This window comes from Rhodococcus sp. JCM 9793, from assembly GCF_055380405.1.
Genome location: NZ_AP043721.1, coordinates 2,751,343 through 2,809,013, shown reverse-complemented (window position 1 = coordinate 2,809,013; position 57,671 = coordinate 2,751,343). Strand labels below are relative to the sequence as shown.

Annotated in this window: 58 protein-coding genes (2 of these 58 only partly in view); 27 read left to right on the top strand and 31 right to left on the bottom strand. The window is 66.5% G+C overall.

Translation table 11 applies throughout. The features are described from left to right. From manA to ACZ46K_RS15025, 4 genes are all read right to left on the bottom strand, one after another. Positions 1–1,191, bottom strand: partial view of a mannose-6-phosphate isomerase, class I gene (gene manA / locus ACZ46K_RS15040; RefSeq protein ID WP_054806556.1) — the 5' portion only. The gene continues 57 nt to the left of window position 1, outside the view; the window shows 1,191 of its 1,248 coding nt (coding positions 1–1,191); its start codon is at positions 1,189–1,191; its stop codon lies beyond the left edge, outside the window. After that, complete coding sequence (locus ACZ46K_RS15035; protein WP_464749030.1) at positions 1,191–2,273, bottom strand: SIS domain-containing protein; 1,083 nt, start codon at positions 2,271–2,273, stop codon at positions 1,191–1,193. Before ACZ46K_RS15035 ends, manA begins: the two co-directional genes overlap by 1 nt. Before the next feature lie 93 nt (positions 2,274–2,366). Then, on the bottom strand, positions 2,367–3,737 hold the full coding sequence (locus tag ACZ46K_RS15030; RefSeq protein WP_054806555.1) for a phosphomannomutase/phosphoglucomutase: 1,371 nt from the start codon (positions 3,735–3,737) through the stop codon (positions 2,367–2,369). A 77-nt stretch (positions 3,738–3,814) separates the two neighbouring features. Continuing rightward, positions 3,815–4,210: a DUF3499 domain-containing protein gene (locus ACZ46K_RS15025; protein WP_464749028.1), complete on the bottom strand. Its 396-nt coding sequence runs from the start codon at positions 4,208–4,210 to the stop codon at positions 3,815–3,817. A 90-nt stretch (positions 4,211–4,300) separates the two neighbouring features. On the opposite strand from ACZ46K_RS15025, the gene ACZ46K_RS15020 reads away from it, so the two are divergent. Further along, entirely contained in the window at positions 4,301–4,798 is a 498-nt protein-coding gene (locus ACZ46K_RS15020; protein WP_464749026.1) for a metallopeptidase family protein, read from the top strand. Positions 4,799–4,926: 128 nt separating this feature from the next. Here ACZ46K_RS15020 and ACZ46K_RS15015 read toward each other — a convergent pair whose 3' ends face one another. Continuing rightward, positions 4,927–5,187 (bottom strand): WhiB family transcriptional regulator, encoded by a 261-nt coding sequence (locus tag ACZ46K_RS15015; RefSeq protein ID WP_199233150.1) that lies wholly within the window; start codon positions 5,185–5,187, stop codon positions 4,927–4,929. Positions 5,188–5,531: 344 nt separating this feature from the next. Between ACZ46K_RS15015 and cofD the strand changes: the two genes are divergently transcribed. Genes cofD through ACZ46K_RS15000 form a run of 3 tightly spaced genes read left to right on the top strand, consistent with a single transcriptional unit; the run spans position 5,532 to position 8,445 of the window. After that, positions 5,532–6,521 (top strand): 2-phospho-L-lactate transferase, encoded by a 990-nt coding sequence (gene cofD / locus ACZ46K_RS15010; protein ID WP_464749024.1) that lies wholly within the window; start codon positions 5,532–5,534, stop codon positions 6,519–6,521. Next, on the top strand, positions 6,521–7,891 hold the full coding sequence (locus ACZ46K_RS15005; RefSeq protein WP_464749022.1) for a coenzyme F420-0:L-glutamate ligase: 1,371 nt from the start codon (positions 6,521–6,523) through the stop codon (positions 7,889–7,891). The genes cofD and ACZ46K_RS15005 overlap by 1 nt, the downstream gene beginning before the upstream one ends. Before the next feature lie 2 nt (positions 7,892–7,893). Further along, on the top strand, positions 7,894–8,445 hold the full coding sequence (locus ACZ46K_RS15000) for an NUDIX hydrolase (protein ID WP_464749020.1): 552 nt from the start codon (positions 7,894–7,896) through the stop codon (positions 8,443–8,445). A 22-nt stretch (positions 8,446–8,467) separates the two neighbouring features. On the opposite strand, the gene ACZ46K_RS14995 is transcribed toward ACZ46K_RS15000, so the two are convergent. The 4 genes from ACZ46K_RS14995 to rfbD are packed head-to-tail and all read right to left on the bottom strand — an operon-like array spanning position 8,468 to position 12,171. Continuing rightward, positions 8,468–9,232, bottom strand: a complete 765-nt coding sequence (locus ACZ46K_RS14995; RefSeq protein WP_464749018.1) for an SGNH/GDSL hydrolase family protein — start codon at positions 9,230–9,232, stop codon at positions 8,468–8,470. A gap of 13 nt (positions 9,233–9,245) precedes the next feature. Continuing rightward, positions 9,246–10,331 carry a mannose-1-phosphate guanylyltransferase gene (gene manB, locus ACZ46K_RS14990; protein WP_464749016.1) on the bottom strand — a complete coding sequence of 362 codons (1,086 nt, stop codon included), beginning with the start codon at positions 10,329–10,331 and terminating at the stop codon, positions 9,246–9,248. Continuing rightward, positions 10,328–11,245, bottom strand: a complete 918-nt coding sequence (locus ACZ46K_RS14985; RefSeq protein ID WP_464749014.1) for a glycosyltransferase family 2 protein — start codon at positions 11,243–11,245, stop codon at positions 10,328–10,330. Before ACZ46K_RS14985 ends, manB begins: the two co-directional genes overlap by 4 nt. A gap of 59 nt (positions 11,246–11,304) precedes the next feature. Further along, positions 11,305–12,171: a dTDP-4-dehydrorhamnose reductase gene (gene rfbD / locus ACZ46K_RS14980; protein WP_464749011.1), complete on the bottom strand. Its 867-nt coding sequence runs from the start codon at positions 12,169–12,171 to the stop codon at positions 11,305–11,307. A 237-nt stretch (positions 12,172–12,408) separates the two neighbouring features. Between rfbD and ACZ46K_RS14975 the strand changes: the two genes are divergently transcribed. Both ACZ46K_RS14975 and ACZ46K_RS14970 read left to right on the top strand, forming a co-directional pair. Further along, positions 12,409–13,938, top strand: coding sequence for an LCP family protein (locus ACZ46K_RS14975; protein ID WP_464749009.1), 1,530 nt, complete (start codon positions 12,409–12,411; stop codon positions 13,936–13,938). A 36-nt stretch (positions 13,939–13,974) separates the two neighbouring features. After that, positions 13,975–14,685, top strand: coding sequence for a TIGR03089 family protein (locus ACZ46K_RS14970; protein ID WP_054807475.1), 711 nt, complete (start codon positions 13,975–13,977; stop codon positions 14,683–14,685). Between the two features lie 81 nt (positions 14,686–14,766). Here the strand turns inward: ACZ46K_RS14970 and ACZ46K_RS14965 are convergent, their stop codons facing one another. Next, positions 14,767–15,168, bottom strand: coding sequence for a hypothetical protein (locus ACZ46K_RS14965; protein ID WP_054807474.1), 402 nt, complete (start codon positions 15,166–15,168; stop codon positions 14,767–14,769). Between the two features lie 95 nt (positions 15,169–15,263). After that, positions 15,264–16,706 (bottom strand): MFS transporter, encoded by a 1,443-nt coding sequence (locus ACZ46K_RS14960; RefSeq protein WP_464749006.1) that lies wholly within the window; start codon positions 16,704–16,706, stop codon positions 15,264–15,266. Positions 16,707–16,853: 147 nt separating this feature from the next. Here ACZ46K_RS14960 and ACZ46K_RS14955 point away from each other — a divergent pair, with 147 nt between their 5' ends. Further along, positions 16,854–17,333: a MarR family winged helix-turn-helix transcriptional regulator gene (locus ACZ46K_RS14955; protein ID WP_054807473.1), complete on the top strand. Its 480-nt coding sequence runs from the start codon at positions 16,854–16,856 to the stop codon at positions 17,331–17,333. Positions 17,334–17,335: 2 nt separating this feature from the next. Here ACZ46K_RS14955 and ACZ46K_RS14950 read toward each other — a convergent pair whose 3' ends face one another. The 6 genes from ACZ46K_RS14950 to ACZ46K_RS14925 all read right to left on the bottom strand — a co-directional run bounded on the left by ACZ46K_RS14950 (position 17,336) and on the right by ACZ46K_RS14925 (position 24,358). Beyond that, a complete protein-coding gene (locus ACZ46K_RS14950) occupies positions 17,336–19,777 on the bottom strand; it encodes an FtsX-like permease family protein (RefSeq protein WP_464749004.1) in 2,442 nt (813 codons plus the stop codon). Then, entirely contained in the window at positions 19,774–20,559 is a 786-nt protein-coding gene (locus tag ACZ46K_RS14945) for an ATP-binding cassette domain-containing protein (RefSeq protein WP_054806641.1), read from the bottom strand. Before ACZ46K_RS14945 ends, ACZ46K_RS14950 begins: the two co-directional genes overlap by 4 nt. 113 nt (positions 20,560–20,672) lie before the next feature. After that, complete coding sequence (locus ACZ46K_RS14940) at positions 20,673–21,386, bottom strand: response regulator transcription factor (protein WP_464749322.1); 714 nt, start codon at positions 21,384–21,386, stop codon at positions 20,673–20,675. 1 nt (position 21,387) lies between these two features. Continuing rightward, complete coding sequence (locus tag ACZ46K_RS14935) at positions 21,388–22,566, bottom strand: sensor histidine kinase (RefSeq protein WP_464749002.1); 1,179 nt, start codon at positions 22,564–22,566, stop codon at positions 21,388–21,390. A gap of 11 nt (positions 22,567–22,577) precedes the next feature. Next, complete coding sequence (purE, locus tag ACZ46K_RS14930) at positions 22,578–23,129, bottom strand: 5-(carboxyamino)imidazole ribonucleotide mutase (RefSeq protein WP_054806642.1); 552 nt, start codon at positions 23,127–23,129, stop codon at positions 22,578–22,580. Further along, positions 23,087–24,358 (bottom strand): 5-(carboxyamino)imidazole ribonucleotide synthase, encoded by a 1,272-nt coding sequence (locus ACZ46K_RS14925; RefSeq protein WP_464749000.1) that lies wholly within the window; start codon positions 24,356–24,358, stop codon positions 23,087–23,089. Before ACZ46K_RS14925 ends, purE begins: the two co-directional genes overlap by 43 nt. A 255-nt stretch (positions 24,359–24,613) precedes the next feature. On the opposite strand from ACZ46K_RS14925, the gene ACZ46K_RS14920 reads away from it, so the two are divergent. After that, complete coding sequence (locus ACZ46K_RS14920) at positions 24,614–25,099, top strand: GtrA family protein (protein ID WP_464749321.1); 486 nt, start codon at positions 24,614–24,616, stop codon at positions 25,097–25,099. 10 nt (positions 25,100–25,109) lie between these two features. Here the strand turns inward: ACZ46K_RS14920 and ACZ46K_RS14915 are convergent, their stop codons facing one another. Genes ACZ46K_RS14915 through ACZ46K_RS14900 form a run of 4 tightly spaced genes read right to left on the bottom strand, consistent with a single transcriptional unit; the run spans position 25,110 to position 28,598 of the window. Beyond that, complete coding sequence (locus tag ACZ46K_RS14915) at positions 25,110–26,417, bottom strand: sensor histidine kinase (RefSeq protein ID WP_054810249.1); 1,308 nt, start codon at positions 26,415–26,417, stop codon at positions 25,110–25,112. 13 nt (positions 26,418–26,430) lie between these two features. Beyond that, the gene (locus tag ACZ46K_RS14910) at positions 26,431–27,114 is read right to left on the bottom strand and encodes a response regulator transcription factor (protein WP_464748997.1); all 684 of its coding nucleotides are present in this window, start codon (positions 27,112–27,114) and stop codon (positions 26,431–26,433) included. A gap of 48 nt (positions 27,115–27,162) precedes the next feature. Then, entirely contained in the window at positions 27,163–27,726 is a 564-nt protein-coding gene (locus ACZ46K_RS14905; RefSeq protein ID WP_054806643.1) for a PH domain-containing protein, read from the bottom strand. Between the two features lie 23 nt (positions 27,727–27,749). Further along, a complete protein-coding gene (locus ACZ46K_RS14900) occupies positions 27,750–28,598 on the bottom strand; it encodes a biotin--[acetyl-CoA-carboxylase] ligase (protein ID WP_054806644.1) in 849 nt (282 codons plus the stop codon). A 117-nt stretch (positions 28,599–28,715) separates the two neighbouring features. Here ACZ46K_RS14900 and ACZ46K_RS14895 point away from each other — a divergent pair, with 117 nt between their 5' ends. From ACZ46K_RS14895 to ACZ46K_RS14885, 3 genes are read left to right on the top strand one after another with little or no spacing between them, the layout of a single operon-like run. Further along, complete coding sequence (locus ACZ46K_RS14895; protein WP_464748995.1) at positions 28,716–30,356, top strand: acyl-CoA carboxylase subunit beta; 1,641 nt, start codon at positions 28,716–28,718, stop codon at positions 30,354–30,356. After that, positions 30,353–30,670 (top strand): acyl-CoA carboxylase subunit epsilon, encoded by a 318-nt coding sequence (locus ACZ46K_RS14890; protein ID WP_464748993.1) that lies wholly within the window; start codon positions 30,353–30,355, stop codon positions 30,668–30,670. Before ACZ46K_RS14895 ends, ACZ46K_RS14890 begins: the two co-directional genes overlap by 4 nt. Before the next feature lie 3 nt (positions 30,671–30,673). Beyond that, a complete protein-coding gene (locus tag ACZ46K_RS14885; RefSeq protein WP_054806977.1) occupies positions 30,674–31,336 on the top strand; it encodes a Maf family protein in 663 nt (220 codons plus the stop codon). A gap of 184 nt (positions 31,337–31,520) precedes the next feature. Here ACZ46K_RS14885 and ACZ46K_RS14880 read toward each other — a convergent pair whose 3' ends face one another. After that, positions 31,521–32,282 carry a group III truncated hemoglobin gene (locus tag ACZ46K_RS14880; protein ID WP_464748991.1) on the bottom strand — a complete coding sequence of 254 codons (762 nt, stop codon included), beginning with the start codon at positions 32,280–32,282 and terminating at the stop codon, positions 31,521–31,523. Between the two features lie 62 nt (positions 32,283–32,344). On the opposite strand from ACZ46K_RS14880, the gene ACZ46K_RS14875 reads away from it, so the two are divergent. From ACZ46K_RS14875 to ACZ46K_RS14850, 6 genes are all read left to right on the top strand, one after another. After that, positions 32,345–33,238 (top strand): sulfurtransferase, encoded by an 894-nt coding sequence (locus tag ACZ46K_RS14875; RefSeq protein ID WP_054806978.1) that lies wholly within the window; start codon positions 32,345–32,347, stop codon positions 33,236–33,238. Continuing rightward, a complete protein-coding gene (locus tag ACZ46K_RS14870) occupies positions 33,235–33,648 on the top strand; it encodes a SufE family protein (RefSeq protein WP_054810667.1) in 414 nt (137 codons plus the stop codon). Before ACZ46K_RS14875 ends, ACZ46K_RS14870 begins: the two co-directional genes overlap by 4 nt. 6 nt (positions 33,649–33,654) lie before the next feature. Next, positions 33,655–35,118 (top strand): condensation domain-containing protein, encoded by a 1,464-nt coding sequence (locus ACZ46K_RS14865; RefSeq protein WP_464748989.1) that lies wholly within the window; start codon positions 33,655–33,657, stop codon positions 35,116–35,118. 121 nt (positions 35,119–35,239) lie between these two features. Next, positions 35,240–37,033: an acetyl/propionyl/methylcrotonyl-CoA carboxylase subunit alpha gene (locus tag ACZ46K_RS14860; protein ID WP_054806980.1), complete on the top strand. Its 1,794-nt coding sequence runs from the start codon at positions 35,240–35,242 to the stop codon at positions 37,031–37,033. 105 nt (positions 37,034–37,138) lie between these two features. Further along, positions 37,139–37,396, top strand: a complete 258-nt coding sequence (locus ACZ46K_RS14855) for a hypothetical protein (protein ID WP_054806981.1) — start codon at positions 37,139–37,141, stop codon at positions 37,394–37,396. A 38-nt stretch (positions 37,397–37,434) separates the two neighbouring features. Beyond that, complete coding sequence (locus ACZ46K_RS14850) at positions 37,435–37,809, top strand: DUF1707 SHOCT-like domain-containing protein (protein ID WP_054806982.1); 375 nt, start codon at positions 37,435–37,437, stop codon at positions 37,807–37,809. Between the two features lie 3 nt (positions 37,810–37,812). Here the strand turns inward: ACZ46K_RS14850 and ACZ46K_RS14845 are convergent, their stop codons facing one another. Next, a complete protein-coding gene (locus ACZ46K_RS14845; protein WP_464748987.1) occupies positions 37,813–39,261 on the bottom strand; it encodes an FAD-dependent oxidoreductase in 1,449 nt (482 codons plus the stop codon). 150 nt (positions 39,262–39,411) lie between these two features. On the opposite strand from ACZ46K_RS14845, the gene ACZ46K_RS14840 reads away from it, so the two are divergent. After that, positions 39,412–39,825, top strand: a complete 414-nt coding sequence (locus ACZ46K_RS14840; RefSeq protein WP_464748985.1) for a DUF1707 SHOCT-like domain-containing protein — start codon at positions 39,412–39,414, stop codon at positions 39,823–39,825. Positions 39,826–39,891: 66 nt separating this feature from the next. Next, entirely contained in the window at positions 39,892–40,188 is a 297-nt protein-coding gene (locus ACZ46K_RS14835; RefSeq protein WP_464749320.1) for a VanZ family protein, read from the top strand. Positions 40,189–40,198: 10 nt separating this feature from the next. On the opposite strand, the gene ACZ46K_RS14830 is transcribed toward ACZ46K_RS14835, so the two are convergent. From ACZ46K_RS14830 to ACZ46K_RS14805, 6 genes are all read right to left on the bottom strand, one after another. Beyond that, a complete protein-coding gene (locus tag ACZ46K_RS14830) occupies positions 40,199–41,035 on the bottom strand; it encodes a tyrosine-protein phosphatase (RefSeq protein WP_464748983.1) in 837 nt (278 codons plus the stop codon). Positions 41,036–41,088: 53 nt separating this feature from the next. Then, positions 41,089–41,928 carry a tyrosine-protein phosphatase gene (locus ACZ46K_RS14825; protein WP_054806571.1) on the bottom strand — a complete coding sequence of 280 codons (840 nt, stop codon included), beginning with the start codon at positions 41,926–41,928 and terminating at the stop codon, positions 41,089–41,091. 52 nt (positions 41,929–41,980) lie between these two features. After that, positions 41,981–42,304: a hypothetical protein gene (locus ACZ46K_RS14820; RefSeq protein WP_464748981.1), complete on the bottom strand. Its 324-nt coding sequence runs from the start codon at positions 42,302–42,304 to the stop codon at positions 41,981–41,983. Positions 42,305–42,501: 197 nt separating this feature from the next. Continuing rightward, positions 42,502–42,897 (bottom strand): pyridoxamine 5'-phosphate oxidase family protein, encoded by a 396-nt coding sequence (locus ACZ46K_RS14815; protein WP_464748979.1) that lies wholly within the window; start codon positions 42,895–42,897, stop codon positions 42,502–42,504. Positions 42,898–42,947: 50 nt separating this feature from the next. Then, on the bottom strand, positions 42,948–44,285 hold the full coding sequence (lat, locus tag ACZ46K_RS14810) for an L-lysine 6-transaminase (protein ID WP_464748977.1): 1,338 nt from the start codon (positions 44,283–44,285) through the stop codon (positions 42,948–42,950). Between the two features lie 70 nt (positions 44,286–44,355). Beyond that, on the bottom strand, positions 44,356–44,805 hold the full coding sequence (locus ACZ46K_RS14805; RefSeq protein WP_054806569.1) for an AsnC family transcriptional regulator: 450 nt from the start codon (positions 44,803–44,805) through the stop codon (positions 44,356–44,358). Positions 44,806–44,841: 36 nt separating this feature from the next. Between ACZ46K_RS14805 and amaB the strand changes: the two genes are divergently transcribed. The 6 genes from amaB to ACZ46K_RS14775 all read left to right on the top strand — a co-directional run bounded on the left by amaB (position 44,842) and on the right by ACZ46K_RS14775 (position 55,400). Beyond that, a complete protein-coding gene (gene amaB, locus ACZ46K_RS14800; protein WP_464748975.1) occupies positions 44,842–46,347 on the top strand; it encodes an L-piperidine-6-carboxylate dehydrogenase in 1,506 nt (501 codons plus the stop codon). An 83-nt stretch (positions 46,348–46,430) separates the two neighbouring features. Beyond that, positions 46,431–47,975: an AMP-binding protein gene (locus tag ACZ46K_RS14795; protein ID WP_054810221.1), complete on the top strand. Its 1,545-nt coding sequence runs from the start codon at positions 46,431–46,433 to the stop codon at positions 47,973–47,975. Continuing rightward, complete coding sequence (locus ACZ46K_RS14790; RefSeq protein ID WP_464748973.1) at positions 47,972–49,345, top strand: FAD-binding oxidoreductase; 1,374 nt, start codon at positions 47,972–47,974, stop codon at positions 49,343–49,345. The genes ACZ46K_RS14795 and ACZ46K_RS14790 overlap by 4 nt, the downstream gene beginning before the upstream one ends. A gap of 89 nt (positions 49,346–49,434) precedes the next feature. Continuing rightward, positions 49,435–49,989: a hypothetical protein gene (locus ACZ46K_RS14785; RefSeq protein WP_464749319.1), complete on the top strand. Its 555-nt coding sequence runs from the start codon at positions 49,435–49,437 to the stop codon at positions 49,987–49,989. Between the two features lie 52 nt (positions 49,990–50,041). Beyond that, a complete protein-coding gene (locus tag ACZ46K_RS14780; RefSeq protein WP_464748971.1) occupies positions 50,042–54,604 on the top strand; it encodes an ATP-dependent helicase in 4,563 nt (1,520 codons plus the stop codon). A gap of 1 nt (position 54,605) precedes the next feature. Then, entirely contained in the window at positions 54,606–55,400 is a 795-nt protein-coding gene (locus ACZ46K_RS14775) for a DNA-formamidopyrimidine glycosylase family protein (RefSeq protein WP_054805335.1), read from the top strand. On the opposite strand, the gene ACZ46K_RS14770 is transcribed toward ACZ46K_RS14775, so the two are convergent. Further along, positions 55,385–55,996, bottom strand: coding sequence for a TetR/AcrR family transcriptional regulator (locus tag ACZ46K_RS14770; protein WP_464748969.1), 612 nt, complete (start codon positions 55,994–55,996; stop codon positions 55,385–55,387). The two genes, ACZ46K_RS14775 and ACZ46K_RS14770, sit on opposite strands and share 16 nt — an antisense overlap. Before the next feature lie 53 nt (positions 55,997–56,049). On the opposite strand from ACZ46K_RS14770, the gene ACZ46K_RS14765 reads away from it, so the two are divergent. After that, positions 56,050–57,027: an oxygenase MpaB family protein gene (locus tag ACZ46K_RS14765; RefSeq protein WP_464748967.1), complete on the top strand. Its 978-nt coding sequence runs from the start codon at positions 56,050–56,052 to the stop codon at positions 57,025–57,027. Between the two features lie 31 nt (positions 57,028–57,058). Then, positions 57,059–57,595 (top strand): hypothetical protein, encoded by a 537-nt coding sequence (locus tag ACZ46K_RS14760; protein WP_054805336.1) that lies wholly within the window; start codon positions 57,059–57,061, stop codon positions 57,593–57,595. A 17-nt stretch (positions 57,596–57,612) separates the two neighbouring features. Here ACZ46K_RS14760 and glpD read toward each other — a convergent pair whose 3' ends face one another. Then, positions 57,613–57,671: the end of a glycerol-3-phosphate dehydrogenase gene (gene glpD / locus ACZ46K_RS14755; RefSeq protein ID WP_464748965.1), read on the bottom strand. It continues 1,672 nt past the right edge of the window; the window shows 59 of its 1,731 coding nt (coding positions 1,673–1,731); its start codon lies off the right edge, out of view — the gene reads right to left on this strand; the stop codon is at positions 57,613–57,615.

Below are 57,671 nucleotides of genomic sequence, written 5' to 3'. Positions count from 1 at the left end.
ATCGGTGTCCCCCGCACGAATCTCGAGCTTCGGATCGGACGCGGGAAGCCACACCGACCGACCCTGCCCCAACTCGACGTGTTCGCCGCCGCACTCGACCGTGGCCGAACCCGACGTGCACAGCAGGATCTGCGGCCCACACGGCGCCAGCGACACGGTCTCGCCCGCGTCGAGCTCGAACCTCGACAGCGCGAACTCCGGAGCCGGCGTGCGATACCGCCACTCATGCGAACCCACCGGTTCCGCCTCGAGGATCGGGACACCGGGCGCACCGAAATCGAGCACTCTCAACAGTTCCGGCACATCCACATGCTTGGGAGTCAGGCCACCGCGTAGGACGTTGTCCGAATTCGCCATGATCTCGATGCCCATCCCGTGCAGGTAGGCGTGCAGATTACCCGCGTCGAGGTACAGGCCCTGACCCGGTTCGAGTGTGATCCGGTTCAGCAACAACGACGCGAGGACACCCGCGTCGCCGGGATAGATCTCGGCGAGCTGCAACGCGGTACGCACCTCGGCGACGAACTCGCGCGGAGCGACGCCGCCGGTCGCGAGATACGTCACACACCCATCCAGGACACGGGGAACGAGCGCAGACAGCGCCTGCGCCGGCAACGTGATCCACGTGGTGAACAGCGCACGGAGCCCATCGGAATCCGGCTGACCGGCGAGCAGGCCCACATACGGCTCCAATTCGGGCACGCGCAGTGCCTCGAGGAGCTCGACGGTCCGCGACGCATCGCGGAACCCCGCGAGCGCCTCGAAACGGGTCAGCGCGACGACCAGTTCGGGCTTGTGGTTCGGGTCTCGGTAATTGCGCACCGGCGAGTCGAGTGCCACGCCCAACGCTTCCTCACGCGCGTAGCCCTCGGCGGCCTGCGCAGCACTGGGATGCGCCTGCAACGACAGGGGTTCCTCGGCTGCGAGCAGCTTCAACAGGAACGGCAGCCTCGGCCCGAAGCGTTCGACGATCTCGTCGCCCAGCTGCGCGGGAGGATCGCCGTCGAGCAGCTCGAGCAGCGACAACGGCGCCCGGCCGTCGTCGATCACCCGAGCCGGATCGGCCGGGTGCGCGCCGAACCACAGCTCCGCCTCCGGATGATCGGACGGCACGGTCCTGCCGCACAACGTGGCAATGGCAGTGCGCGAACCCCACGCGTAGGAGCGCACTGCACCTTCGAGACGGTGCACTACCGACCACCGGCCAGTCGCAGATAGGCCGCAGCCATCTCCAGTCGCACGGTCAGTAGCGCCACCTGTTCGAGCGCAGGCGGTACCTCACGGGCTTCGAACTCCCCCACAACAGACACCAATTCCATATCCGGTAGTGCCGCGGCTCGGCGTCGCGCGGCCGGTCGATCCTCATCCGTGCTGAGCACGAACACCCGTACCGGTGCGACCGGAGCGGGCCCGTCCAGTTCTTCATCGTGGAAGAACGGGTCGTACGTGTCGGACGCAGCAGTCGAATCCAGCAGACGATCGCGCGCCACCAACACGTCCGGTAGCGCCGCCGGGGTTGCGATCACACCGGCAACCTGCAACAACGTATCCGTGGCGTGTCGCGCCAGGACCGCCGTCGTCGGCGAATCCCCCGCGATCACCACCCGCCGCGACAACATCCGCGTCGCCAGCGACTTCGCCGGATTCTCGAACACCTCGTTCGACGGATGGTCGCGGGCAGACTCGGAGTCGACCGAATCGGCGATCATCCCGAGGTCTGGGAGCGCTCCGCCCAGGCGGGAGGCCTCCAACGATGCGAGCACCACGCAGAACACAGCGAGGTGGCGCGCGAACGCATAGGCGGTCGGGACGTGAACGCGCGGTGCGAGCAATACCGCTCGGCCTGCGGCCACCGCTCGAACCGGCCCTTCGTCGGGGGCGTCCACCACGACCTCCGCACTTCGCCGCAGCGCCCCGTCGATGGACGCGGCGAGCGTCGGATCGCCCGCGTCGTCGCCCGCGACGACCACGATGTCGAGCGGGCCCACCCACGGAGGTGTGGTGGGAGCCGCGACCAGTGGGACTGCACAGCGATCCGAGAAGAGAGCGACCACCAGCTCCGCTGCGCGACCGGCGCGGACGTCACCACCGACGAGGACGACGCTGCGCGGATGGATGCCATGCAGACGGTCGCGCAAATACTCGTCGGCGGCAGAGACGCTCGCGCGAATCTGCGCACCCCCGAGCGCGGCGCTTCGCAGGATTCCGTCGACGTCGGCCTCGATGAGCGCACTCGCATCATCGAAGTCGAACAGCGGCGAGGGAGCCGTCACGACCGTGCCCCCTTTCTCTCCTCACAGACTCGGATCGGCCCGACGCATCACACACACCGGGTATTTCGATTATCGCTGCCACGAATACTTCCGTCACGCACGCACGACAGCCAGGATTTCCTCGACCAGCGCGTCGACCTCTGCGCGAGTGGGCGCCTCCACATTGAGCCGCAGCAGCGGCTCGGTGTTGGACGCGCGCAGGTTGAACCACGTATGGCCGGGGAGTTCGACGGTGACACCGTCGAGTCGGTCGACGGACCGAGTGCGGTCGGCGAACGCGGCGACCACTGCTTCGGTCCGCTCCGCTGCGTCACCGACGGTGGAGTTGATCTCTCCCGATGCCTCGTACCTGTTGTAGGACTTCATGAGATCGGACAGCGAACCGTCGTGACCGGCGAGCGCAGCGAGAACGTGCAGTGCAGCGAGCATGCCGGAGTCGGCGCCCCAGAAGTCGCGGAAGTAGTAGTGGGCGGAGTGTTCCCCGCCGAACACCGCACCGATCTCCGCCATCTGCTGCTTGATGAACGAATGGCCGACACGCGTGCGCACGGGCTTTCCACCCAGTTCCGTGACCAATTCGGGGACGACGCGTGACGTGATCAGATTGTGGATGATCGTGGCACCCGGTTCCTTGCCGAGCTCGCGAGCCGCAACCAGGGCGGTCACGGCAGACGGCGTCACGGGTTCACCGCGCTCGTCGACGACGAAGCAACGGTCCGCGTCGCCGTCGAAGGCGAGGCCGACGTCGGCACCGGACTCCACGACGAGGCGCTGCAGGTCCACGAGGTTCGCGGGATCGAGCGGATTGGCCTCGTGGTTGGGGAAGGTTCCGTCGAGTTCGAAGTACAGCGGCACCAGGTCGATCGGGAGCGTGCCGAACGTGGCCGGGACAGTGTGGCCACCCATCCCGTTGCCGGCGTCGACCGCCACCTTGAGCGGGCGCATCTGCGACAGATCGACCAGTCCCCGCAAGAACGACGCGTACTGCTCGAGCACGTCCCGTTCGCTGATCGTGCCGGGAGCGCCGTCGTAGACCGGTACCCCTTCGATCACCTCGCCGGAGATGGTGCCGAGCCCGGTCTCCTGACCGACCGGCTTCGCACCGGCCCGGCACAGTTTGATGCCGTTGTACTCGGCCGGGTTGTGGCTTGCGGTGAACATCGCACCGGGGACATCGAGGATGCCGGAGGCGAAGTACAGCTGGTCGGTGGATGCGAGGCCGATGTGCACCACGTCGAGTCCCTGTGCGACGACGCCCTCGGCAAAAGCGCTCGCCAGCGCCGGGGACGAATCGCGCATGTCGTGACCGATCACCACGCAGGTTGCAGCACTGTCGTCTCGGACGAGACGTGCGAACGCCCCTCCGACCTCGCGGACGAACTCCTCGTCGATCTGCGTTCCCACCACACCGCGAACGTCGTACGCCTTGATCACGGCTGCAACCGATTCGGCAGATCTCGCCACTGTTTCCGCTCCTGATCGTCGAATTGCACCGCGCCATCCTCGTGGCGCAGGTCCGCGATCAGCCTAGTGCGACGCAGTCAGCTCGTGGGATCGGGCAACACCCGAAGGTGGCCTCGGCGGCCGGTACGCGCTGTCGACGGAACCGCCGCGCGCGGCGCGACCTCGGCCTCCGACGGATCCGCTTCGGCCCGGCCACGTTCGCCCATGCCCGCCTCGCGGACCGCTTCGGCGAGGGCAGTGAGATCGTCCTCGTCAGGGGTGGCGGTGCCGAACGCCCCCTCGTATCGGACGAGTTCCCAACCCTTGGGCGCGGTGATTCTCGAGCCGTGCGTGTCGCACAGATCCCACGAGTGCGGCTCCGCGACCGTGGCCAGGGGCCCTACAACGGCGGTCGAGTCCGAATACACGTAGGTCAGCGTCGCAACAGCAGGGTTCTTGCACCCAGGCCGGCAGCATCGACGCAGTGATCTCACGCATCGGAGCGTAGCGTGTCGCCGGCCCCGGGACTATTCGGACACACCGGGGAGCATCCCCCTGATTTCCTCTGTCGTAATGTCCACTGCATGGCCCGAGCACGTCGTACCGCCCCCGTGTCCTCCCGAGCGGTGACACGACGCGGCCGCGGAATCCGCGGACCGCTGTTTCCTCACGACCTGCCGGCGTGGAAATCGCGGGCCGAGAAATTCGACCTCCTCGTGCTCAGCGCGTTCGCACCGATCGATGCTCACTGGCACGACCGCCTGACGAAGCTCGACCTCGCGGTCGACGACGTTCCGAAGATTCGCGCACGCGACCCCGACTCGGTGAATTGGCCGGACGAGGTCGTCGCCGACGGGCCGGTCCCGCTGTCGCGACTCGTCCCCGCAGGCATCGACCGGCGCGGCGCGGCCACTCGCGCCCGGATCGTGTTGTTCCGCCGGCCGCTCGAGCTCCGAGCGGAGGATCCCGACGATCTGACCGATCTTGTTCACGACGTCCTCGTCCATCAGGTCGCGACCTACCTCGGTCTCGAACCGGAGGTCGTCGACCCGGAACTCGGCGATCTCGGCGACGAGGACTGAAGATCGCCATGAACTGAACGCGGCGAAGGCCGGGCACTCGGTCACCCGAGCACCCGGCCTTCGTTCTGCATCGCGTCCGGACACGATTGGATCAAGCCCGTACTCCCCGTACCGGGCCGGACCCGCCGTCAGACGATGCCGCGTTTGAGGCGCCGCCGTTCCCTTTCGGACAGCCCACCCCAAATTCCGAAACGTTCGTCGTGAGCAAGGGCATATTCGAGACACTCGTCACGAACTTCACACCCCAGGCAGATGCGCTTCGCTTCCCGCGTCGAACCACCCTTTTCAGGGAAGAACGCCTCCGGGTCGGTCTGTGCGCACAGTGCACGTTCCTGCCACTGCTCTTCGACGTCCGCCGAATCACCAAATCCTGTAATCAATTGCAGAATTGGTGTGCCACTGTCGGAATCGTCGCAGACACTCTCGACTGCAGTATCGATCCGAGAGATCTCGAAAACTTCGCGCTCGTCGGCCATCCTCCGCCTCCTCACCTGCAGCGCCGCAACTTTCGCGGATCGGGATCTTTCTGCCACCCCCCGAATCTTGCTCGAATGCGACGTCGTCACAATCGATCCCGATCCGGTAACCCGGAATGACACATATGTGATTAGACACGCCGGGCGTGTCGCGGTCAAGCGGAACGGAATTTCTCGCTTACGATCGACGACTTTGCAATTTCTTGGTTTAAGACGGCGCTCGACGGGGTACCACGCGCACCGCATAGGCTGGCCCCGTGAATGTGACTGTATTGGTCGGAGGTGTCGGTGGTGCTCGTTTCCTCACAGGACTGCGAGAACTCCTCGGCATCGCACCGGGCTCCGACATCGATCCCGACGCGCCGCATCGGATCACCGCCATCGTCAATGTGGGCGACGACGTGTGGATGCACGGTCTGAGGATCTGTCCCGATCTCGACACATGCATGTACACCCTCGGCGACGGAATCGACACCGAGCGCGGATGGGGCCGAAAGGCCGAAACCTGGAACGCCAAGGAAGAACTCGCGGCATACGGCGCAGACCCCGACTGGTTCGGTCTCGGCGACCGCGACATCGCCACCCACCTCGTCCGCACGCGAATGCTACGCACGGGATATCCGCTCTCCGCCGTCACCGAGGCACTGTGCACGCGGTGGAAGCCCGGCGTGACGTTGCTCCCGGCCTCCGACGACCGCAGCGAGACCCACGTCGTGATCACCAATCCGGCCGACGGCGAGCAGCGCGCCATCCACTTCGAGGAATGGTGGGTGCGTCACCGCGCACAGGTACCCACACACAGCTTCGCTCACATCGGCGCCGACGATGCAAAACCCGCACCCGGCGTCCTCGAGGCCATCGAGTCCGCCGACGTGGTCGTGCTCGCACCCTCGAACCCGGTCGTCAGCGTCGGTGCGATCCTCGCCGTGCCGGGGATCCGCGGCGCACTGCGAACCACGCCGGCAAAGGTCATCGGCCTCTCCCCAGTCGTCGGCGGCAAGCCACTGCGCGGCATGGCCGACGCATGCCTCGACGTGATCGGAGTCGACACCACCGCAGAGGCCGTGGGCCGGCACTTCGGAGCACGCAGCGGCACCGGAATCCTCGACGGCTGGCTCGTGCATTCGACCGATGCCGCCGACATCCCCGGCGTCGAGGTTCGGAGCGTGCCCCTGCTCATGACCGATGTCGACGCGACCGCCGAAATGGCACGTGCCGCACTAGAACTTGCCGGAGTGCAATTGTGATGCCCGCAGACAGCACGACCGACGCCCCTGTGCGTGACCACGCACCCGGCGGTCCCCTCGAGATCCGACCGGTCACCGGGCTACCGGAGTTCCGGCCCGGCGACGACCTCGCAGCCGCACTCGCCGCCGCTGCGCCGTGGCTCGCCGACGGCGACATCCTGGTGGTCACCAGCAAGGTCCTGTCGAAGACCGAGGGCCGCATCGTCGCCTCGCCCACCGACCCCGACGCGCGCGACGCACTCCGGCGACGCCTCGTCACGCAGGAAGCAGTGCGGGTGCTCGCGCAGAAGGGCCGCACCCTGATCACGGAGAACAGACTCGGCATCGTGCAGGCCGCGTCGGGTATCGACGGCTCCAACGTCGATGGCGCGGAACTTGCACTGTTGCCCGAGAATCCCGATGCCAGCGCGGCCGGCCTGCGTGCCCGGATCTCCGAACTACTCGGTGTCACCGTCGGCGTCGTGGTCACCGACACCATGGGCCGCGCGTGGCGTGTCGGCCAGACCGACGCTGCGATCGGATCGGCAGGACTACCGGTCCTCCACGGCTACGAGGGCTCCCACGACTCGCAGGGCAACGAACTCATGGTCACGTCCGTCGCACTCGCCGACGAGATCGCAGCCGCAGGAGATCTCGTCAAGGGCAAGCTCGGCGGAGTCCCGGTCGCGGTGGTCCGCGGCCTCGACCTTCCCGACGACGGTTCCACCGCACGCTCCCTCGTGCGCGGCGGCGAGGACGACCTGTTCTGGCTCGGCACTGCCGAAGCACTCGAACGTGGGCGACGCGAAGCGCTGCTGCTACGACGTTCGATACGCGAGTTCGCTGCCGATCCTGTCGATCCCGAAGACCTGCGCGACGCGGTCGCCGAGGCGCTCACCGCACCGGCGCCCCACCACACCCGCCCGGTCCGGTTCGTGTGGGTACGTACCGAGCAGGTACGACGACGTCTCCTCGACCGGATGCGCACTCGCTGGGCCGACGATCTCGCGGGCGACGGACTCGATCCCGTCGCCATCGAACGCCGTCTCACACGCGGATCGATCCTCTACGACGCACCCGAAGTGCTGGTGCCGTTCTGGGTTCCCGACGGTGCCCACGAATATCCGGATGCGCGACGCGCCGCCGGCGAAGCCACGATGTTCACCGTCGCCGCGGGCGCGGCCGTGCAGGGTCTACTCGTCGCACTCGCGACACGCGGGCTGGGCAGCTGCTGGATCGGCTCGACGATCTTCGCCCCCGACGTCGTGCGTGAGGAACTCGATCTCCCCTCCGACTGGTCGCCTCTCGGCGCGATCGCAGTGGGATATCCGAAGGACGAGCTGCAGCCTCGCGAGGCCGCGGATCCCGGTGACGCCCTGCGGGAGCTGTAGTCGTGTCGGCCGGCTCCCTGCACGCATCCGCCCACGAGCGGCTCACCGCGTGGCGTACCGATTCGGAGGACGCAGAGTCCTTGCGGCACACGATGCTCGCCTTCCTCGACTCCGCGCCCGGCGGCTGCCTGCGTTCCCACGTTCCCGGGCACATCACCGCATCGTCACTCGTGCTCGATGCCGATCACCGCAATGTACTGCTCACACTGCATCCACGGGTCGGCAGATGGATCCAGCTCGGTGGGCACTGCGAGGAGAGTGACGAGACCGTCGTCGATGCCGCGCTCCGCGAGGCCACCGAGGAATCGGGTATCGATGAACTCACGATCGATCCGAACGTGCTCTCGGCGCATACGCACCCGATCACGTGCTCGCTCGGCGTGCCCACCCGGCACCTCGATCTGAGGTTTCTCGTGACGGCCCCGGTGGGTGCAGTACCGGTGCGCAGCGACGAGTCGACCGACCTGCAGTGGTGGCCGGTCGACGCGTTGCCGGCCGACGCCGAACACGAGACGATCGACCACCTCGTACGGCTCGCCGCCGCGCGGCACTGATTCGCAGGGCCGGCCGGGCGCGCTACAGGTCGATGGGTGCCGGCACCGGGCGCTTCGGGGCGATCCCGTCACCCGACGATTCACCGCGGACCCGTCGCCCGACCCAGGGCACGAGGAACTCGCGCGCCCACTTGGCATCGGCCCGACGCTGCTCGGGGCGAGCAACGACCGGTGCCGGTCCGAGGTCGACGGGCTCGATCCCGTGTTCTGCTCCCAGCGTGTCCAACACCCGGATCGCCATGTTGCGGTGCCCTTCCGGCGACATGTGCAGACGGTCGAAATCCCACATGCGGTAGTCCCGGTATTCACCGAACCGCCAGTAGTCGACGAGCGTCGCACCGTGGCGGTCGGCGACTCCGCGGACGAGCTCGTTGTAGATGGCGACCCGTCCCCGCAGATGCCGGAATACCGGGGCCCAGCCGACGTCGTAGGCCGTCCACATCAGCACTCGGGCGCCGGTGCCGGTAAGCGCAGCGATCGCCTCCTCGTACTGCGCGACGAGCACATCGAGATCCAGGCCGGGCCGCATGATGTCGTTGCCACCTGCATAGATCGTCACGAGATCGGGTTCGAGTGCAAGTGCAGCATCGACCTGTTCATCGAGGATCTGCCGAAGCAACCGTCCGCGGATCGCGAGGTTGGCGTAGGCGAACCCGTCATTGCCGCGAGCAAGCTGCTCGGCGACACGATCGGCCCAGCCGCGCACACCGTTCGGGCGGGACGGATCGACATCTCCGACCCCCTCGGTGAACGAATCCCCCAGCGCCACATACTTCGTGTAGTTCACGCCCGTCTCCATCTCAGACATCCGTGCTGAACCGGATCCCTCCATCCGGGATCCGGACGCCGGGCCACACCCGCGCACCACGCAACAGTTCACAGCGCGCGCCGATGTCGGCACCGTCCCCGATCACGCCGTCCCGGATCAATGCGCGCGGACCCACCCGCACACCGAAACCGACGATCGTCCGCTCGATCACCGCACCGGCCTCGACCCGCGCACCGTCGAAGATCACAGCACCGTCGAGGCGGGCACCCGCACCGATCTCGGCGCCACGACCGACCACGGTGCCCCCGATGAGCAACGCACCCGGGGCAACCGACGCACCCGGGTGCACGAGCGACTCACCACGCTGCCCAGGCAACGCCGGCGACGGAGCGATCCCGCGCACCAGATCCGCCGAACCACGCACGAAGTCCTCCGGGGTGCCCATGTCACGCCAGTACGCGGCATCGACGTGGCCGAAGAGCTTCTTGCCCTCCGTCAGCAGCGCGGGAAACACCTCACGCTCGACCGACACCGGACGACCCTCGGGGATCGACTCGATGATCTCGCGGCGGAACACGTAGCAACCCGCGTTGATCTGATCGGTCGGCGGGTCCTGCGTCTTCTCGAGGAAGGCGGTGACGCGACCGTCGGCGTCCGTCGGCACGCACCCGAACGCGCGGGGATCACCCACACGGACCAGGTGCAAGGTCACGTCGGCCTCGGTGCGAACGTGAGTGTCGAGCACGGAACCGAGATCGGTTCCACCGAGCACGTCACCGTTGAACACCATGACATTCTCCGCGCGCAGCCTCGGCAGCACGTTCCGGATTCCGCCGCCGGTCCCGAGCGGTTCCGTCTCGGTGACGTACTCGATCTCGAGACCGAGATCGGATCCGTCCGCGAAATGTTCCTCGAAGACCTCCGCCTTGAACGACGTGCCGAGCACCACGTGCTTGATGCCCGCCTCGCGAATCCGCGCGAGCAGGTGGGTCAGGAACGGTAGTCCCGCGGTGGGCAGCATCGGCTTCGGCGCCGACAATGTCAGCGGGCGAAGCCTGGTTCCCTGCCCGCCGACCAGGATCACCGCGTCGGTGTTCGGTGCAGCAGCACTGGTCATGATTTCCCCTGTTTCTCGTCGAGATCGGTCCCCTCATGACCGACTTTGCCTGCATCGCGCTCGCGCACGGCCGAGGCAACCGCCACTTTGGATCGCACCGCGAGGCCACCGCGCAGCGCCCAGCGCAACGGTGCCTGCCACGGATGCGGGTGCCGATCGGCCTGGAACCGGTACGCACTCTCATGGTGCGCCGGAAGCATCAGTTCCGGGTGACGTCCCGCTGCATGTCCCTTGGCGTGCGTGACCTCGGAGGACGGAACGTAGACGTTGTGCCACCCGGCGCGCCCGAGTCGATCGCCGAGGTCGACGTCCTCCATGTACATGAAGTATCGGGAATCGAATCCGTCGACGGTGTCGAACGCAGCACGGCGAAGAAGCAGGCAGGACCCGGAAAGCCATCCGACGGGCCGCTCACTGATCGCCTCGTTCTCCTGGCGGTAGCGCTGCGTCCACGGGTTCGTGGGCCAGACCGTTCCCAGCAGTGCGTGGCCGGCACCGGACGACAACGTCGGCACCGTGCGTGCGGACGGATAGATGCTCCCGTCCGGTTCACGGATCAGTGGCCCCAGCGAACCTGCGCGCGGCCACCGTTGCGCCGCCTCGAGGAGGGTGTCCAGTGAGCCGGGGCTCCACCGGACGTCGGGATTGGCGACCACCACGAACTCTGCCGACTCGTCGATCTCGGCAACCGCGCGGTTGACTGCGCCGCCGTAGCCGATGTTGCCACCGGTATGCAGCAAGGTCACGTTCGAGTGCACCCGCGCTGCCGCTTCCGGCGTGCCGTCGGTCGAGCCGTTGTCGGCCATGATCACCCGAGTGGGCAGCGACGTCGCCGTCGCGAGCGAAGTCAGGAAGTTCTCGAGGTGCTCGCCGGGCGAGTAGGTCACCGTCACCACGGCCAGCGTCGAATCCACGCGCGCCACCTTAGCGGCCGAAGCGGTGTGCGACGACTCACAGGTGGACTTCGTCGGACTCACTCGGGCGCATCCAGCACGCGGAGCGCGGCCTCCAACGCTTCCCTCCACGGCCGGAGCGGAGTGAGGCCGGCCGCCGACCAGGCCCGCCCGTCCAGCACCGAATACGCGGGACGCGGAGCCGGTCGCACGAACTCGTCGCTCGCGCACGGCCGGACCCGATCCGGATCGGCGCCGACACCGGCGAAGACTGCGCGCGCCAGGTCGAACCACGTGGCCTCGCCCGCATTGGTCGCGTGCAGGATCCCCCCCGGTACCGGATCGCGGTCGGCGCGGACCGCGAGTTCGAGCAGTCCCGCGGCGAGGTCGCGCGCATAGGTGGGGCATCCACGCTGGTCGTCGACGACACGCACGGTGTCGCGGTCACGTTCGAGACCTCGCATCGCCGCGACGAAGTCGTTCCGGTCGCCGGTGTAGACCCACGCGGTCCGCACGATGTGCGCCGACGGAAGGACCGCGAGGACGGCCTGCTCACCGAGCAGCTTGGTCCGTCCGTACGCACTCCGTGGGTCGGTGGGCGCATCGATGGGGTACGGCTGTGTGGCGTCCCCGGCGAAGACGTAGTCGGTGGACACGTGGATCAGGTGTGCACCGGCGTCTGCGCAGACCCGGGCGAGCACGCCCGGGCCATAACCGTTGACTGCCGCAGCCGCCGCCTCGTCGGTCTCCGCCGCGTCGACCGCGGTGTACGCGGCGCAGTTGATCACCACGGACCCCGGCCCGACGGCGGCGGCCACCGATGCGGCGTCGGTGATGTCGATCTCAGCGGAGCCTGCCCCACGAATCGGAATTCCGGCGGAGGTCGCAAGATCGATCACATGGTGGCCGAGCTGGCCGTGGGCCCCTGTCACGAGAACGTTACGCACCTGGCCGAGTCTGGCACGCCGGTGTCGAAGACGCCCGTCGACGAATTCCACCAGTAACCTTCATCGAGTACCCGGACGCCAGCCGAAGGAGGACCGCACGTGCCGTCAGAGCCGCCCCGCCGCAGGACCAGGGCGCGCCCCAGCACGGATGAGCGGCGTAGGACGCGTCCGACGGGCTCGCCGTCCCGGTCCGCACGAGAAGGAAACAGCTCCCGGCGCCCCGCCGGTGACCGCGCGATGCCCCAGGTCTCCCAGGGCGTGTCCCGGGTGTTCACGGGCCGGCCGCGCCAGTTCGCTGCCGCGATCGCCGCCGCACTCGTCCTGATCGCCACCGGCGTCGGATGGCGCACCTACGATTCGTTCGTGTCGTCGCTCGCATCGGTGGACGGCCTGAACCTCGGAAACGGCAAGGACGGTGCCCTCGACATCCTCCTGGTGGGCACCGACAGCCGCACCGACGCGCACGGCAACCCCCTGTCGCAACGCGAACTCGACGCATTGCGCGCCGGCGAGGAGGTCGCCAACAACACCGACACCATCATCTTGATCCGGGTACCGAACGACGGAAGCTCCGCGACGGCCATCTCGATCCCCCGCGACACGTACGTCGAGGTTCCGGACATCGGGATGTCCAAGATCAACGCCGCGTACGGCGCCACGAAGGAACTCGCGCGGCTCGACGCCGTCGAGTCCGGTGCCGACGAGACGGAAGTGGAGGAAAAGTCCACGAAAGCCGGTCGGGATGCGCTCATCGAGTCTGTCGCGGACCTGACCGGTGTGACGGTTGATCACTACGCCGAGGTCGGACTCCTCGGATTCGTCCTTCTCACCGACGCTGTGGGTGGTGTCGACGTATGCCTCAACGCCGCGGTGGACGAACCGCTGTCGGGTGCCCATTTCCAGTCGGGGGAACAGACGCTGCAGGGGTCCGACGCACTCAGTTTCGTCCGCCAGCGCCACGACCTTCCGCGCGGTGATCTGGATCGGATCGTGCGGCAGCAGGTGTTCATGGCCTCGCTCGTGCAGAAGGTCCTCAGCGCGAAGACATTGAGCAATCCGTCGAAGGTCGCGCAACTCACCGCTGCGGTGCAGCGCTCGGTGGTGCTCGACTCCGATTGGAACATCGTGCAACTCGCGACTCAGATGCAGGACCTGGCGGGCGGTGCCGTGCAGTTCTCGACGATTCCTGTGCAAGACATCAATGCGATGACCGACTATGGCGAGTCCGTCGTCCAAGTCGATCCCGATGAGGTGCGCGAGCACGTCGCAGGCCTGGTGGGTGCCGACTACGAGGGGTCGGAGACGACCACCTCCAACGGGACACCGGCCCCCGACATCGACCCGTCGACCGTGACCGTGAACGTCACCAACGCCGGCAGCGTGTCCGGGTTGGCGTCCGAGGTGTCGCTGGCGATGAGCTCCGGCGGCTATATCGAGGGCGAGGTCGGCAACTACACGGGCGGCGCGATGTCCTCGACAACCCTGTACGCCGCCGACCCCGACTCCGACGAGGCACTCGCCGTCGCGGCGGCACTCGGTGATGTCGACATCGACTCCGACCCGAGCCTGCCGACAGGCACCGTCGAGGTGGTACTCGCCGACGACTACACCGGCCCGGGTTCATCGTCCTATTCCGGATCGAGCTCAGGATCCACCTCGGACACGACGACGCAATCCGACGTGATGCCGGCGGGTGAGTCGGCGACGCCGGCCCCGGCCGCACCGCCCATCGACGCCGGGTCCGACGGACCTCGCTGCGTCAACTGATCGATCCCCGACCGACTCCCGAGAACGAGGTTTTCCGTGACCACCCTGACCGCAGCCCTACTCGACCCGATCCTCGCGTCCGATCCCGCCGGACCGCGCATCACGTGGTACGACGACGCGACCGGAGCTCGGATCGAATTGTCGGCAATTACGCTCGCGAACTGGGCAGCCAAGACCGCCAACATGATCCGTGACGAGTTCGGGGTGCTGCCGGGTGGCCGGGTATCGGTACTGTTGCCCGCGCATTGGCAGAGCGCTGCGGTCCTGCTCGGCGCGTGGTGGGCGGGCACCGAGGTGGTCCTCGACGCCGACCCCGGAGCAGACCTCGCGCTCGTCACCCCGGACCGACTCGACGAGGTCGACGAGGTCGCCGAAGTGGCGGCACTGTCGTTGGACGCATTCGGCCGCCCCGTCCCCGACCTGCCCCCGGGTGTCACCGATTACGCCACGAATGTGCGGCTGCACGGCGACCAGTTCCGCCCGTCCGGCGCCCCCGATGCCGCGCTCGATGGTCGCACGGTCGCCGACGTCCTTGCGGCAGCGAAGGAATCTGCGTCGCGATCCGGGATCACCGGCACCGACCGCGTGTTGTCGAGCCGCGACTGGACCACCGTCGACGAACTCGTCGACGGGTTGCTCGCCGCGCTCGTCGTCGGAGCTTCCCTCGTCCAGGTGAGTAATCCCGACCCTGCCGCGATCGAACGGCGCATCGAGAGCGAGAAGGTCACCGCACGATTGGACGCATGACCCCCGGCCGGTCCCCCGCCACTCCGCGTAGCACATCTGTCGCGGCGTTGGGGACAAGGACCTGCCTTCTGTGACCTTGGGTCACACGTCGGGCTGTCCCGGCAATCGACGCTGTGATGAGCTCTGCGACGAAGTGCGGTAGCCGCCATCCTCGAGCCCCGCTTCCATCTCGAACCTGTTGCGCGAACCGGGATTGCGTAGTTCCTCCCACAGATAGCGCACCACGAAACCGAGGCCGTGACGCGCCCACTGGTCGGCGTGAACGGCCTCGTGACGAAGCAGTCGGCGCGATGGTGGGTTTCGGGTGAGGAACACTCCACCGACGGTGGTGCCGCCGCGCGCGAATCCGCCCCGCATCCCGGTGCTGACGTAGAGACCGAACTCGTCGTCGAACGCCACCGCACCTCCCCAGAGACGTGCCCAGGCGAGAGCGATGGCCGTCGGGATACGGGCGGACGGCACTCCCCGCGACGCCCGCGTCATACGGTGTGCAGTCCGGCCTGTTCTCGACACGAGTCGAGCCTAGCGACGACGGTGGGCGGCCCTCACACGAGGACCGCCCACCCGCGACACGTTGTTCAGGCCCGTACCGGGACAGCTTCTTCCACCTTGTCGAGCTTCTTCCGCTTGGCGACGGGGATGGTGAGCGTGATTGCGGCCGCGACCAGCGCGACCCCGCACCCGATGAACAGCCCTGTCCGGAAGCCCGCTTCGGTCGGGATGCTGTATCCGCCCGACTGCACGCTCATCTGCGCCAGCACGACACCGACGACGGCGGCCGAGATCGACGTGCCCATCGCGCGCATCAGCGAGTTGACGCTGTTGGCCGATGCCGTTTCGCTCTGCGGGACGGAGCTCATGATCAGCGCGGGCATTGCACCGTAGGCGAATCCGACGCCGGTACTGCAGATCGCAGCAACGATCATCAGGCCCCACGTCGAGCCCATGAGCAACTGCGACGAGCCGTACGCGATCGCGATGATCACGCACCCTACGAACAGGGAGACCTTGGGGCCGCGCACCGACGACAGCTTGCCGGCGATCGGCGAGACCGCCATCATCATCAAACCGCCCGGTGCCATCCACAGACCCATCGCCAGCATCGATTGGCCGAGTCCGTATCCGGTTTCGGTGGGTAGTTGGAGCAGCTGCGGGATGATCAGCGACTGCGCGTACATTCCGAAACCGACGACGACCGATGCCGCGTTGGTGAGCAGCACCACGGGACGGACGGCGATCCGGAGGTCGATGAGCGGTTCGGAGAGGCGCAGTTCCCACCAGCCCCAGACCGCCAGCACGATCACCGCGACAGCGAACAGTCCGAGCGTCGTCGAGCTCCCCCAGCCCCAGTCGGCGCCCTTCGACACCGCGAGCAGCAGGGCCGTCAGTGCGATACCCAGACCGATGGCGCCCACCAGGTCGAAGCGTCCGGGATTCACCTTGCCCGAGGACTCGGGCACGACCCTCCACAAGATGACCAGGACGACGGCGCTCAGGACCGCAGTGGCCCAGAACAGCACACGCCAGCTCGTGTTCTCTGCAACCGCGGCAGCGACGGGGAGCCCGAGGGCGCCACCGATACCCATCGACGCGCTCATCAGCGCGATGGACGAGTGCAGACGCTCGGCAGGAATCACGTCACGCAAGAGGCTGATGCCCAGTGGGATGAGTCCCACGCCGAGTCCCTGCATGCCGCGACCGAGGAGCATCGGCAGCAACGACGACGACAACGCACACACAATCGCGCCGAGGACCAGCGGAACCGTGCAGATCAGCAGCATCCGACGCTTGCCGTACATATCGCCCAGTCGCCCGACGACCGGTGTCGCGACGGCACCGGTGAGGAGGGTGATTGTGATGACCCAGGAAGAGTTGGACGCCGTGGTGTTCAGGATTGCGGGTAATTGACCGATGAGCGGAACTACGAGCGTCTGAGTGAGGGCCCCGACGATTCCAGTGAACGCCAGCACCCCCACCAACAGTGAGGGACGCACTTCCGGCGTCGCAACAGAACCTTGCATGAAACGAACTCCGTCTTCGAGTAAAGAAAGTCCCAAACCAGCGGGTAATATGTATTGAGCAGATGGTATGCATGATGCATACCTACGGGTCAACACCGAGTTCGCCCATACTGGGAAAACACGACCTAGGAGTGATGAGACGCACAGATGGACAAGCCGACGCACCTGATCGAGTTCGAAATGATGCTCATCGGGCGGCATCTCAACTTTTTCGGCCCCCGCCGGCGAGATGCAGGACGCCTGGACCGCAGTGCGTACACGATGCTCAGTCGTCTCTCCGCCCAAGGACCGATGAGCATCGGCCAGCTGAGCGACGCATTCGGACTCGATTCATCCACGGTCAATCGCCAGACCTCAGCACTGCTCAAGGCCGGGCTGGCGGAGCGCATCCCCGACCCCGACGGGGGCATTGCACGCAAATTCCAGATCACCGAAGACGGTGCGCGCCGCCTCGACCACGAGCGCGCCCGAGCGATCGAGTCGCTCGAGCGCGTTCTGACCGATTGGGATGCCGAAGACGTGGCCCAGTTCGCGCAGTATCTCGAACGGTTCAACACCGACATCGAACGCATGTCCGGCTCGCCATGGACGCGGCACGCCGATATCGGGCGGCCCGAAGCCCGGTGACCCTACCCGGCCAGCGCGGCGACGGGCGACACCCGACTCGCTCGCTGCGCCGGCACCAGGGAAGCGACGATGCCTGCAGCGCCGCCCCCGACGACGATTCCGGCCAACTGCAGCCAGGGCACCGCGCCGAGACCGACATGGCCGGCTCCGATGACCGACGCGGTACCGAAGGTCCCGAGCAGCAGCCCGAGTGCGACACCCAGGACGGACGCTACTCCCGCGATGATCACGGCCTCACGCACGAGAAGGCTGCGCACCCCCGCGCGCGACAACCCCACCGAACGCAGCATCGCCGTTTCAGGTCGCCGTTCGAGGACGGACAGGGCCATGGTGTTACCCACTCCGATGAGCGCGATCACCACGGCGACCGACAGGAGGCCACCGACGATCAGCAGCATCGTGTCGAGGACGTTCTCGAGCGTCTGCCTCATCTTCACCGCTCCGACTACCTCGCTACCCGGAAACGCTGCCGTGGCCACCTGCGACACCTCATCAGCGACAGCGACAAGGTCCTCGTCGGACAGTTCGTCGTCCAGTGCGAGCCATACCGTGTCGGCCGCTGCCGAATCATCGACGGCACTCAGGTCGCCCATCGAGATCAGGTCCGGCGACCCGGCGTCTGCGACCGCGACGGCCAGGTCCTGCATGCCGGTGCCACCACCGACTTCGACGATCTCGCCTTCGGACACGCCCAACGTCTCCGCTAGCGACCGCTCGAGCACGATCGTCCCGGCCTCGGACACCCGCACATCAGCGCGGATCGCTGCCGCGGCGGACGCCGGATCGACACCGAGCACAGAGAACTCCGTGCCTGCCACCCTGACCGTCGCAGACGCGATCTCGGTGCCCGCGCGGACCCCGTCGATCGCAGTGAACCGGGCCGAGGCGCCGTTGGGAACCGGTTCTGTCGCGGTGACAGCGATATCCACCGGGAAGTTCTGATCGACGACTTCGGGTGCCCCGGCCTTGAGCGTGCCGATCCCCACCACGATCGTCGCCGTCAGCGTCACCCCGATGAACAGGGCCGTCGCAGTCGACGCAGTCCGGCGCGGATTGCGTCGCGCATTTCCGGCCGCGAGGGCTGCGATCGGCCCGCCCACCCGGGCGAAGGCGTCCCCGACAGCCCCCACTGCCGCCGGCACGATCCGGCGCGAGGCCAGGACGACACCCACGAACAGAAGCAGACCACCGGGACACGCGATCAGAACATTGCTCACCCAGGCACCGATCACCAGCAAGGCCGAGCCCCCGGCCATCGCCAGCAGCGCACACGCGCGGCGCACCCACGACTCGCCCACCGGCTCGGGCTGAGCCTCGAGCGGATGCATCGCCGCGAGCGCCGACACCCGGGTCGCTGCCCGCGCTGCGCCGTTGGCCGCGAGCACCGTGACAACCGTTCCCAGGACGAGCCCGGCGACAATCGTCGTGATCGTCACGGAGATCGACGTGAGCGGAAGCGGAGCATCCGCTGCGCGGGCGCCCGCAACGACACCCGCAGCGAGGCCGCAACCGGCGAGCACTCCGAGAACGGCGGAGACGAAGCCGACGATCAGAGCCTCGCCTCGTACGCTGCGCCGCACCTGAGAGGCGGTGACGCCGACGCACCGCATGAGCGCCAGCTCGCGGGTCCGTGCCGCAAGCAGCACCGCAAACGTGTTCGCGATGACGAGTCCCGCGACGACCACCGCGATCGCAGCGAAGCACAGCAGGACGTTGCGCAGCAACGAGATGTCCCCGACGTACGCGTCGGCCGCTTCGGTGGCACGCGCCTCACCCGAGACCACCTCGGCCCCCGGCACCGCTAGTGCCACCGCGTCGCGCACCGCGTCACCGTCACCCGCGACACGTATCTCCCAGTCCACGGACGCTCCGGTCCACGTTCGTACCTGTGCGACATCACCGAAGATCCGGCCCGAATCCATCGCGAATGGTGAACCGGCCACGTCCACGACGCCGACGATCGTCGCGGTCACCGGTGGCGTCGCTCCGGACAGATCGGCGACCGTCACGGTGTCCCCGATCGCACGTTCCGACGACGAGCCCACCGCTACCTCTGCGACGCCGACGGGCCATCGTCCATCCGCAAGTCTCTGCCAGCGCATCGACTCGTCGGATGCGATCGTGGCCGCGGTACCGTACCCGGATGTGCCGTTCGCGTCGACGAGCCGGACGCGACCGGTCACGTCGAGGGCGGTCGCGCGCACACCCGGCGCTGCCCCGGCTTCGGACAGCGTCCGATCGGGATCCGTATCGGGCCCCCCGGGTGTCACCACTGCGGCAACGCCGTCGTATTGCGCCGCGGTCGATTTCGTGATCGACGCGCTGACGGTGTCACTGAGCACGAGAGTCAGCACGACGAAGGCCACCGCGACGATCACCGCGAGCGCCGTCGCGACGTACCGTCCTCGGTGGGCGCGTGCCTGCGCCAGAACAAGATGCCTCATCGCGCCGGGACCGCCGTCCCGGCAACGCTCAGCGCACGCATCGTGTCGATGACGGAATCCGCGGTGGGGTGCGCGATCTCCCCGGCCAGATGACCGTCCGCGAGCAGAACGACACGGTCCGAGTACGACGCCGCAACGGGGTCGTGCGTCACCATCACCACGGTCTGGCCGGTTTCCCGCACGCTCGACCGCAGCATCGACAACACCTCCGCACCCGCCTGCGAGTCGAGATTGCCGGTCGGCTCGTCGGCGAAGATGACGTCGGGTTGCGGCAGCAACGCTCGCGCGACAGCGACACGCTGCTGTTGCCCACCGGACATCTCGTGTGGCAGATGGTCGAGACGATCGGTCAGGCCGAGACGACCGGTCACCTCGTCGAACCATTCCGGGGACGGCCGCGTACCTGCGAGTCGCATCGGCAGCAGCACGTTGTCGCGGGCGGTGAGCACCGGCAGCAGGTTGAACGCTTGGAACACGAAACCGATACGGTCGCGACGTAATCCGGTAAGCACCGCATCCGGGGCTGCGCTGACCTCGACGTTCTCTCGGCGACCCTCACCGTGAAGAACCACACGGCCGGAGTCGATGCCGTCGAGTCCGGCGAGGGCATGCATGAGTGTTGATTTACCCGAGCCGGACGGGCCCATGATCGCCGTGAAGCGCCCCCTCTCGAATTCGACGGAAACCCCGTCGAGGGCACGCACCTCGGCGTCTCCGCGTCCGTAGACACGCACGACATCCTCGGCGGAACAGGCAGGAACGAATGAACTGGTCGAAGTCATACATCGACCGTAGAAATATTGAGGCACCGGCACATCGGAGTGCGGCGCGATCCTGCTGCCGCGACTGTCATACCCGGGTAGGACGAGACCGCGATGCGAGTAGGAGCCCGGTCCTACTGTCCTGCGCCGAGCAGCTCGTCCGGCCGTACCAGACCGGCGCGGAACGCGAACAGGACCGCCTGCACGCGGTCGCGCGAACCCGTCTTGGCGAGAACACGTCCCACATGGGTCTTCACGGTCGCGGCCGACAGCACGAATCGATCGGCGAGCTCGCTGTTCGTCAGGCCGTGCGCCATCGCCACGAGGACTTCGAGTTCACGGGGCGTGAGATCGTCCGGTACCTCCACGGACACGGACGACGACGAGCTTCCCACGCCCAGAAGAGGCGAAACATGCTGCAGCAGGTGACGTGTCGCGCGCGGGGCCATGACTGCGTCACCCCGATGCACCGTCCGCACCGCTTCCAGGAGGTCTTCGGGAAGGGCGTCCTTGAGGAGGAAACCACTGGCGCCGGCAGCGATTGCCTGCACGACGTACTCGTCGTTGTCGAAGGTGGTGAGCACGACGACTTTCGGAGCGCCCGGAGAACGGAGGAGCGTGCGGGTCGCCGAGATCCCATCGAGCCGCGGCATCTGGACATCCATCAGGACCACGTCGGCGCGCACCCGACCGAGTTCGGCGACCGCTGCCTCACCGTCGGAGGCCTCGGCCACCACCTCGATGTCGGGTTGCGACTCGAGCACCATACGGAAGCCCGCGCGGACGAGTTGCTGATCGTCGACGAGAGCGACGCGAATGGGGTCGGCGGGTTCGGTCACGTCCACCAGCCTATGCCGGGAGTTCGGCGCGGACACGATAGCCACCGCCGTCCCGGGGCCCAGTGATCGAGCGACCGCCGTGCAGCCGGGCACGCTCTTCGATTCCGGTCAGCCCCTGTCCCCCCGGCCGTGCTTCCACGAGCGCGGCGGCACCACGACCGTCGTCGACTATCTCGACGACGAGCGTGTCGGCGCGCCAGTCGAGAGTCACATGGGTATGGGCGCGGGGCCCGGCATGTTTGAGGACGTTCGTGAGGGATTCCTGCACGATCCGGTAGACGGACAGTCCCAGGCCGTCGGCGACATGACGACTCTCCCCTGTCACAGCGAGCGTCACCTCCAGGCCGCTCGTACACATCTGCTCGACGAGCGTGGGGATGTCGCCGATACCCGGTGTCGTGGTGAATTCACGCGGCGCATCCTCCCTCAGCACCGACAGAAGCGATCGCATGTCGGTCAACGCCTGTCGACCCGCTTCCGAGATCGTCGTGAGTGCGGTGGCCGCAGCATTCGGGTCGGCCGACGCTGCGTACCGACCACCGTCTGCCTGCGCAATGATCGCAGTGAGCGAATGCGCCACGATGTCGTGCATCTCCCGCGCGATGCGGGTCCGTTCCTGGGTCGCCGCGAGTTCCGCTTCCTTGAGCCGTTCGACCTCGAGCAGCCGATTACGTTCGGTGAGGGCCTCCATCTCCCGCACCCGCAGGCCCCGGAGACGACCGAACGCCCACACCCCGCCGACGAACAGGGCCACCATCATCGCGGAAGACACCGTGTCGAACAGTGTCCGCCCTTCGTACCGTCCGAAGAAGCTGATCCCGGCGAGCGCTCCCCCGGTCACGGCCACCACCAGAGCTATGTTCGCCCACGGACGCGGTGCATAGGCGGCGAGCGCATACACCGCAACAGGCACCGCGACCGGCGCCACCGGCGACATGTCCGACGAGACTGCGAGATGACCGAATGCCGCGGCGGCCACGACCGCACCCGCGAGCACCGGAAAGGTACGGCGCCACGCGAGCGGCACACTCAGCGCGAGGACGAGTGCCGCATCACTCCACGCCAGAGCCGAGGTCACGACGATGAGCAATCCGAACGCCGCAACGAGGCCGGCGACGACCGAGTCGACAACGAGCACGCGGGCACGACTCCACCGTTGCCAACGTTCGATCATCGAGGTGGTCTGCACGGATCACACCGTCAGCCGAGCAGCTTCTGCCGCAACGCCGCGTCCTTCTCCAGAACCATGCTCTCGAGTCCGGCCTGGAACCGCTCCATCTGCTCACGCAGCGCCGGCTCGGATGCTCCGAGGATGCGAGCGGCGAGCAGGCCCGCATTGCGGGCTCCACCGATCGACACCGTCGCGACGGGGACACCCGCCGGCATCTGCACGATCGACAGCAGTGAGTCCATTCCGTCGAGGTACTTCAACGGAACGGGCACACCGATCACGGGCAGCGGGGTCGCCGACGCCACCATCCCCGGCAGGTGTGCAGCACCGCCCGCCCCCGCGATGATGACCTTGATCCCGCGACCCGCGGCGTCCTTCGCGTAGTCGAGCATCCGCTGCGGCGTCCGGTGCGCGGAGACGACCCCGACCTCGAATCGGATCCCGAACTCGGCGAGCGCCTCGGCGGCGGCCTCCATGGTGGGCCAATCCGAGTCGCTGCCCATGATCAGGCCGACCTGTGCCCCTTGCGTGGCGTCTGTCACTGTCCTTCTCCCGTGTGTTCGTTCCAGCCGTCGGTCCATTCTGCGTGCGAGAGCCAGTGCGCGGCGCGCTCTGCGCGTTCCCGGACCGCAGCAACGTACTCGGCGTCGTCGAGCGAGCCGGTCTGGTCGCCGAGCAGATTGACGTGCCCGATCTTGCGGTCCTTGCGTTCACCCTTGCCGTAGAGATGGACGCGCGCATCAGGCATCCGGGCGAACAAGTGATGCAGCCGCTCGTCCATGCTCATCGCCGGAGCTTCCGCCGCGCCCAGAACGTTCGCCATCACGACCACAGGCGCGAGGGGTGTCGTGTCGCCGAGCGGGTAGTCGAGCACGGCGCGCAGGTGCTGCTCGAACTGGCCCGTTCGTGCACCGTCCATGCCCCAGTGGCCTGAGTTGTGGGGGCGCATCGCGAGTTCGTTGACGATCAGCTCGCCGGCCTGCGTCTCGAACAGTTCGACGGCTATCACGCCCACCACGCCGAGCTCGCCTGCGATCCGCAACGCAAGTTGTTCGGCCGCGACCGCGACGTCCGCAGGCAGGTTCGGTGCGGGTGCGATCACGACGGAGCACTGGCCGTCTCGTTGCACGGTCTCCACGACGGGCCAGCTTGCACCCTGCCCGAACGGCGAGCGGGCGACCATCGCCGACAACTCCCGACGCCACGCGACCTTCTCCTCCGCGAGCAGCGGCACACCGCGGTCGAGTTGTTCTGCGACGATCCGCTCGAGTTCGGTCTCGTCGTCGACGATCCACACCCCGCGGCCGTCGTACCCGCCGCGGGCGGCCTTGAGCACGAACGGCCATCCGAGGTGTTCCCGTGCCGCGACGAGGTCGTCGGTCGAGGTGATCTCCGCGAACTTCGGCATGGGCGCACCGAACGCTCCGAGCCGCTTGCGCATCGCGATCTTGTCCTGCGCGAAGATCAGCGCCTGCGGCGGAGGCAGCACAGCGACGCCCTCGCGCTGCAGGACTTCGAGGTGCTCGGTGGGGACGCCCTCGTGGTCGAAGGTCAGGGCATGGGCACCCGTGGCGGCGCGACGCAGTGCGTCGAGATCGTCATGGCTGCCGATCACGACGTCGGGGCTCACCCGAGCGGCCGGTTCGTCCTCACTGCCCGCGAGTACACGCAGCGTCTGGCCGAGCGCGATCGCAGCCTGATGCGTCATCCGCGCGAGCTGGCCACCGCCGATCATCGTCACCACGGGCATCCCGCCCGTCAGTGCGCGGGGGGAATCGGATCTGGGGGGCGAGTCAGGTCTGCCGGTCACAGCTGACAATGGTGTCACAGCGAGGAGCGCCGCCGTGACACGGCGGTGAGCCACCACATGTCACCGCGGTGAGCCGCCGGCACGTGGCAATGCGGTGAACATTTCGGGACGAACATTCCGAATCGTCACTTTTCTGTGGTAAGTCTGAAAATTTTCGCTGTGGTTCGTAGAAATCGCTCCGGGTTTCGTAGACTCGGCCGAGTGTCCGTCGTCGATGATGCTCTGAGCCATTTTCCCGCACCATTACGGGAGTTGATGCTGCGTCACCGCGAACTGATCAAGTTCGCGATCGTCGGAGGTACGACATTCCTGATCGACTCCGGGATCTTCTACACCTTGAAGCTGACGGTCCTCTCCGAGAAACCTGTCACTGCGAAGATCATCGGCGGCGTCGTTGCGGTGATCTGCTCGTACATCCTCAACCGCGAATGGTCGTTCCGGAACCGTGGCGGGCGGGAGCGCACGCACGAAGCGTTCCTGTTCTTCTTCGTGAGTGGTATCGGTGTGGTCCTCAGCTTCATTCCGCTGTGGATTTCGAGTTACGTGTTCAACCTGCGTGTGCCCGAGGTCAGTCTCGCCGTCGAGAACATCGCCGACTTCGTGAGCGCATACGTCATCGGAAATGTGCTGCAGATGTTCTTCCGCTTCTACTGTTTCAAGAGGTTCGTGTTCCCTGAGGAAACTGTGCCGGAAACGAACACCATCGATGATCTCGACACACCCGACCTCGACCGGACCTGATCGCACTCCCTCACCTCGGTTCCCGGACTCCGTCCAGGTACACCGAAGTCCAGTCGCGCGCCGCGCCGAGGAACATCGCGAACAGCGCGGGTCTGCGCCGCTGCAGTTCCAGGCGTCCACCGTCCGCTTCCGCGAGGGCGCGGGCGAGGGCCAGACCGACACCCGTGGATCCTCGACCGGAGAAACCTCGTTCGAAGATGTGCGGCACGAGGTCGTCGCTGACGCCTTCCCCTTCATCACTGACTTCGACGCACACCGTCGAATCCCCGCGCATCGCAACCTGCCGAACGGCGACCGTGCAGGTCCCCCCTCCGTGAGCAAGCGCGTTGTCGACGAGAACTGCTACTGCTTCCCGGAGACGCGAGGCCGTCACGGACGAGCGCAGAGCAGGGTCACCTCGGAGCAGTAGTTCGCGGCCCGCATCCTGATAGGGCCCTCGCCAATCCGCGATCACACCTGCCAGTTCCCCCACCACCGACACCTCGGTGCGCAGTTCGGCGCCGCTGTTCCTCGACTGACGAACCAGCCCGTCGATGGCCGCGGTGAGGCGATCGACCTGGGCCATCGCGGCCTCGGCCTCCTCGACCACCATCGGGTCCTCGTGTGTGGACAGTTCGTCGAGCCGTAATCTGATCGCCGTCATGCGGGAGCGGAGTTGATGAGAGACGTCGCCGACCAGCGAATGCTCGCGTTGCAGTCGGCCCGAAATCTCCACCGCGGCGGAGTCGAGCACATCGGAGACCCGGTCGAGCTCGACGATGGAATGACGCTGCGGCACCGGTTTGAAGTCGCCCTCGGCGAGCCTTGCTGCACGCGCAGCGACGTCGCGTAGTGGGAAGGCGAGCCGTCTGGCGGTGGCCACCGCGACCAGTGCACCCACCGCAACCGACAGCAGCACGAGGAATCCGACCGCGGCGAGCACCTGCCGCTGCAGGATGCGCATTCCCTCGGAAGGGGCCTCGACCCGCAGCGACCCCGAGGTACCCATCGACAGGGATTCGACGAGAGGGTTCGTCGGGGTGACGTCACCGATGTCCAGGCGCGCCGCCTCGTTCTCCGGAGTGGGATACACGACGACCACCCGCCCACCGTCGGGTACGAGCAGTCGCAGCGAACTGGTATCGAGTCCGCCGACCACGAGGCCGTCGGTACCTTCCTGCGCGATGATCTCGTCGGACATCCGCTCGAGCCGATCCCGAAGGTCTCGGCGCGTGGTGTCCTCCACGAACAGGTAGGCGGTGAACGCAAGGGGAAGCCCGAGCAGAAGTGCGACGAGCAGAACCGCAGCCAGGACGGCATTGAGGATGCGCCTGCGCACCGTCGCGACCCTTCTAGTCGGTGTTCAGCCGGAAACCGACGCCCCGCACGGTCGCGATGCGTCGTTCCCCCGCGGGCCCCTCGTCGCCGATCTTCCGGCGCAGCCACGACATGTGCATGTCGAGGGTCTTCGAACCACGGAGGTCGGCGTCGCCCCAGACCTCGTCGAGGATCGCGTCGCGTGACACGACTTGACCGGCGTGTTCGAGCAGGACGCGCAGGAGTTCGTATTCCTTGTTGGCGAGGGTGACCTCGGAGCCGTCGACGAGAACCCGCCGGGCCGCGTGCTCGAGACGAATGCCGGAGACCTCGACGACTTCGTCCGTCTCACCGCCACCGCGGCGGCGCAGCAGCGCGCGTACCCGCGCCATCAGTTCGGCGAGCCGGAACGGCTTGCCGACATAGTCGTCGGCGCCGGCATCGAGACCCACTACGAAGTCGACCTCGTCGGTGCGCGCGGTGAGCATCAGCACTGCCAGGTCGGACCGGTTCGCTCTGATCTGACGGCATACTTCGAGGCCGTCCATGCCCGGCAACCCGAGGTCGAGGATCAACAACTCGTAGTCTCCGGAGAGCGCTTGTTCGAGCGCACTCGGACCGGTGGCCTCGACGGTCACCTCGTAGCCCTCGCGCCCGAGGGCACGGGACAGAGGCGCAGCGATGGCTTCATCGTCTTCCGCTAGCAGAACGGCAGTCACTCGCTCAGCCTACGGACAGACCGGTGGGAAACCGGATCACCACGCCAGTCACCACGCCTTGCGATGTCTCTCACCGTCGCCGGAGGGTTGCGCGGCGGAACGGTCGGCGGAGGAACCGTCCTGCACGTCGAACGCCGTCCGGTACAGCAGTGTGTGGACCTTCTGGACATCGGGGATGTCGTCGAACTCGAGTGGGTCGTCGGCGGCCGAGACCACGACGAGCGTGCCTGTGCGCAGGAGCCGGTCGACGAGTCCGTGCCGGAACTGCACGTTGCTGATCCGCCCCATCGGAATGTCGATACCGGAATGGGTGATCACGCCCTGGCGCACGAGTACCCGCCGATCGGTGACGATGAAATGTGTGGTCAGCCACCGGATCAACGGGACGAGGCACCGCCACCCCACCAGGATCGCCCACAACACCAGGACCGCGACGACCAGGACCACGGAGGCACCACTGTCGAGGCGGGTCTGCGCGAGCCCGACGAGGAACCCGGCCACAGCCGTGGCCAGTAGGAAGACGATGACCGGAACGATCAGCATCTTCGCGTGTGGATGACGGTGGAGCAGCAGGTTCTCATCCGGTGCGAGCGCGTCCTCCGGGTATCCCATGGGCACCACGATGGCATACCCGTCTACATCGGCCGCAGGTGCGTGATGTCGCCTGCAGCGACTGCAACGGGCTCGCCTTCCCCGTCCGGCGCGATGACGATGCGGCCCTGTTCGTCGATGTTGATGGCGACCCCGTGCAGTTCCGTGTCGCCGGGCAGGATCGCGCGCACCCGCCGACCGATGGTGCTGCACCGATCCCGGTAAGCGTCGGCAGCGGCCGTGGGATCCCAGCCGTGCTGTTCCCACTGTCGGATGCGTTCACCGAACGAGGCGAGCAGAGCCTCCGCGAGCCTCGTGCGATCGAGTTCGTCGGCACCGGCGAGCAGAAGTGAGGTTGCCGTCGGCACCGGCAGTTCGTCCTCGGTGAGTGTGACGTTGAGCCCGACACCGACGACAACCGTGGGAACCGGGGCTGTCGACGCGACCTCGACGAGGATCCCGGCGAGCTTACGGCCCCCGACCAGAACGTCGTTGGGCCATTTGAGCTCGGCCGGGACGCCGGTGACCTCGCGGACGGCGTCGACCGTCGCGATGCCGGTGAGCAGCGGAAGCCAACCGAGATCCGGAAGGGCGACACCGGGCAGTTTCAGCAGCACCGACACGATGACCTGGGCCCGGGGAATTCCGTTCCAGGCGCGCGAGTGCCGTCCGCGTCCTCCGCTCTGGAACTCTGCGAGCAGGACCCGGCGGTCGCCGAATGTGGCCTCGGCGAGCAGATCGGCGTTCGTCGACCCTGTCTCGTCGATGACGTCGAGGCGTTCGTAGAACCCGGCATCGCCTTCTGCACCATCCACCAGCGCATGCCGTAGGCGCGACACGTCGAGCGGAATACGCAGTTCGGAATCATTCGGCAATTCGGGGTTGCGGGGCATGAGCCCCAGCCTAAAGTGGCCGAAAACAACTACTGGTCGGTAGCTCCAGTTCAATAATTCAACGTGAGCGGACCTCCGTGCGGCGGTGCAGATTGACGATCGCTAAGCTGACTGCCCATGACCACTGTCCAGGAGCCGTCCGCGCCCGAGGCGGCGAGTACGCCCGATATCCACACCACCGCCGGCAAGCTGGCAGACCTGCGCGAACGCCAGGCCAAGGCACAGGCTCCGGTCGGTGAAGCAGCCATCGAGAAGGTCCACGCCAAGGGCAAGATGACCGCCCGTGAGCGCATCACCGCGCTCCTCGACGAGGGCTCGTTCGTCGAAATCGATGCGCTCGCCCGCCACCGCAGCACCAACTTCGGCCTCGCCGACAACCGTCCCATCGGCGACGGCGTCGTCACCGGCTACGGCACCGTCGACGGCCGCGACGTCTGCGTGTTCTCCCAGGACGCGACAGTCTTCGGCGGCAGCCTCGGCGAGGTCTACGGCGAGAAGATCGTCAAGGTCATGGACCTGGCGCTACGCACCGGCCGACCGCTGGTCGGCATCAACGAAGGCGCCGGCGCCCGCATCCAGGAAGGCGTCGTCTCCCTCGGCCTCTACGGCGAGATCTTCCACCGCAACGTGCAGGCCTCCGGTGTGATCCCGCAGATCTCGCTGATCATGGGCCCCGCTGCCGGTGGTCACGTCTACTCCCCCGCCCTGACCGACTTCGTGGTGATGGTCGACCAGACCAGCCAGATGTTCGTCACCGGCCCCGACGTCATCAAGACCGTCACCGGCGAAGACGTCACCATGGAAGACCTCGGTGGCGCCCACACCCACATGGTCAAGTCGGGTGTCGCCCACTACGTCGGAAGCGACGAGCAGGACGCCCTCGACTACGTCAAGGATCTGCTCTCCTACCTGCCGTCGAACAACCAGGCCGCGGCACCGCGCATGGCACCGACCGACCCGATCGCCGGATCCATCGAGGACTCGCTCACCGAGGAGGATCTCGAGCTCGACACGATCATCCCGGATTCGGCGAACCAGCCTTACGACATGCACGAGGTCATCCGTCGTCTGCTCGACGACGACGAATTCCTCGAGGTTCAGGCCGAGCGCGCCCAGAACGTCATCGTGGGCTTCGGTCGCGTCGACGGCCGCAGCGTTGGCATCGTCGCCAACCAGCCGATGCAGTTCGCCGGCTGCCTCGACATCGACGCCTCCGAGAAGGCTGCACGCTTCGTCCGCACCTGCGACGCGTTCAATGTTCCGATCATCACGCTGGTCGACGTCCCGGGCTTCCTGCCCGGCACCGAGCAGGAATACAACGGCATCATCCGCCGCGGCGCGAAGCTCCTGTACGCATACGGCGAGGCGACTGTCGGCAAGATCACCGTCATCACCCGCAAGGCCTACGGCGGCGCGTACGACGTGATGGGTTCGAAGCACATGGGCGCCGACGTCAACCTCGCGTGGCCGACCGCGCAGATCGCAGTCATGGGCGCATCGGGTGCCGTCGGGTTCGTGTACCGCGGCAAGCTCAAGGATGCCGCTGCGAACGGTGCAGACGTCGAGGCACTGCGCCTCGAGCTGCAGAACGAGTACGAGGACACTCTCGTGAACCCGTACGTCGCAGCAGAGCGCGGTTATGTCGATGCGGTCATCCCGCCGTCGCACACCCGCGGCCAGATCGTGTCCGCCCTGCGCCTGCTCGAGCGCAAGATGGTCTCGCTCCCGCCGAAGAAGCATGGGAACATTCCGCTGTGACCGCGCTGACCGAGGAAAAGATCATCACTGACGCAGAGCTGACCGCCGTGACCGACGGTGCCCTCGAGGACTCCGACACCTCGGCGACCACAGACGCCGAGTCGGCAGCGACCCCCGACGCGCCCGCCATCCGGATCGTGAAGGGCAACCCGACCGACGCCGATGTCGCAGCGTTGGTCACGGTGCTCGCGGCTGCCGCTGCGGGTGGCGCTCCCGAGGGCGACGGCAAGCCGCCGGAGACATGGGGCGACCCCACCCGGATGCACCGCCAGTGGGCGCCGTTCTCGCCGTACTCGTACCCCAACCGCGGCTGATCGATGCCCCGTTTGGTTCTCGCCTCGGCGTCGCCGGCACGGTTGTCCGTGCTGCGCGGCGCCGGGGTCGAGCCGCTCGTACAGGTGTCGGACGTCGACGAGGACGCGATCATCGCAGAGCTCGGCCCCGACGTGGCACCGGAAGTCGTGGTCACCACGCTGGCCCGCGCCAAGGCCGCCGACGTTCTGCGCACACTCACCGCAGACGGCCACGCCCCTGAGGGCCACGACGATCTCGTCGTGATCGGCTGCGATTCGATGCTGCTGTTCGACGGGAAACTCCAGGGCAAACCCGGCACTGCCGAGGTGGCCCGGGCCCGTTGGAAGCGCATGTCCGGGCACAGCGCGGAGTTGCTGACCGGACACAGCATCCTGCATGCGCGCGGCAGGCAGATCATCGCGCAGGCCGACGACCATTCCGGCACGACCGTACGTTTCGGCACCCCGTCCGACGCCGACCTCGAGGCCTACCTCGCGACCGGTGAGGCGCTGCAGGTCGCCGGAGCGTTCACGCTCGACGGCCTCGGTGGTTGGTTCATCGACGGTATCGAGGGCGATCCGTCGTCCGTGATCGGGATCGGCCTACCCCTCGTCCGACGACTCCTCGCCGATGCCGGGATCTCCGTCGCGGACCTCTGGTCCTCGAACCCCTCAGCTCATGAGTGAGCGCGGCCAGTCGGAGGAAGACTTCGCGCGGCTGCGAGAGGAACCGTTCTTCGAGGTGGTCGTCGACCTGGTCGCCGGCTACCTCGCCACCGCATTCGACGATCCGGGATCGGCTGCAGGAGAGAAGTGGACGGTGACCTGTCTCCCGGCGGTCGACGAGAAGGCCGGGACCGCGCGTCTGTTCTCACTCGAGGTCGGGCTGCTCGAGGTCCTCTATGTCGACCAGTACACCGAGAACGGCGAGACGGTCGACTACCGCACCGTCATGGTCACCTCGACGTCCGCTCTCGTCCGACAACTCGGATGCCGACTCGACGAACTCCTCCTGCGCTACCCGCTGCTGCGCTTCCGTCCGGTCGAGGATGCCGCCGCGGGCGGGGACGCCGTGGCGATCGACTGGTTCCTCTCCGACGAGGGCGCCGACGATCAGTTCTTCACGCTGCCGCTCGACGAGTCCACGATCGGACCTCTTGCAGAGCTGCTGACCGACCGCGGTCGCGGCTCCGATCCCCGGCCCCACAACCGGTGGTTCGCGCAGTACGTGCTCGACGCCATGGAAGGCGACGACTGAGCGACGCAGCGCCGTGACCATCGCGTCGGCCTTCGACTTCGCCCGGTCGGCGTCGACACCGGTGAACAGCTCGTCGACCGACTCGTGCCAGAGCTCGCGCCAGCGCTCGAACCGCACGGGGGTCAGCCCGTATTTCCCGTGCAATGCGCGGTGAACGGGGGTGAATGCGCCCTCGTAGCGCGTCGTGCGGAAGAGGATCTGTTCCCAGAAATCGCCGACGACGACGAGATGATCGTCGAGGCCCACGATCGCGAGCACCTCGAAGACCGGGGCCAGCAATGGGTCGACCATCGCCCGTTCGTAGAAGTGTTCGACCAACCGGTCGATGTCGGCACGCGACGAGAGTTCGGCGCGGTGGGGTCGGCTGGAGGTCACACCCACCGAAGGTACCGCCTAGAATCGACGACGCACCTGCCACCACTGCCTCAGGAGCCCCTGTGCCCGTCGCGCCCGATTCCAACACCTCCTTCGCTTCCTACTCGGACCCCCGCCGCCTCGTGTCCTCCGAGTGGCTGTCCGCTCATCTGGGCCACCCCGAGGTCAAGGTCGTCGAATCCGACGAGGACGTGCTCCTCTACGACGTGGGGCACATCCCTGGCGCGGTGAAGGTCGACTGGCACCTCGACCTCAACGATCCGGTCACCCGCGACTACATCGACGGCGCTGCGTTCGCCGCGCTCATGGACCGCAAGGGAATCCGACGTACCGACACGGTCGTGATCTACGGCGACAAGTCCAACTGGTGGGCCGCGTACGCGCTGTGGGTGTTCACGCTGTTCGGTCACGAGGACGTTCGCCTGCTCGACGGAGGCCGCGACGCATGGATCTCCGAGAACCGCGACACCACCCTCGACATCCCCGGCACCACAACGAGTGGCTATCCCGTCGTCGAGCGCAACGACGCGCCCATCCGGGCGTTCAAGGACGACGTCCTCGACCACCTCGGGGAGGGCCCGCTGGTGGATGTCCGGTCGCCGCAGGAGTACACCGGTGAACGCACCCACATGCCCGACTACCCGGAGGAAGGCGCGCTGCGCGGCGGCCACATCCCCACTGCGGTGTCGATTCCGTGGGCGAAGGCCGCCGCCCCGGACGGCCGCTTCCGTTCGCGTGCGGAACTCGACGAGATCTATGCGGATATCAGCAAGGACGACGACGTCGTCGCATACTGCCGCATCGGTGAGCGGTCGAGCCACACCTGGTTCGTGCTGACCCATCTCCTCGGATACCCGAAGGTGCGGAACTACGACGGCTCCTGGACCGAGTGGGGCAACGCCGTGCGCGTCCCGATCGCCAAGGGCGAGGAGCCGGGAACCGTTCCCGCATCATGAGCATTCCCGCACCGCTCGCCGAGATCGTCGAGGACTTCGCCGCCGTCGAGGGCCAGGACAAACTCCAGTTGCTCCTCGAGTTCAGCCGCGAACTGCCTCCGCTGCCGGCCGAACTCGAGGAGGCGGCGATGGAACCGGTCCCCGAATGCCAATCGCCCCTGTTCCTTTCCGTCGACGCCACCGACCGGGCGCACGTGAAGCTGCATTTCAGCGCACCCGCCGAAGCACCCACCACGCGCGGATTCGCGTCGATCCTGCATCAGGGATTGGACGGGCTCAGCGCACAGGAGATCCTCGACGTTCCCGACGACTTCTATTCGGATCTCGGTCTCGCCGCCTCGGTCAGCCCGCTGCGGCTACGCGGCATGAGCGCGATGCTGGCGCGTATCAAGCGGCATCTGAGGGCCTGACAGACCATGGAGTTCACGGAGCTCGCCGACTACTCGATCCCGGCGGGGACCTTGACCGAGTGGTTGCCCTGCGCCGAGGAGGACGCATGGCGTCAGGATCCCCGTCCCGCGTCGTACATCCATGAGGCGCACCTGCGCCGGACTGCCGGATCGCAGTCCGGCCAGGGCCGCGAATCGTGGCTGGGTACTGCATTCGAGATCGCCGGCCCGATCGACACCGAGATATTCGGTCGTGCCCTCCAGCGATGGATCGACCGTCACGAGCCCCTGCGCAGTCAGGCGACGTTCGCGTCGAAGGGTGATCCGGCCGGAGCCCTGATCCGCCGGACGGCCCCACCCGGCAAGGTGTCGGTGCGACGTGTCCAGCACGATCCGGCCGATCCCGCGACCATCCGGACTCAGCTCCATTCATTGTTCGACGATTACACGACGCCACAGCTGTGGCCCGCGTATGTCTTCGCGACGCTGACTCACGAATCCGCTGATCCGGACGACGGTTCGAACGACGCGTCCGGTGAGTCGGGGCCCTTCACCGTGTTCTTCGGAGCCGATCACTCGATTATCGACGGATACTCCATCGTGCTCGTCGCGCACGAGATCACGGCGCTCTACGAGGAGGAACGGACCGGCCGACCGGCCGATCTGTTTCCCGTCGGAAGTTACATCGATTTCGGGGCATCCGAACGCGCGGACGCCAGCAACCTCGACGTCGATCACGAGGCGGTGCAGATCTGGCGTACGACGCTGCGGGAGAGTGGCGGCGAGGTGCCGAAGTTCCCGCTGCCGATCGGTCGGCGCACCACCAGGACCTCACCTCAGAGACGTCTGTCCGAGCGCTGGTTCGACAACGACGAAGCGACCCGGTTCTCGGAACGGTGCCGCGATGCCGACGCCGGGTTCTTCGCGGGAGTGCTGGCCTGCTTCGGTCAGGCCGCCTCGGACCTCGCCGGCGCCGATCACTTCCGCACGGTCGTTCCTTCGCACACCCGGACCGGACCGATGTGGGCCGGATCTCTGGGATGGTTCGTGGGGCTCCGGCCGATCGATCTCGATCTCGGAGGCTCCCCCGGTTTCGTCACCCTCGCGAACCGAGCGGTGCACGAACTGCGACGCACCCGCGCGAGCGCGCGCATTCCGTTCGACAGGGTCGGTGAGCTGCTCGGGGTACCCATCCGCCCACAGTTCCTCGTGTCGTACATGGACGTCCGGTTCGTACCCATGGCGGCCCAATGGCCGGAATCCAATGCGCGCGCGTTGCGGAGCCGCAGTTACACCCACGACGTCTACATCTGGATCAACCGGACACCCGAAGGAATCAACGTCTCCGCGCGATTCCCCGACAACACCGAGGCGAGCGCGAACGTTCCCCGGTTCCTGGAACGAGCACGCCTTCTGATGGACCGGCTCAACACATCCGGACCGTGGGCGCCCGACCTGGAGAACCTCGGCATTCCGGCTACCGGTCAGTAGCCTTGTGTGTTCGAGTACGCGCCGTAGCGTGTAGGGGCCATCCGGTTACATCGTCTATCCGATTGGCGCTTAGACTGCCCGACGACGGAAATAACCTAACGATCGATCAACAGGAGGCTCCGTGCCCAGTCATGCCAGCGCGCAGATCTCGAAGGTGCTCGTCGCGAACCGCGGCGAGATCGCTGTGCGGGTCATCCGAGCCGCCAAGGACGCAGGCTACGGAAGTGTCGCGGTCTACGCCGAACCCGACGCAGACGCACAGTTCGTGAAGCTCGCAGACGAGGCGTTCGCCCTCGGTGGCCAGACCTCGACCGAGTCCTACCTGGTGTTCGACAAGATCCTCGACGCCGCGGCCAAGTCCGGCGCCGACGCGATCCACCCCGGCTACGGCTTCCTCTCCGAGAACGCCGACTTCGCGCAGGCAGTCATCGACGCGGGCCTGATCTGGATCGGCCCCTCGCCGCAGTCCATCCGCGACCTGGGCGACAAGGTCACCGCGCGCCACATCGCCGAGCGCGCCAACGCTCCGATGGCCGCCGGCACCAAGGACCCGGTCAAGAACGCCGACGAGGTCGTCGAGTTCGCCAAGCAGTACGGCGTGCCCGTGGCCATCAAGGCGGCCTTCGGCGGTGGCGGTCGCGGCATGAAGGTCGCGCAGACGATCGAGGAGATCCCCGAGCTGTTCGAGTCCGCGACCCGTGAGGCCATCGCCGCCTTCGGTCGCGGCGAGTGCTTCGTCGAGCAGTACCTCGACAAGGCCCGCCACGTCGAGGCCCAGGTCATCGCCGACCAGCACGGCAACGTCATCGTCGCGGGCACGCGCGATTGCTCGCTGCAGCGGCGTTTCCAGAAGCTCGTCGAAGAGGCTCCCGCGCCCTTCCTGACGGACGACCAGCGTGGTCGCATCCACGCATCCGCCAAGGCCATCTGCAAGGAAGCCGGATACTACGGCGCAGGCACCGTCGAATACCTGGTGCAGGGCGACACGGTCTCGTTCCTCGAGGTCAATACACGTCTGCAGGTCGAGCACCCGGTCACCGAGGAGACCGCCGGCATCGACCTCGTTCGCCAGCAGTTCCGCATCGCCAACGGCGAGAAGCTCGAGCTCACCGAGGATCCGGCACCGCGTGGCCACTCCTTCGAGTTCCGCATCAACGGTGAGGACGCCGGTCGTGGCTTCATGCCTGCCCCCGGCCCCATCACCGTCTACAAGGAGCCGACGGGCCCCGGCGTGCGCGTCGACTCCGGTGTCGTCCAGGGCGACGTCATCGGCGGCCAGTTCGACTCCATGCTCGCCAAGCTGATCGTCACCGGTGAGAACCGCGAGCAGGCACTGCAGCGCGCCGCCCGCGCCCTCGCCGAATTCGAGGTCGACGGCCTCGCCACAGTCATCCCGTTCCACCGCCACATCGTCGAGAACCCGGCGTTCATCGGTGACGGCGAGAAGTTCGACGTCTACACCAAGTGGATCGAAAACGATTGGGACAACACCATCGAGCCGTTCACCGGTGGCGGTGCAGCCGATGACGAGGACGACGCCCTGCCGCGTCAGAACGTCGTCATCGAGGTCGGTGGTCGCCGCGTCGAGGTATCGCTGCCCGGTCAGTTCTCGCTCAGCGGAAACGGTGGCGGCGCTGCAGGCGCGATCCGCAAGAAGCCGAAGGCACGCAAGCGCGGCGGCGCCGGCGGCGGCAAGGCATCGGGCGATGCCGTGACAGCTCCGATGCAGGGCACCGTCGTGAAGGTCGCGGTCACCGAAGGCCAGGAAGTCGCCGAGGGCGATCTCATCGCAGTGCTCGAAGCCATGAAGATGGAGAACCCGGTCACCGCCCACAAGGCCGGTGTCGTCACCGGTCTTTCGGTCGAGCCGGGCGCCGCCATCACCCAGGGAACGGTCCTCGCCGAACTCAAGTGATGACGCGCTGAGCTGTCCCACGCTGAACAAGATCGACGGCGCCTACCCCCACTCCGGGGTCGGGCGCCGTCGATTTCTCCACCACAGCAGTTCGGAAGGCATCTGATGGAACCTGTCGAGATCAACGCCGGCAACTGGTACCTCCTCGCACGTGCCCACGACGCGTGGACCGACGACACCGCCTACAGCTGGTCGGTGTGCGAGTCGACGACCGCCGACGTGCAGGCCACCATCACGCTGCTACCCGACGGCACGCTGAGCGGGACCGCGATCGACGGTCACACCGACGCCCTCGACGCAGCTCGCGACGCAGTCACGAGATTCGCCATGGGAGGGTTGGGGATGACCGTGCGCAATGCCTGACCCGCACCGCATCGCCCGACTCCCACTACTCTGGGCATATGGCCGAACTGCCCGAAATCCGAATCGGCACCGCAGAGCGCGAAGAAGCGATCGCGCTGCTCGGTGAGCACTTCTCGGCCGGCCGCCTGTCCCTCGTCGAATTCGACGATCGAGTCGCGTGTGCGACGCAGGCCGTCACTCGGGCCGATCTGGTTCCGTTGTTCGCCGACCTGCCGTCGGCCCCATCGTTCCTGCACGAACCCACAGCGCGGAACATCGCCACCGACCTGCTGACGCTGGTTCCGTTCGCGCTCGCGGCGCTGGTCATCATGGTGGCGGTCCGCCACCCGATCGCCATACTGCTCGGATTCGTGATCCTGTTCGTTGTAGTCAGGCGCGGAATGCGTCTGATGCGAGATCCCGGAACGGGGTGACCGTCATGCCCTCGCCGCAGCGTCCCGCCCGGCAACGCGACCGAACGCGAGGGCATCACCGATGTGGAATCCGCCGTCCTTGCGCCAGCTGTAGGTGGAACTGAGCTCGCCCGCAGCGTAGAGCCCCTCGATGACGTCACCTCGGGTGTCGAGAACACGCGCACGGCCGTCCCGTCGTGGCCCGCCGTTGGTCCACCCCAACAGCGGGGTGACCTTCAACGCATAGAACGGGCCCTGCACGACCGGTCCGAGCTTCTCCGGATCTCGGGCGAAGTGATCGTCGCGCCCTTCCGCGCACGACGAGTTGTAGTTCTCGACGGTGCGCTCGAGCGTGGCCGCGTGCAGCCCGATCTTCTCGGCGAGCGACGTGATCGATTCGGCGCGCACGATCCAGCCTTTCTCGATCTCCTCGCTGTTGTCGGCACTCCACCGCGAGCCGTTCATGAGGAGGTTCCATCCCACGGGCAGAATGTCGGGTGTCGGGCTCAACGGGCCGGCAGTACGCATCTGCTCGTCGAAGATCAGATGGAACGGCCGAAGGGGGAAGAGTTCGTACGATCCTCCCCGGAGTGTGTGCCCGTGGCACGGATCTGCGGTCTCGTCCAGGAAGCGGCGGCCGTCGTCCCCCACCCACAGGTAGTTGTGCGCGTTCCACAGTGCGAGGTAATGGCCGGTGCCGTTCGTGTCGCGAACCCCGGTGATGCTCATCATGTTTCCCATGTGCCATAGATCGGCGCCCACCGCTTGTGCCATCCGATGACCGTCGCCGGTCGAGGCGGGTGACCCCCACAGCACGTGATCCTCGACTCGCAGATAGTCGCGCACCATCGACGTGTCGGCCTGGAATCCGCCGGTCGCGAGGACGACGCCGCCACGCGCCCCGATGCGTCGCAGGCCGCTCCCGCTGTCCACTTCGACGCCGACGACACCGCCGCTCTCGACAATCAGTCGCGTGGCCGGTGTTTCGAATCGGGTCTCGATGCCACGTTCGGCTGATACGGAAGTCAGGAAGCCGTGCAGCAGACCGTTTCCCACGCGCCCTTCGATGGTGTCCATGCCTGCATACGAGTCACTGCCCTCGACCGACAGGTACTCGGGATCCGTGTGGTAGTCGCCGCTCATCGCGACATCGGCTCCGAGTTCCTTCAACCATGTCGAGATTTCGGCCGTCTCGGTCGCCCACGCGTCGATGACGTCGTCTGCGAGGGGAAACGGCCCGCTGAGCTCGCGGAGGAAGATCCGCGCCCGCGCCGGGTCTCGATTCACCCACCACCCGCCCCCGGACACCCGAGTGTTCCCACCCGCTCTGCCCTCGTCACATTTCTCGACTACGAGAACATCGGATCCGCCGCGTTCGGCCTCGAGCGCTGCAGCCGAACCCGCCGCCCCCGACCCCACCACAACAACGTCGAATACTTCGTCGAACACTTCGCCACTCACCTGTGCCTTCACTTCACTCCTGGTTCGAAACTTCACCGCGAACGGGTGTGACACGGATCATCTTCGGCACGAATCCGTTGCGCGCACAGTTTCCCGTCCAGCGGAAGAATTCGACACCGCAGCGAGCACGAGGGTGTGGAAGTCGTAATCTACGCTCTGATCATGAACTCCCCCGAAATCCGAATCGGCGACACCGAGCGGGCCGAGGCGCTGAACCAGCTGGGCGAGCATTTCAGCCACGGCCGCCTCAACCTGTCCGAGTTCGAAGAACGCAGTGCGCAGGCGACGGCCGCGACCACGCGGGCAGAACTCGAACTTCTGTTCACCGACCTTCCCGCCACTACGGCAACCGTGCCGGACACGGTGCAGGAGAAGGACACCGCGTCGGGCACGCTCGGGCATTGGCGAGAAGTCGTGATGGGCCTGACGCCACTCCTGGCCCTCGTACTCTTCTTCGCATTCGATACGTGGCTCTGGTTCCTTCTCGTGCCGGCCGTATCGATTGTCCTGTATGCGGGCCGCGATGACAGGAACAACGGGGATGACGACAGGCCGAAGAAGAAAAAGAAGCACTGACCTGTGTCTGGTTCTTCCTGGTACCGCGTCGTGCCGTTGGTGCTCGCCACAATCACGATCACCTTCATGCTGCTGACTCCCGGCGGTACGGTCCCCAGCGGCCCTCCCCATACCGACAAGGTGACGCACGCAGCGATGTTCGCGGTGCTCGCGTACTGCTCGCGATACGCGCGGCTCTCGCCGATCGTCACTGTGGCGTGGCTTGTGGTCTACGGCATCGTCACCGAAATCCTGCAGGCCACAGTCGCGGTACGGCGATCCGGCTCATTCTGGGATTGGTGCGCTGACCTCGTCGGCGTCGCGATCGGTCTGGCGATTGCTGCCTGCATCGACCGGCGAGTTCGTTCCGGTCGGACACAGTAGACCACCGGCCCTATTCGACAGGCCGGGCGTTCTCGTTGTCGATCATCCTGGTACGCAATGTCTGCAGACTGTCGTCGTCCAGGCCGAGACCCGACGCGAAGTACTCGTCGATCGTGCCGTATCGACGCAGGGCCTCGTCGACGGCCGCTTCGAGGTATTTACGCTCGACCCCGAGTAATGGGACGAGGAGTGAGCGATCTCCGCCGAGCTTCTCGAATTGTACGAACATCTCCTCGAACTCCGGAAGAAGCGACTCGTTCGTCAACATGTAGTCGTCGAAGACATCTTCTTCCGACGCACCCGCGAACATCAGTAGTGCGGCAGCCGCCCAACCGGTCCGGTCTTTTCCGGTGGTGCAGTGGATGAGCGCGGGAACATCGCCCGATGCGATATCGAGGTACATCCTCCGATACGAACGCTGTGCACTCGACAGCGTGACGAGGTCGCGGTAGGTCTCGAGGAGAAATTGTTCTCCCTTCCCGCCCGCGAATCCGAGGGCCGCCTGCACGGGATCCGCCACCAGGTCGCCCATTGCCGCCGCAATCGACCCTGCATCTTTGTCGGCAAGTACATCGAGGTCGACGCCCTTAGCTCCAGGTGGCAACCTGTCCGGGGCCTGATCGCGTTCGTCTACTGTCCTCAGGTCGAACACGGTGGTGATTTTCAGCTCGGAGAGTACGTCCAGATCTGTGTCGGTGACGCCGCTGAGGTCGGTGGACCGGAATACCACTCCGGTGCGAATCTTCCCACCGAAACTGCTGGCGCTACCCCCGATATCCCGGAGGTTCGCCAGCGAAGGAACTGCGAAGGCAGCTATACCGGGGTCATTTCCCACCGCATCGGTCATTCGCACAAGCTACCGCCGGCGAGGGCATTCTGTGACCGCTTACGACACGAACATCATTCTCGGACGGACTTACCTTCGGTGTCGACCATCCGAGTACGCAGTGCCTGCAGGCTGTCGTCGTCGATTCCGAGCCCTGCAGCGAAGTACTCGTCGATCGTGCCGTAGCGACGCAGGGCCTCGTCGAAAGCGCTCTCGAGGTACGTGCGCTGGACCCCGAGCAGCGGGAGGAACAGAGCGCGGTCTCCGCCGGCGGCTTCGAACCGTGTGAACATCTCCTCGAACTTCGGAAGCAACATCTCGTTCGTCAACATGTAGTCGTCGAAGACATCCTGCTCGGTTGCACCCGCGAACATGAGCAGCGCCGCGGCAGCCCACCCGGTCCGGTCCTTTCCTGCGGTGCAGTGAATGAGCGCCGGAACATCTCCGTGGGCGATACCGGTGTACAACTCTCGATACGAGGTCACCGCACTCGGCAGGGTGATGAGTTCACGGTAGGTGCCGAGCAGATGCTGCTCGGCACGCCCATCCCCCAGATGAGTTGCGGCAGCAACGGGGTCTGCGACCACGTCTGCGAGGGATCCCGCGACCGAGCCTGTCGGACGATCCGCGAGCACATCGAGACCTACGAGCTTCGCGCCGTCGGGCAGCCGATCCGGGCGTCGCTCACGTTCTGCTGCCGTCCGGAGGTCGTACACAGCCGAAATCTGCAGCGAGGTGAGCACATCGATGTCGGTGTCGGTGATGTCGGCCAGCGCTGTCGAGCGAAAGACCACACCGGTGCGAATGGCACCACCGAACGAGCTGACTCGGCCACCGATGTCTCGAAGGTTGACGAGCGACGGAATGGCAAAGGTCGGCGCGACATCGGCTGCGTTGTCCACGGCATCGGTCATGCCACACAAGTTACGCAACATGATCCGTTCGAGCAGCTTACGATCCCATAATTCACTTCATGATTCGATTATTTGTTCGAATATAACTTGTTTCTCGATCATACGTTCTATACAATTCGATCATGGGTGGGAACTCTGGAAACTCGACGACAAGCAACTGACGGCCGAGACACTCGCCGTCTCCGCCGAAATCCACACCGCGCAGGTGCAGCGACTTGATCTGATGATCGCGATGTTCGAACGCGACACCGTCAAAGAGCACGGTTACCGCAGCCCCGCCCACTGGTTGTGCGCCGCGACGAACCTCGAACACCTCTAAAGCACCGGCGACTACAGCACCGGCGACGGACCACCACCCGGTGAAGACACCGCACATGGGTCGACGGCGGTGATACCGACCTCGACAATCCGGTGCTGCTCTGCGGACACCACCACCGGTTGATGCACCACACCGACTGGGAAGTCGAGATGACCAAAGAGCTTCGGCCGCAGATCATTCCATCCGGGAGTGTGGATCTGTTCCGGAAGCCGATAGCCGGGACCAGGCCGGATCTGGTCGCCTAGTTCCACAACCTAGTTCGCCAGTGGCCTGCAGTCGGCCTCACATCCGGGATTCGTCGCGGGATGCTCGGCCGTAGCGGGCCGGTGCAGCACTCCCGAAGTCGGCCGGACGCGCAGCTCCGATCCATCCAGTTCCGCCTCCCCGTCGACGATCAACGAGTATCCGCCCGGTGTCGCCGGTGGGTACACAAGTGACACGATCGGGTGCACCTGCGCGTTGGCACCCGTCCGGCGGCCCGGCTCGCCGATGCGGAACACACCATCGACGACGACCGGAGTCACCGCGACCGCGTGCGGCTTGGCATCGGCACCGGTAGTCAGCAGGTAGGCGTACCCATATTCGCCGAGCGCGGCGTCGAGTGAGGCGAGGTCGACCTTGATGCTCATGGCGCCAAGAGTGCTCTCCATACGCTCTCCCGGTCAACGCCGGCACATCGTCCGGATCCACGAGCGCGATCTCAGACCACAGCGGCGAGCACCCTGTCGAGCGCCGCGATCGCCTCGTCGAGTTCCTCGGCGGTGACGGTCAGCGGCGGCCGGAAACGGATTCCGCGCTGCCCGGAACCGATCATGAGAACCCGTTCGTCGCGGTACAGGTGCGCGAGTACCTCGTCTCGGAGCTCCTGCGACGGTAACGTGATCGCGCACATCAGCCCGCGACCGCGCGGTTCGGTGACGGCCGGGTACCGAGTCGCAAGCTTCCGCAGCTCAGCCAACAGATGCGCGCCGGTCGTCCGCGCGTGATCGACCAGTCCATCGCGCTCGATCACCTCGAAGATCCGGCGCGCACGCACCATGTCGGTGAGGTTGCCTCCCCACGTGGAATTGAGCCGCGACGACACTGCGAAGACATTGTCGGGGATCTCGTCGAGGCGACGTCCGGCCATGATCCCGCACACCTGGGTCTTCTTGCCGAACGCAACGATGTCCGGCTCGATCCCGAGCTGCTGGTACGCCCACATCGTGCCCGTCATGCCGACACCGGTCTGTACCTCGTCGACGACAAGCAGTGCATCGTGCTCGCGACAGAGCGCCGCGATTGCCTGGAAGAATTCCGGCCGGAAGTGGTGATCGCCGCCCTCGCCCTGGATCGGTTCGGCGATGAAGCAGGCGATGTCGTGGGGATTGTCGGCGAAGGCAGCACGTGCCTGCGTGAGCGCGCGGGCTTCCGCCTCGTCGACGGCGCCCCCGTCACGCAGGTACGGGGCGTCGATGCGAGGCCAATCGAATTTCGGGAACCGGTCGGTTTTGACAGGATCGGTGTTGGTCAGCGACATGGTGTATCCGGTGCGCCCGTGGAACGCTTCGGTCAGGTGCAGCACCTTGGTCCCGAGCGCGGGATCGCGACCGCGCGACTCGTTGAGCCGGCTCTTCCAGTCGAAGGCGGCCTTGAGTGCATTCTCGACGGCGAGGGCACCACCGTCGATGAAGAACAGGTGCGGCAGTGCAGGATCACCGAGTATCCGCGCGAACGCATCGACGAACCGGGCCATTGCCACGGTGTAGATGTCGGAGTTGCTGGGCTTGTTGGCTGCCACCGCAGCGAGTTCGTCGCGGAGCGCTGGATCGTCTGCCAGGTCCGGGTGGTTCATCCCGAGCGCGGACGACGCGAAGAATCCGAACATGTCGAGATAGCAGGTGCGGTCGCGTCGGTCGACGAGCCGCACTCCCCTCGACCGTTCGAGATCGAGGACGAGGGGGAATCCGTCGGTCAGCATGTGTGTTCCGAGGACGGCGTGGACCCGGTCGGGTGCCACGACTTCGGCACCGTCCCGATCACGGAATGCAGTGCTCATAACCGCGAGGGTACGCGAACTTTTGTCAGTTCATCCGTGCTTTTGGTGGAAGGTCAAAGCGTCGATACGGTTACTTCTCGTAAAATGTCTGCAGCACGACGGTACTGCGGGTGGCAACATTCGCGGTGGCACGGATCTCCTGGAGGAGATACTCGAGTTCGCGCGGCGACGCAACACGCACCAGCAGGATATAGCTTTCGTCGCCCGCCACCGAGTGACACGATTCGATTGCCTCGATGTGCCGCAGACGTGCGGGCGCATCGTCGGGCTGGGACGGGTCGAGAGGGGTGATCGCGACGAACGCCGACAGCATGAGGCCGAGCGCCTCCGGGTCCACTTTCGCGGTGTATCCACGAATCACGTTCCGGGACTCCAGTCTGCGCACCCTCGACTGCACCGCGGAAATCGACAATCCTGCCTTCTCGGCAAGCACCGACAACGTGGCACGTCCGTCCGCAACCAGTTCGCGTAACAGCAACCTATCGATCTCGTCCAGCGACTCTTTCGAAGATTCCGGCACCAGCGCAGGTTAACCGAGCGACAAAGGACCACACCGATGAATGCAACGGACAGTTTCAGCAATCGCGCGCGCACCGTAATGCAGAAATGCGGTGTCACCCTGCCCGACGGCGATGGCGCGCTGGTCGTCACCACGCCCATCGACGGCACCGAACTCGCACGGCTGGAACCACACACCGCCGCGCAGATCGACGACGCGATCGGTTCGGCCGCACAGGCATTCGAGAGGTGGCGCGACGTCCCCGCACCCGTGCGGGGACGGCTCGTCCGCAGGTTCGGGGACCTGCTCGTCGAGCACAAACACGAACTCGCCGAGATCGTCACGCTCGAGGCCGGAAAGATTCCGTCCGAGGCACTCGGCGAAGTGCAAGAGATGATCGACGTGTGCGACTTCGCCGTGGGCCTGTCGCGGCAGCTCTACGGGCGCACGATGCCGTCCGAGCGACCCGGCCACCGCCTGATGGAGACCTGGCATCCCCTCGGTGTGGTCGGGGTGATATCCGCATTCAACTTTCCGGTGGCGGTGTGGTCGTGGAACACCGCAATTGCGCTGGTGTGCGGCGACCCGGTGGTGTGGAAGCCCTCGGAGACCACTCCGCTGACCGCACTCGCGTGTGACGCCCTTCTGCGCCGTGCAGCCTCTGACGTCGACGCCCCCGACGATCTGCATCACGTCCTGATCGGCGACGCCACGACCGGTGAAGCACTCGTCGACGATCCACGGGTGGCGTTGGTCAGCGCAACCGGCTCGGTCCCCATGGGGCGGATCGTGGCACCCCGCGTGGCCGCGCGGTTCGGGCGCTGCCTGCTCGAACTCGGCGGCAACAACGCCGCGATCGTCACCCCCTCTGCGGATCTGGAACTGACCGTGCGGGGAGTCGTGTTCGCCGCGGCCGGTACCGCAGGGCAACGCTGCACGACGTTGCGCCGGTTGATCGTGCATCGCTCCGTCGCGGACGATCTGGTCGCGCGCCTCGCAACCGTGTATGCCGGACTCCGGGTAGGAAACCCGTTCGACGACGGCGTCCTCGTGGGCCCACTGATCTCGCCGCGTGCTCACGACGCGATGCGCTCGGCTCTCGACCGCGCCGAACTCGACGGCGGCATCCTCGTGTCGGGCGGGCAACAGGTGGAAGTGCCGGGCGATGGCGTCTACGTCTCCCCCGCCCTCGTACGCATGCCCACCCAGACCGAGGTGGTGCGTGAGGAGACGTTCGCGCCGATCCTCTACGTGCTCCCCTACGACGATTTCGACGAAGCGCTCGCGCTGCACAACGGTGTTCCCCAAGGGTTGTCGTCGTCGATCTTCACCACCGATCAGCGCGAGGCCGAACGGTTCCTGGCCCGCTCGGACTGCGGGATCACCAACGTCAACATCGGCACGTCGGGTGCCGAGATCGGCGGTGCGTTCGGCGGTGAGAAGGAAACCGGTGGCGGTCGCGAGTCTGGTTCCGACTCGTGGAAGGCCTACATGCGCCGCGCCACGAACACGGTCAACTACTCGGACGAACTTCCGCTCGCTCAAGGAGTCGAATTCGGGTGAGAACACCCTGAGTCGCGGCGCCCGAGCACGACACCGGAACAGGCACTGTGGCCCACGCCACAACCTGTGGTAGACCAGGATGCATGTACCCAGGGAACTTCGTCGCCACCACACCGGACAAGGCCGCTATCGTGCGCCCGGCCACCGGGGAATCACTCACTTACCGGCAACTCGACGAAAATTCGGTCCGGCTCGCGAAGTACCTGAGGGAACTCGGGCTGAAGCCGGGTGACCACCTCGCGCTGATCTCCGACAACGACCTGCGCGTGATGGAGGTGTACTGGGCGGCGCTGCGCTCGGGCCTGTACATCACCGTCGTCAACTGGCACCTCACCGCATCGGAGGCCGCGTACGTGGTCGACGATTGCGGTGCGAAGGCCCTGGTCGTCTCGGCAAACGCCGTCAACGCGGTGGACCTGTCCGCCGGCGCCTACCCGAACGTGGAACATCGTCTGGTGTACGGCGGAGAGCTGTCCGGTTTCGAGGACTACCAGAAGGCTCTCGATCGGTTCGACACCGCGCCGCTCGACGATCAGCCGCGCGGCCAGGACATGCTGTACTCGTCCGGAACCACCGGCCGCCCCAAGGGCATCAAGCCGAAGTTGCCCGACGGCCAGGTCCAGGACATCCCCGACCCGTACACGGCAGTGTTCGCCCCGATGTACGGCTTCGATTCGGACACGGTGTACCTGTGCCCCGCGCCGCTGTACCACGCTGCGCCACTGCGGTTCTGCGGCACGATCCAGTCGGTGGGCGGCACCGTGATCCTCATGGACAGGTTCGATGCCGAAGAAGCGCTCGCGCTGATCGATCGATACGAGGTCACCGCCGGCCAGTGGGTACCGACGATGTTCGTGCGCATGCTCAAACTCCCCGAGGAGACCCGCGCGAAGTACGACGTGTCGAGTATGAAGGTCGCCGTCCACGCCGCGGCACCGTGCCCACCCGAGATCAAGCGGGCGATGATCGAGTGGTGGGGTCCGGTGATCAACGAGTACTACGCCTCCACCGAAGGCTCCGGTGTGACCTTCATCGACTCCGAGCAGGCCCTCGCCCGCCCGGGTTCGGTCGGACGCGACGGTGTGATGGGCATCGTCCGCATCTGCGGTGAGGACGGCCGGGAACTGCCCACCGGGTCGATCGGGACGGTGTGGTGGGAACGCGACGAGCGCCCGTTCGAGTATCACAACGATCCGGAGAAAACCGAGAAGGCAACGCATCCCGACCATCCGACGTGGACGACGAGCGGCGACATCGGGTATCTGGACGAGGACCGGTTCCTGTATCTCACCGACCGTGCGGCATTCATGATCATTTCGGGTGGTGTGAACATCTACCCGCAGGAATCCGAGAACGTTCTCACCCTGCATCCGAAGGTGTTCGACGTGGCAGTCATCGGCGTGCCGAACGACGAGATGGGTGAGGAGGTCAAGGCCGTCGTGCAACTCGTCGAGGGTGTCGAGCCCGGGCCCGAAATCGAGCAGGAACTGCTCGAGTACGTGCGGTCCAACGTGTCGAAGTTCAAGACTCCGCGCAGCATCGACTTCTCCGATGATCTGCCCCGCACTCCCACCGGAAAACTCGTCAAACACAAGCTGCGGGCCCGGTACGCTCCGGCGGTGTCGTGACGTCACACAGCGTGGATCCGAGCACCCTCGCCGAACAACTCCCGGCCGGGGTCCTCGTCACCGATCCCGACATCCTCGCCGGCTACCGGCACGATCGCGCTTTCGACCCCGATGCGGCCGTGCCACTCGCGCTTGTCCGCGCGACCTCCACCGCGGACGTGCAGACCACGCTGCGGTGGGCGCACGAGAACCGCGTCCCAGTGGTGCCCCGCGGCGCAGGAACGAGCCTGTCCGGCGGTTCGGGCGGTCTGGCCGATGGGATCGTGCTCAGCACCGAGAAGATGCGTGACATCAAGATCGACCCGGCCACACGGACGGCCGTCGCACAACCGGGTCTGCTCAACGCCGAGGTCAAGGCGGCCGCAGCCGAACACGACCTGTGGTATCCGCCGGATCCGTCGTCGTTCGAGATCTGCTCGATCGGCGGCAACGCCGCGACCAATGCGGGCGGGCTGTGCTGCGTCAAGTACGGGGTGACATCGGACTATGTGCTCGGGCTCGAAGTGGTCCTCGCCGACGGCACCGCGGTGCGGCTCGGAGGTCCCCGACTCAAGGACGTCGCGGGTCTGTCGCTGACGAAACTGTTCGTGGGCAGTGAGGGAACTCTCGGAGTGATCACCGAGGTGACGCTCCGCCTGATCCCACCGCAACCACCGGCGTCGACGATGGTCGCGACCTTCGGGTCGGTGGAGGCCGCAGCGGATGCCGTCATCGCGATCACCGCGACTCTGCGACCCGCGATGCTCGAATTCATGGACCGCACCACGATCAACGCAGTCGAGGACGCACTGCGGATGGACCTGGACCGCGGTGCCGAGGCCATGCTGATCGCACGGTCCGACGCCCCGGGGGTAGCCGCGGCACACGAGATCGAGGTGATGGTCCGTGCATGCCGGGACGCGGGGGCCCACGACGTGTTCGACACGTCCGACCCCGACGAAGGCGATGCGTTCGCAGCGGCGCGACGGATGGCCATACCCGCAGTCGAGCGCCTCGGGAGCCTCCTTCTCGAGGATGTCGGAGTGCCGTTGCCGATGCTCCCCACCCTTGTCGCCGGGGTCGCTGAGATCGCCGACCGCAATGCGGTGACCGTCGCGGTGATCGCGCATGCGGGAGACGGAAACACCCACCCGCTGATCGTCTACGACCCCGATGACGGGAAGATGCTGGAGCGAGCACACGCCGCGTTCGGTCAGATCATGGACCTCGCGATCGAGCTCGGTGGCACCATCACCGGGGAACACGGCGTGGGCAGGCTCAAAAAGCCCTGGTTACCCGATCAGGTGGGCCCCGACGTGATGGCGTTGACCCGGCTGATCAAAAACACTCTCGACCCCCGTTCGATCCTCAACCCAGGGGCTGTCCTGTGACGAATATCCGACCGCCCGACCCCGCGACCATGCCGATCCCCACCTCGGTGCCACCGTGGCAGAGAACACGCCATAATCGGGGCGTGAACATGCGTACACCAGAACCCGCTACCGACCTTCCGCTACGCGATACCCGGTATCGGGAGCTCGAGCTCTACCCCGAATTCGCCTTCGTCACCGCCTGGTTGCGCGACTACGTCCGCTCGACGATCGAAAATGCACGCATCAGCGAGCGGGAGTACTGGTCCGTCGTGTGTCTGCCCTCCGTCGGTGCATCCGATGAGGGCCATCGGATGATCAGTGTCCATGCCGGTGATCAGGAAATTGCGTGCCTGTACGTCGACACGAGCGTCCGTGAGGACAGGCGGGTCGGTGGCTTCGTGACGGTCGACACGCACATGCTCGAGCAGTCGTGCGGCGCCGATATCGACCGGATCACTGCGAGCTCTCCGGCCTTGGGTCTCCACCGCCGCGGTGATCAGGTGTCGATCGGGTGGAGTGAGACGCCGGCGAGCCGCGAACAGTTCGACGCACTCCCGTGGCGGGCCGCGGCGCACGAACTCGTCCGCCGATTGATGCAGAACGGCAGGAACCACTGGGCGGATGCGCACTGCCCGCAGCTCGCCATGTTCGCTCTGGAGTAACCACCACCGAGTAATTCATGAACCTGTCGGACGTCGGGTGCACCATGGACTGGTGACCGATGTCCTCGACCGTTTCTCCGCTCCCACCCGGGAGTGGTTCGCGGGCGCATTCGACGCACCCACACCCGCCCAGCTCGGCGCGTGGGATGCGATCTCGTCGGGTGCGCACACACTCGTCGTCGCGCCCACCGGGTCGGGTAAGACGCTGTCGGCGTTCCTGTGGTCACTCGACAGGCTCGCTGCTCGCCCCGAGACAACCGACGCGCCGCGCGAACACCGCACCCGGGTGCTCTACATCTCGCCCCTCAAAGCGCTCGGGGTCGACGTCGAACGCAACCTCCGGTCGCCGCTCGTGGGCATCACCCAGACCGCGAAACGACTCGGTCTGGCCCCACCCGAGATCACCGTGGGTGTCCGCTCCGGCGACACCTCGCAGGCCGACCGCCGCAAGCTCGCCCGTACTCCCCCCGACATCCTCATCACTACCCCCGAGTCGCTGTTTCTCATGCTCACCTCTGCCACGCGCGAAACGCTTGCCGGCGTCGAATCAGTGATCGTCGACGAAGTGCACGCGGTCGCCGGAACCAAACGCGGCGCGCATCTGGCACTGTCCCTCGAGCGTCTCGATCTGCTACTGCCCAAGCCCGCCCAACGGATCGGGCTGTCCGCAACCGTGCGCCCGCGCGAAGAGGTGGGCCGCTTCCTCGTGGGCGGAGCACCCATCCGGATCGTGGCCCCACCCGCGACGAAGACCTGGGATCTCACGGTGCGGGTGCCGGTCGAGGACATGACCGAGCTCGGAGTGTCCCATCCGAATGAGGACTCTGAATCGCCCACTCCCCAGGCCGGGTCGATCTGGCCGCACGTCGAGGAACAGATCGTCGATCTCGTCACCGCTCACCGTTCGACGATCGTGTTCGCGAATTCGCGGCGACTGTCCGAGCGGTTGACCGGCCGGCTCAACGAGATCTACGCCGAACGCAACGGCAACGCCGTCGACCGCGAGGCCGCACCGCCCGCGCTCCTGGGTGCGTCCACCGAGGTGACCTACGGCGCCGAACCCGTCCTCGCCCGCGCCCACCACGGTTCGGTGAGCAAAGACCAGCGAGCTCTCATCGAAGACGACCTGAAGTCGGGCCGGCTGCGCTGCGTCGTCGCGACCTCGAGCCTCGAACTCGGTATCGACATGGGCGCGGTCGACCTCGTCATCCAGGTCGAGGCACCACCGTCGGTGGCGAGCGGGCTGCAGCGAGTCGGCCGTGCCGGGCACCAGGTCGGTGAGACCTCACGCGGAGTGCTGTTCCCGAAACACCGCACCGACCTGATCCATTGCGCCGTCACCGTCGAGCGGATGGTCGCCGGGCACATCGAGGCTCTGCAGGTCCCGGCGAACCCCCTCGATGTCCTGGCGCAGCAGACGGTGGCGGCTGCCGCGCTCGAACCGATCGATGTCGACGACTGGTTCGACACCGTCCGGCGTAGCGGGTCGTTCACATCACTGTCGCGGGGTGTCTTCGAATCGGTGCTCGACCTGCTCTCGGGCCGCTATCCGTCCGACGAGTTCGCCGAGCTACGTCCCCGCGTCGTGTGGGACCGCAACGACGGCACACTGACGGGCCGGCCCGGAGCGCAACGCCTCGCCGTCACCTCCGGTGGAACGATCCCCGACCGTGGTCTGTTCACCGTGTACATGGTGGGCGAGAAGAACACCCGTGTCGGGGAACTCGACGAGGAGATGGTCTACGAGTCGCGGGTCGGCGATGTGTTCGCGCTCGGCGCGACCAGCTGGCGGATCGAGGAGATCACGTTCGACCGGGTGCTCGTGTCCCCCGCGTTCGGCCGCGCCGGGCGGTTGCCGTTCTGGCACGGAGACAACCAAGGCCGCCCTGCCGAACTCGGCGCGGCGCTCGGCACGTTCATCCGCGAACTCGGGCACGCGGCGCCCGACGACGCCGGCGCGCGCTGCCGTGTCGGCGGGCTCGACGAATACGCGACCGCGAATCTGATCGGGCTTCTCGACGAGCAGCGCACCGCCACCGGCCACCTCCCCACCGACCGCACCCTCGTCGTCGAGCGTTTCCGCGACGAACTCGGCGATTGGCGTCTCGTCCTGCATTCCCCGTTCGGTCTGCGCGTCCACGCGCCGTGGGCGCTCGCGGTCGGGGCGCGCCTGCTCGACCGGTTCGGTATCGAGGCGCATCCGTCGCCGTCCGACGACGGCATCATCGTCCGACTGCCCGACACAGAGGACGACCCGCCGGGCGCCGACATCTTCGTCTTCGACCACGACGAGATCGAGGATCTGGTCACCGAGCAGGTAGGTGGCTCGGCGCTGTTCGCGTCCCGGTTCCGTGAATGCTCGGCGCGCGCGTTGCTGCTGCCGCGGCGCAACCCCGGCAAGCGGGCACCGCTGTGGCAGCAACGTCAGCGTTCGGCGCAGCTGCTCGATGTGGCACGCCGGTACCCGAGTTTCCCGATCCTGCTCGAGACGGTGCGCGAATGTCTGCAGGACGTCTACGATCTGCCCGCGCTGCGTGAGCTTCTCGGCCGTCTGGCGCGGCGGCAGATCCGGCTCGTCGAGGTCGAGACTCCCACGGCGTCGCCGTTCGCGACCTCGCTGCTGTTCGACTACGTCGGCGCGTTCCTCTACGAGGGCGACAGTCCGCTCGCCGAGCGGCGTGCGGCGGCGCTCTCCCTGGATTCGACGTTGCTCGCCGAGTTGCTCGGCCGGGTCGAGTTGCGCGAACTGCTCGACGCCGACGTGATCGATCAGGCCGAGCTCGAATTGCAGCGCCTGGTGCCGGAGCGGCGCGCTCGGGATGCGGAGGGGGTCGCGGATCTGCTGCGTCTGCTGGGGCCGCTGACCGACTCCGAATTGCGGGAGCGCAGTACCGACGATCCGGGTCCGTGGCTTGCCGACCTCTCGGCGCAGCGACGCGTGCTGCAGGTGTCGTACGCGGGCGAGAAATGGTGGGCGGCAATCGAAGATGCGTCACGTTTGCGTGATGCTCTCGGTGTGCCCTTGCCGATCGGGGTGCCCACGGCGTTCGTCGAACCGCTCGCGGATCCGCTCGGCGACCTCGTTGCCCGTCACGCCAGGACGCACGGGCCGTTCACCACAGCGGCGGTGGGGGCCCGTTTCGGTCTGGGTACTGCCGTCGTCGAATCCGTTCTGCAACGATTGGCCGACGACAAGCGCGTCACCTCGGGTGAGTTCCGTCCCGGCGCCACCGGAGCCGAGTGGTGCGACAGCGAAGTCCTGCGCCGTCTGCGTCGGCGCTCCCTGGCCGCGGCACGTCACGAGGTCGAGCCGGTGAGTACCGCGACCCTCGGCCGGTTCCTGCCCGACTGGCATCATCTCGGACGTGGGCCGGGTGCGAGCGCGCTCTACGGTCTCGACGGTGTCGCGGCCGTCGCCGAACAGATCGCGGGTGTGCCGCTTCCCGCGAGCGCCCTCGAACCGCTGATTCTTGCGCCGCGAGTGCGCGACTATTCGCCCGCGATGCTCGACGAGTTGACGTCGAACGGCGAGATCGTCTGGTCCGGCGCCGGCTCGATCTCGGGGAAGGACGGCTGGATCGCGCTGCATCCCGCAGACTTGGCCCCCGCCACACTCGCATCCGCCGACGACATCGAGATGACCGGTCTCCACCGGGCGATCCTCGAGTCGCTCTCAGGCGGAGGCGCATACTTCTTCCGGCAACTCGGGGATGCAGTGAACGCACTCGAACCGGACGCCACCGACTCGGCTCTGGCTGCAGCGATGTGGGATCTGGTGTGGAGTGGGCACATCGCCGGCGACACGCTCGCACCGTTGCGCGCCCTCATCGGCGACACGTCGCGCACCACGCCCGCACACCGCGCGCCGCGAAGGGCACCCCGCGCCCGCATGTACCGGGCGCGTCCGGCCCTTCCCTCGCGGTCGGGGCCGCCGACGGTGGCCGGCCGGTGGTCGCTGCTACCCGAGCGTGAGACCGATCCGACGGTGCGGGCACACACGACCGCCGAACTGCTCCTCGAACGGTACGGGGTGGTGACCCGAGGGGCTGTGACGAACGAAGCCGTCCCGGGCGGTTTCGCGCTCATGTACAAGGTGCTCGGCCGATTCGAGGAGACAGGCCGTTGTCGGCGGGGGTATTTCGTCGATTCGCTCGGCGGAGCTCAGTTCTCGACGCCCGACGTGGTGGATCGGCTGCGTTCGTTCTCCGATTCCCTCGAAGGTCGCCACACTCGCACCGACGCGGTGACGCTCGCTGCGTGCGATCCTGCCAACCCGTACGGCGCCGCGCTCCCTTGGCCGAAGGTAGCGGCGGAGTCCGCGAGCACGTCGAAGCATCGGCCGGGACGGAAGGCCGGTGGCCTCGTGGTGCTGGTCGACGGCAGCCTCGTGGTGTTCGTGGAGCGCGGTGGGCGGACCTTGCTCACCTTCACCGACGATCCTGGCCGTCTACGCACGGCATTCGCCTCGCTCGCCCACACCGTCAAGAACGGTGGCGTCGACAAGATCGTGGTCGAGAAGATCGACGGCGCTTCGATCCACGGTCATGCCCTCGCGGAGCTGCTCGGCGAGGCCGGGTTCTCCGCGACACCGCGTGGGTATCGGCTGAGGTCCTGACGTGCCCGAGGGCGACACAGTGTTCCAGGTGGCCGCACAGCTGCACACGGCACTGGCGGGAAACATCCTGATCGAGAGCGATTTCCGTGTCCCGCGATTCGCCGCGGTCGATCTCACCGGTGAGACGGTGGAGGAAGTCGTCGCGCGCGGCAAGCACATTCTGGTTCGCCTGCCGCAACACACCTTTCACTCACATCTGATGATGGACGGACAGTGGCACGTGTACGGACGCGGAACCCGCTGGCGCAAACCGGGTTTCCGGGCCCGTGCGGTGCTCGGCACCGAACGGGTGCAGGCAGTGGGGTTCGACCTCGGTATCGTCGAGGTACTCCCCCGCGAGACGGAAGCAGACGCGATCGGGCACCTCGGACCGGACCTGCTCGGGCCGGACTGGGATCCGGTGGTCGCGGCCGGGAATCTCATGCGTGAACCTGAACGCCCCATCGGGCTTGCGCTGCTCGACCAGCGCATCATGGCCGGCGTGGGCAACGTCTACCGTAGTGAATTGTGCTTCCTACGCGGAGTCGATCCCGCGACACCGGTACGAGAGGCCGGTGATCCGACTGCGTGGGCCGAACTCGCGCACCGAGTGTTGCACGCCAACCGGAACAGGACCCCGAGGGTGACGACCGGTGATCTGCGCCGAGGTCGGCAGTTGTGGGTGTACGGACGCCGCGGCACACCGTGTCTGCGTTGCGGACGGCCCATCGAATCGGGCACCCTGGCCGATCCATCCGATGTCGAACGTGCCGAACGCGTGGTCTACCGCTGTCCTGGGTGTCAGCCGCCGCGCTGAGCGTCGTGCGCAGCGCGCTCGAGAAGTGCCACGCAGTGGTGCACGAACGTCTCGCGCGGGACAGCGATTGCCCCGTCGAGATATCCCATGAACAGGCTGGTCAAGGCACCGACGAGCCCCACGGCCACCATGTTGCGGACGGCGTCGTCGCCGATCTCGGTGAGTTGGGCGCTGACGAGTGAGACGAACACCGGTGCGAGTTCGACGCCTCTCCCGCTGATCGCGGGTTCGCGCAAGGGCGCGAGCAGAAGCACACGACCCATCGCCGGTTCGTCGACCATCAGGGCCACGAAGGCCCGGACCGCCGATTCTGCCCGACGGGTGTGCTCCGCCGAGGTCACTGCTGCGACGAGTGCGTCACGGGCACGTTCGCCCACGAGTTCGTACACCTCCCGGACGAATGCGTCGCGGTCGGTGAAGCTCTCGTAGAAGTAGCGTTCGGTGAGTTCAGCGGCCCGGCACACCGCGCGCACGTTCGCGACGGATCCGTCGGGGGCGCCGATGAGGGCGATTCCCGCGTCGAGGAGACGTTCCCTGCGGACACGCCGGCGTTCGTCGAGGCCGATTCCCGCCCAGCTTCGGCGCGTGGTGTCCACCGTGTGCAATTCCTGTCGTTGACTGCGTGTCCACCGGATCCTACTCTGACAACATGCGTAGTCAGAGCTCTTCGCAGGACGCCGAGCCCCCCATACCTGAGAACGATCCCCTTCCTCTCGGGCCCGATTCACTGACTTGGAAGTACTTCGGCGGATGGCGCGGCATGCTGTTCGGCCCGTGGGCCGGGTCGATGCAGAACATGCACCCAGGTCTCGGCGCCGGCGTCGAGGATCACTCTCAATTCTTCGACGAGCGTTTCGAACGGCTCTACCGGTCGCTGTACCCGATCTACGGGGTCGTCTTCGACGGCGAACGCGCCCCTGAAACGGCCAGGCAGGTCCGCGGCTACCACAACACGATCAAGGGCGTCGACAAGTTGGGCCGCAAGTATCACGCGCTCGACCCCGGCACCTTCTACTGGGCGCACGCCACGTTCTTCTACAGTCTCGTGATCTCCATCGAATGGTTCGAGGGACCGCTCACCCTCGAGGAGAAGCACCGGCTGTTCGACGAACACGTCCAGTGGTACCGCCTCTACGGCATGTCGATGAAGTCCGTCCCCGGATCGTGGGAGGCGTTCGTCGAGTACTGGGACGACATGTGCCGCAACGTCCTCGAAGACAACAAGGCCACCCGCGACGTTCTCGACCTGTCGAACCTCGACCGGCCGCCGTTCATGCGCTGGTTCCCAGAATCGGTGTGGAAGATCGTGCGCCCACCCACCACCCGAGGATTCATCTGGCTCACCGTGGGCCTCTACGACCAGTCCGTGCGCGATCTCCTCGGATACAGCTGGAGCCCACGCGAGGACAGAGTCCACCGACTGGTCGGGCGGGCAATCGGCCTCGGGAACCGGCTCGTGCCCTGGAGGTATCGCTACCACCCGCGTGCCCGCGCCGGTTGGGATCGCGCATCCGGCCGCATCACTCCGGATACCCCACTCGTGCACACCCCGGCCCGGAACCTGCCCCCGATCGACCGTCGCGACTCACCCGTCCACTACAGCCCGGACCTTTCCGAACAACGCTGAGATTTTCGCCGGCGCATGCAACCCTGTCGGTATGGGATTCGACGCCAACGCGTTACTCCACGGGCCGTTGTTCCACCGAAATGCGCCGCTCGACAGAACCAACGCCGCGAGCCGCATCAGCGCGTACGTGTACGGCAACGTCCTGGTACTGGCGGCCCTCATCCCGATTGTCACGACGTCCACCTACGTCGGGATCGCGATTGTCCTCGGTACCGCCCTGTCGACGTTCGTGGCGCACGCCTTCGCGGAATCGGTGGGGCACAGCGTCCGGCAGGGTAGCCGCCTCACCGCCGCTGAACGGCGAGCGGAAGTGCGCGACTCGGTGCCCATCCTCACCTCGGCGGTGGTCCCGTGCGTCATCCTCGCGATCGGGTGGATCGGCTGGATCGAGCCGCGCACCGCTCAGTTGCTCGCGGAGCTCGCGGTGCTGGTGCGAATCGGCGGTATCGCATTCGTGATCGGACGACTCAACGGTGAGCGTCCCAGCACTCGACTGTTGATGACCGCAGCTGCTCTGACACTGATCGGAGCAACGATCGTCGTGATCAAGGTACTTCTGACGCACTGATCACTTCACGGCACTGATCACTTCACGGGCACAGGTTCGAGAATCTCCGCACGTGCCTCCGGAGCCGCAGCACGCA

Excerpts from the sequence above, each read along its gene's own strand:
- ACZ46K_RS14785 (WP_464749319.1), top strand. The coding sequence starts at position 49,435 with ATGCGTACACCAGAACCCGCTACCGACCTTCCGCTACGCGATACCCGG.
- ACZ46K_RS14835 (WP_464749320.1), top strand. The coding sequence starts at position 39,892 with ATGCTGCTGACTCCCGGCGGTACGGTCCCCAGCGGCCCTCCCCATACC.
- ACZ46K_RS14870 (WP_054810667.1), top strand. The coding sequence starts at position 33,235 with ATGAGCATTCCCGCACCGCTCGCCGAGATCGTCGAGGACTTCGCCGCC.
- ACZ46K_RS14920 (WP_464749321.1), top strand. The coding sequence starts at position 24,614 with ATGCTGCGTCACCGCGAACTGATCAAGTTCGCGATCGTCGGAGGTACG.
- ACZ46K_RS14895 (WP_464748995.1), top strand. The coding sequence starts at position 28,716 with ATGACCACTGTCCAGGAGCCGTCCGCGCCCGAGGCGGCGAGTACGCCC.
- ACZ46K_RS14830 (WP_464748983.1), bottom strand. The coding sequence starts at position 41,035 with ATGACCGATGCGGTGGGAAATGACCCCGGTATAGCTGCCTTCGCAGTT.
- ACZ46K_RS14795 (WP_054810221.1), top strand. The coding sequence starts at position 46,431 with ATGTACCCAGGGAACTTCGTCGCCACCACACCGGACAAGGCCGCTATC.
- ACZ46K_RS14955 (WP_054807473.1), top strand. The coding sequence starts at position 16,854 with ATGGACAAGCCGACGCACCTGATCGAGTTCGAAATGATGCTCATCGGG.
- ACZ46K_RS14885 (WP_054806977.1), top strand. The coding sequence starts at position 30,674 with ATGCCCCGTTTGGTTCTCGCCTCGGCGTCGCCGGCACGGTTGTCCGTG.
- ACZ46K_RS14850 (WP_054806982.1), top strand. The coding sequence starts at position 37,435 with ATGGCCGAACTGCCCGAAATCCGAATCGGCACCGCAGAGCGCGAAGAA.
- ACZ46K_RS14840 (WP_464748985.1), top strand. The coding sequence starts at position 39,412 with ATGAACTCCCCCGAAATCCGAATCGGCGACACCGAGCGGGCCGAGGCG.
- ACZ46K_RS14760 (WP_054805336.1), top strand. The coding sequence starts at position 57,059 with ATGGGATTCGACGCCAACGCGTTACTCCACGGGCCGTTGTTCCACCGA.
- ACZ46K_RS14975 (WP_464749009.1), top strand. The coding sequence starts at position 12,409 with ATGCCCCAGGTCTCCCAGGGCGTGTCCCGGGTGTTCACGGGCCGGCCG.
- ACZ46K_RS14960 (WP_464749006.1), bottom strand. The coding sequence starts at position 16,706 with ATGCAAGGTTCTGTTGCGACGCCGGAAGTGCGTCCCTCACTGTTGGTG.
- ACZ46K_RS14825 (WP_054806571.1), bottom strand. The coding sequence starts at position 41,928 with ATGACCGATGCCGTGGACAACGCAGCCGATGTCGCGCCGACCTTTGCC.
- amaB (WP_464748975.1), top strand. The coding sequence starts at position 44,842 with ATGAATGCAACGGACAGTTTCAGCAATCGCGCGCGCACCGTAATGCAG.
- purE (WP_054806642.1), bottom strand. The coding sequence starts at position 23,129 with ATGGACCGACGGCTGGAACGAACACACGGGAGAAGGACAGTGACAGAC.
- lat (WP_464748977.1), bottom strand. The coding sequence starts at position 44,285 with ATGAGCACTGCATTCCGTGATCGGGACGGTGCCGAAGTCGTGGCACCC.
- ACZ46K_RS15020 (WP_464749026.1), top strand. The coding sequence starts at position 4,301 with ATGGCCCGAGCACGTCGTACCGCCCCCGTGTCCTCCCGAGCGGTGACA.
- ACZ46K_RS14950 (WP_464749004.1), bottom strand. The coding sequence starts at position 19,777 with ATGAGGCATCTTGTTCTGGCGCAGGCACGCGCCCACCGAGGACGGTAC.
- ACZ46K_RS14945 (WP_054806641.1), bottom strand. The coding sequence starts at position 20,559 with ATGACTTCGACCAGTTCATTCGTTCCTGCCTGTTCCGCCGAGGATGTC.
- manB (WP_464749016.1), bottom strand. The coding sequence starts at position 10,331 with ATGACCAGTGCTGCTGCACCGAACACCGACGCGGTGATCCTGGTCGGC.
- ACZ46K_RS15005 (WP_464749022.1), top strand. The coding sequence starts at position 6,521 with ATGCCCGCAGACAGCACGACCGACGCCCCTGTGCGTGACCACGCACCC.
- ACZ46K_RS14765 (WP_464748967.1), top strand. The coding sequence starts at position 56,050 with ATGCGTAGTCAGAGCTCTTCGCAGGACGCCGAGCCCCCCATACCTGAG.
- ACZ46K_RS14865 (WP_464748989.1), top strand. The coding sequence starts at position 33,655 with ATGGAGTTCACGGAGCTCGCCGACTACTCGATCCCGGCGGGGACCTTG.
- ACZ46K_RS14855 (WP_054806981.1), top strand. The coding sequence starts at position 37,139 with ATGGAACCTGTCGAGATCAACGCCGGCAACTGGTACCTCCTCGCACGT.
- ACZ46K_RS14965 (WP_054807474.1), bottom strand. The coding sequence starts at position 15,168 with ATGACGCGGGCGTCGCGGGGAGTGCCGTCCGCCCGTATCCCGACGGCC.
- ACZ46K_RS14820 (WP_464748981.1), bottom strand. The coding sequence starts at position 42,304 with ATGTGCGGTGTCTTCACCGGGTGGTGGTCCGTCGCCGGTGCTGTAGTC.
- ACZ46K_RS14905 (WP_054806643.1), bottom strand. The coding sequence starts at position 27,726 with ATGGGATACCCGGAGGACGCGCTCGCACCGGATGAGAACCTGCTGCTC.
- ACZ46K_RS14900 (WP_054806644.1), bottom strand. The coding sequence starts at position 28,598 with ATGCCCCGCAACCCCGAATTGCCGAATGATTCCGAACTGCGTATTCCG.
- ACZ46K_RS14815 (WP_464748979.1), bottom strand. The coding sequence starts at position 42,897 with ATGGAGAGCACTCTTGGCGCCATGAGCATCAAGGTCGACCTCGCCTCA.